At 69.0% G+C, this 57671-nt stretch carries 44 protein-coding genes (1 of these 44 cut by a window edge); 13 read left to right on the plus strand and 31 right to left on the minus strand.

Annotated elements, in window-relative coordinates; translation table 11 throughout:
* Window positions 1-5: 5 nt before the first annotated feature.
* Window positions 6-1256, plus strand: coding sequence for an MFS transporter (locus ACP699_RS06200; RefSeq protein WP_426171540.1), 1251 nt, complete (start codon window positions 6-8; stop codon window positions 1254-1256).
* Here ACP699_RS06200 and ACP699_RS06205 read toward each other — a convergent pair.
* The 10 genes from ACP699_RS06205 to rsmI form a co-directional block, all read right to left on the minus strand.
* Window positions 1235-2113: a TatD family hydrolase gene (locus ACP699_RS06205; RefSeq protein WP_141387345.1), complete on the minus strand. Its 879-nt coding sequence runs from the start codon at window positions 2111-2113 to the stop codon at window positions 1235-1237. The genes ACP699_RS06200 and ACP699_RS06205 overlap by 22 nt on opposite strands.
* Before the next feature lie 29 nt (window positions 2114-2142).
* Window positions 2143-3735, minus strand: coding sequence for a methionine--tRNA ligase (gene metG / locus ACP699_RS06210; RefSeq protein WP_127482698.1), 1593 nt, complete (start codon window positions 3733-3735; stop codon window positions 2143-2145).
* Window positions 3736-3796: 61 nt separating this feature from the next.
* Window positions 3797-5338, minus strand: coding sequence for a molybdopterin-dependent oxidoreductase (locus ACP699_RS06215; protein WP_235563112.1), 1542 nt, complete (start codon window positions 5336-5338; stop codon window positions 3797-3799).
* Window positions 5339-5401: 63 nt separating this feature from the next.
* Window positions 5402-6571 carry a glycoside hydrolase family 1 protein gene (locus ACP699_RS06220; protein ID WP_055864873.1) on the minus strand — a complete coding sequence of 390 codons (1170 nt, stop codon included), beginning with the start codon at window positions 6569-6571 and terminating at the stop codon, window positions 5402-5404.
* A 38-nt stretch (window positions 6572-6609) separates the two neighbouring features.
* Window positions 6610-8337 (minus strand): ABC transporter ATP-binding protein, encoded by a 1728-nt coding sequence (locus ACP699_RS06225; protein WP_426170040.1) that lies wholly within the window; start codon window positions 8335-8337, stop codon window positions 6610-6612.
* Window positions 8334-9248 (minus strand): ABC transporter permease, encoded by a 915-nt coding sequence (locus tag ACP699_RS06230; protein WP_055873668.1) that lies wholly within the window; start codon window positions 9246-9248, stop codon window positions 8334-8336. Before ACP699_RS06230 ends, ACP699_RS06225 begins: the two co-directional genes overlap by 4 nt.
* Window positions 9245-10225 carry an ABC transporter permease gene (locus ACP699_RS06235; protein WP_017828823.1) on the minus strand — a complete coding sequence of 327 codons (981 nt, stop codon included), beginning with the start codon at window positions 10223-10225 and terminating at the stop codon, window positions 9245-9247. Before ACP699_RS06235 ends, ACP699_RS06230 begins: the two co-directional genes overlap by 4 nt.
* Window positions 10222-11871 (minus strand): ABC transporter substrate-binding protein, encoded by a 1650-nt coding sequence (locus ACP699_RS06240; protein WP_082524250.1) that lies wholly within the window; start codon window positions 11869-11871, stop codon window positions 10222-10224. The genes ACP699_RS06235 and ACP699_RS06240 overlap by 4 nt, the downstream gene beginning before the upstream one ends.
* Window positions 11872-12019: 148 nt before the next feature.
* On the minus strand, window positions 12020-13126 hold the full coding sequence (locus ACP699_RS06245; RefSeq protein ID WP_426170046.1) for a LacI family DNA-binding transcriptional regulator: 1107 nt from the start codon (window positions 13124-13126) through the stop codon (window positions 12020-12022).
* On the minus strand, window positions 13123-13956 hold the full coding sequence (rsmI, locus tag ACP699_RS06250; protein WP_055864887.1) for a 16S rRNA (cytidine(1402)-2'-O)-methyltransferase: 834 nt from the start codon (window positions 13954-13956) through the stop codon (window positions 13123-13125). The genes ACP699_RS06245 and rsmI overlap by 4 nt, the downstream gene beginning before the upstream one ends.
* A 62-nt stretch (window positions 13957-14018) precedes the next feature.
* On the opposite strand from rsmI, the gene ACP699_RS06255 reads away from it, so the two are divergent.
* The 5 genes from ACP699_RS06255 (at window position 14019) to ACP699_RS06275 (ending at window position 23331) form a co-directional block, all read left to right on the plus strand.
* Window positions 14019-15572: a dolichyl-phosphate-mannose--protein mannosyltransferase gene (locus ACP699_RS06255; RefSeq protein WP_219868848.1), complete on the plus strand. Its 1554-nt coding sequence runs from the start codon at window positions 14019-14021 to the stop codon at window positions 15570-15572.
* A 483-nt stretch (window positions 15573-16055) separates the two neighbouring features.
* Window positions 16056-18872, plus strand: a complete 2817-nt coding sequence (locus ACP699_RS06260) for a DNA methyltransferase (RefSeq protein WP_426170051.1) — start codon at window positions 16056-16058, stop codon at window positions 18870-18872.
* A gap of 203 nt (window positions 18873-19075) precedes the next feature.
* On the plus strand, window positions 19076-20386 hold the full coding sequence (locus ACP699_RS06265) for a hypothetical protein (RefSeq protein ID WP_426170054.1): 1311 nt from the start codon (window positions 19076-19078) through the stop codon (window positions 20384-20386).
* Between the two features lie 393 nt (window positions 20387-20779).
* Entirely contained in the window at window positions 20780-21985 is a 1206-nt protein-coding gene (locus ACP699_RS06270; protein ID WP_426170057.1) for an SAVED domain-containing protein, read from the plus strand.
* On the plus strand, window positions 21982-23331 hold the full coding sequence (locus tag ACP699_RS06275) for an SMODS domain-containing nucleotidyltransferase (RefSeq protein ID WP_426170060.1): 1350 nt from the start codon (window positions 21982-21984) through the stop codon (window positions 23329-23331). Before ACP699_RS06270 ends, ACP699_RS06275 begins: the two co-directional genes overlap by 4 nt.
* Window positions 23332-23784: 453 nt before the next feature.
* Here the strand turns inward: ACP699_RS06275 and ACP699_RS06280 are convergent, their stop codons facing one another.
* From ACP699_RS06280 to ACP699_RS06315, 8 genes are all read right to left on the minus strand, one after another.
* Window positions 23785-23934, minus strand: a complete 150-nt coding sequence (locus ACP699_RS06280; protein ID WP_426170063.1) for a hypothetical protein — start codon at window positions 23932-23934, stop codon at window positions 23785-23787.
* Between the two features lie 719 nt (window positions 23935-24653).
* Window positions 24654-25136 (minus strand): Lrp/AsnC family transcriptional regulator, encoded by a 483-nt coding sequence (locus ACP699_RS06285; protein ID WP_045262895.1) that lies wholly within the window; start codon window positions 25134-25136, stop codon window positions 24654-24656.
* A 2-nt stretch (window positions 25137-25138) separates the two neighbouring features.
* Window positions 25139-26542, minus strand: a complete 1404-nt coding sequence (locus tag ACP699_RS06290; protein WP_302793015.1) for an amino acid permease — start codon at window positions 26540-26542, stop codon at window positions 25139-25141.
* A complete protein-coding gene (hisC, locus tag ACP699_RS06295) occupies window positions 26539-27630 on the minus strand; it encodes a histidinol-phosphate transaminase (RefSeq protein WP_302793016.1) in 1092 nt (363 codons plus the stop codon). Before hisC ends, ACP699_RS06290 begins: the two co-directional genes overlap by 4 nt.
* Window positions 27631-27806: 176 nt before the next feature.
* Complete coding sequence (locus tag ACP699_RS06300) at window positions 27807-28541, minus strand: formylglycine-generating enzyme family protein (protein ID WP_302793017.1); 735 nt, start codon at window positions 28539-28541, stop codon at window positions 27807-27809.
* A gap of 65 nt (window positions 28542-28606) precedes the next feature.
* Window positions 28607-30409, minus strand: a complete 1803-nt coding sequence (locus ACP699_RS06305; RefSeq protein ID WP_302793018.1) for a thioredoxin domain-containing protein — start codon at window positions 30407-30409, stop codon at window positions 28607-28609.
* A 33-nt stretch (window positions 30410-30442) separates the two neighbouring features.
* Window positions 30443-31012, minus strand: coding sequence for an FMN reductase (gene msuE / locus ACP699_RS06310; RefSeq protein ID WP_055864902.1), 570 nt, complete (start codon window positions 31010-31012; stop codon window positions 30443-30445).
* A 90-nt stretch (window positions 31013-31102) separates the two neighbouring features.
* Window positions 31103-31939 carry an aldo/keto reductase gene (locus tag ACP699_RS06315; RefSeq protein ID WP_302793019.1) on the minus strand — a complete coding sequence of 279 codons (837 nt, stop codon included), beginning with the start codon at window positions 31937-31939 and terminating at the stop codon, window positions 31103-31105.
* Between the two features lie 104 nt (window positions 31940-32043).
* On the opposite strand from ACP699_RS06315, the gene ACP699_RS06320 reads away from it, so the two are divergent.
* The gene (locus ACP699_RS06320) at window positions 32044-32778 is read left to right on the plus strand and encodes a hypothetical protein (protein ID WP_302793020.1); all 735 of its coding nucleotides are present in this window, start codon (window positions 32044-32046) and stop codon (window positions 32776-32778) included.
* A gap of 39 nt (window positions 32779-32817) precedes the next feature.
* On the opposite strand, the gene ACP699_RS06325 is transcribed toward ACP699_RS06320, so the two are convergent.
* Window positions 32818-33435, minus strand: coding sequence for a TetR/AcrR family transcriptional regulator (locus tag ACP699_RS06325; RefSeq protein ID WP_235563114.1), 618 nt, complete (start codon window positions 33433-33435; stop codon window positions 32818-32820).
* 125 nt (window positions 33436-33560) lie between these two features.
* Here ACP699_RS06325 and ACP699_RS06330 point away from each other — a divergent pair, with 125 nt between their 5' ends.
* Window positions 33561-34346 carry an SDR family NAD(P)-dependent oxidoreductase gene (locus tag ACP699_RS06330; RefSeq protein WP_302793021.1) on the plus strand — a complete coding sequence of 262 codons (786 nt, stop codon included), beginning with the start codon at window positions 33561-33563 and terminating at the stop codon, window positions 34344-34346.
* Between the two features lie 51 nt (window positions 34347-34397).
* On the opposite strand, the gene ACP699_RS06335 is transcribed toward ACP699_RS06330, so the two are convergent.
* Together ACP699_RS06335 and ACP699_RS06340 are read right to left on the minus strand one after the other, a co-directional pair.
* Window positions 34398-37655, minus strand: coding sequence for a LamG-like jellyroll fold domain-containing protein (locus ACP699_RS06335; protein WP_302793022.1), 3258 nt, complete (start codon window positions 37653-37655; stop codon window positions 34398-34400).
* A gap of 228 nt (window positions 37656-37883) precedes the next feature.
* Window positions 37884-39086 (minus strand): heparan-alpha-glucosaminide N-acetyltransferase domain-containing protein, encoded by a 1203-nt coding sequence (locus tag ACP699_RS06340; protein WP_302793023.1) that lies wholly within the window; start codon window positions 39084-39086, stop codon window positions 37884-37886.
* 63 nt (window positions 39087-39149) lie between these two features.
* Between ACP699_RS06340 and hrpA the strand changes: the two genes are divergently transcribed.
* Both hrpA and ACP699_RS06350 read left to right on the plus strand, forming a co-directional pair.
* On the plus strand, window positions 39150-43100 hold the full coding sequence (hrpA, locus tag ACP699_RS06345; protein ID WP_302793024.1) for an ATP-dependent RNA helicase HrpA: 3951 nt from the start codon (window positions 39150-39152) through the stop codon (window positions 43098-43100).
* 39 nt (window positions 43101-43139) lie between these two features.
* Entirely contained in the window at window positions 43140-44084 is a 945-nt protein-coding gene (locus tag ACP699_RS06350; protein WP_288968959.1) for a quinone oxidoreductase family protein, read from the plus strand.
* 16 nt (window positions 44085-44100) lie between these two features.
* Here the strand turns inward: ACP699_RS06350 and ACP699_RS06355 are convergent, their stop codons facing one another.
* From ACP699_RS06355 to ACP699_RS06390, 8 genes are all read right to left on the minus strand, one after another.
* Window positions 44101-44709, minus strand: coding sequence for an alkylhydroperoxidase domain protein (locus ACP699_RS06355; RefSeq protein WP_302793025.1), 609 nt, complete (start codon window positions 44707-44709; stop codon window positions 44101-44103).
* Window positions 44706-45326, minus strand: coding sequence for a CMD domain protein (locus tag ACP699_RS06360; RefSeq protein WP_302793026.1), 621 nt, complete (start codon window positions 45324-45326; stop codon window positions 44706-44708). The genes ACP699_RS06355 and ACP699_RS06360 overlap by 4 nt, the downstream gene beginning before the upstream one ends.
* Window positions 45323-46378, minus strand: a complete 1056-nt coding sequence (locus ACP699_RS06365; RefSeq protein ID WP_127482714.1) for a putative FMN-dependent luciferase-like monooxygenase — start codon at window positions 46376-46378, stop codon at window positions 45323-45325. The genes ACP699_RS06360 and ACP699_RS06365 overlap by 4 nt, the downstream gene beginning before the upstream one ends.
* On the minus strand, window positions 46375-47991 hold the full coding sequence (locus ACP699_RS06370) for a dipeptide ABC transporter ATP-binding protein (RefSeq protein ID WP_302793027.1): 1617 nt from the start codon (window positions 47989-47991) through the stop codon (window positions 46375-46377). Before ACP699_RS06370 ends, ACP699_RS06365 begins: the two co-directional genes overlap by 4 nt.
* Window positions 47988-48884 carry an ABC transporter permease gene (locus ACP699_RS06375; protein WP_302793028.1) on the minus strand — a complete coding sequence of 299 codons (897 nt, stop codon included), beginning with the start codon at window positions 48882-48884 and terminating at the stop codon, window positions 47988-47990. Before ACP699_RS06375 ends, ACP699_RS06370 begins: the two co-directional genes overlap by 4 nt.
* Window positions 48881-49861 carry an ABC transporter permease gene (locus ACP699_RS06380; RefSeq protein ID WP_302793029.1) on the minus strand — a complete coding sequence of 327 codons (981 nt, stop codon included), beginning with the start codon at window positions 49859-49861 and terminating at the stop codon, window positions 48881-48883. The genes ACP699_RS06375 and ACP699_RS06380 overlap by 4 nt, the downstream gene beginning before the upstream one ends.
* Window positions 49862-49877: 16 nt before the next feature.
* The gene (locus ACP699_RS06385) at window positions 49878-51512 is read right to left on the minus strand and encodes a TIGR04028 family ABC transporter substrate-binding protein (RefSeq protein WP_302793030.1); all 1635 of its coding nucleotides are present in this window, start codon (window positions 51510-51512) and stop codon (window positions 49878-49880) included.
* A 162-nt stretch (window positions 51513-51674) separates the two neighbouring features.
* Complete coding sequence (locus ACP699_RS06390; protein ID WP_426170087.1) at window positions 51675-53087, minus strand: NtaA/DmoA family FMN-dependent monooxygenase; 1413 nt, start codon at window positions 53085-53087, stop codon at window positions 51675-51677.
* Window positions 53088-53191: 104 nt separating this feature from the next.
* On the opposite strand from ACP699_RS06390, the gene ACP699_RS06395 reads away from it, so the two are divergent.
* Together ACP699_RS06395 and ACP699_RS06400 are read left to right on the plus strand one after the other, a co-directional pair.
* A complete protein-coding gene (locus ACP699_RS06395) occupies window positions 53192-54178 on the plus strand; it encodes a Gfo/Idh/MocA family protein (RefSeq protein WP_127482719.1) in 987 nt (328 codons plus the stop codon).
* A 2-nt stretch (window positions 54179-54180) separates the two neighbouring features.
* Window positions 54181-55179 carry an NYN domain-containing protein gene (locus ACP699_RS06400; protein WP_055873726.1) on the plus strand — a complete coding sequence of 333 codons (999 nt, stop codon included), beginning with the start codon at window positions 54181-54183 and terminating at the stop codon, window positions 55177-55179.
* Between the two features lie 57 nt (window positions 55180-55236).
* Here the strand turns inward: ACP699_RS06400 and ACP699_RS06405 are convergent, their stop codons facing one another.
* Both ACP699_RS06405 and ACP699_RS06410 read right to left on the minus strand, forming a co-directional pair.
* On the minus strand, window positions 55237-56376 hold the full coding sequence (locus tag ACP699_RS06405) for a Gfo/Idh/MocA family protein (protein WP_302793032.1): 1140 nt from the start codon (window positions 56374-56376) through the stop codon (window positions 55237-55239).
* Window positions 56376-57182, minus strand: coding sequence for a sugar phosphate isomerase/epimerase family protein (locus tag ACP699_RS06410; protein ID WP_055873734.1), 807 nt, complete (start codon window positions 57180-57182; stop codon window positions 56376-56378). Before ACP699_RS06410 ends, ACP699_RS06405 begins: the two co-directional genes overlap by 1 nt.
* A gap of 108 nt (window positions 57183-57290) precedes the next feature.
* On the opposite strand from ACP699_RS06410, the gene ACP699_RS06415 reads away from it, so the two are divergent.
* A protein-coding gene (locus ACP699_RS06415) for a TetR/AcrR family transcriptional regulator (protein WP_055864956.1) crosses the window boundary here: on the plus strand, window positions 57291-57671 show its 5' portion. It continues 237 nt past the right edge of the window; 381 of the gene's 618 nt are visible here — the first part of the coding sequence; its start codon is at window positions 57291-57293; its stop codon lies beyond the right edge, outside the window.

The following is a 57671-nucleotide window of genomic DNA, read 5'->3' on the forward strand; positions in this document are numbered from 1 at the left end:
GCCGCATGGGCCGGGACTTCCGGTGGCTGCTCGCCTCCTCGTGGACGAGCAACATCGGCGACGGCGTCGCCCTCGCGGCCGCTCCCCTGCTCATCGCGTCGATGACCTCCTCGCCGATCCTGGTGGCGGCCGGTGCGATCCTGCAGTTCCTCCCCTGGTTGCTGTTCGGGCTGCACGCGGGCGCGATCGCCGACCGCTTCGACCGTCGGCGCCTCGTCATGTTCGCGAACGCCGCCAGGGCCGTGGTGCTCGCGGCGCTGTGCATCTTCCTCATCACGGGCGTCGCGAACATCTGGATCGTGCTCGCCGTCGCGTTCCTCTACGGCACCGCCGAGGTCTTCGTCGACACGGCGGGCAGCACTCTGCTGCCGATGCTCGTGAAGCCCGCCGACCTCGGGATCGGCAACGCTCGTCTGCAGGCCGGATACCTCGTGGCGAACCAGTTCGCCGGCCCGCCGCTGGGCGCGTTCCTGTTCGCCGCGGGCACTGCCTGGCCGTTCCTGCTCGAGGTGGTGTGCGTGAGCTTCGCGGTCGTGCTCATCTCGCGCATGGCCAAGACGCCCGTCCCGCCCCGCGAGACCGATACGCACCCGCCCGTGCACACCGACATCGCCGAAGGTCTGCGCTGGCTGTGGCGCAACCCTCCGGTGCGCATGCTCGTGCTCATCATCCTGGTCTTCAACATCACCTGGGCAGCCCCCTGGGGCGTGCTCGTGCTGTACGCCACCGAGCACCTGCACATGGGCGCTGTCGGCTACGGAGCGCTCACGACCGCGTCAGCGGCCGGCGGCATCCTCGCGACGCTCAGCTTCGGCTGGCTGGAGAGGCACGTGTCCTTCGCGACGCTGATGCGGGTGGTGCTGTCGCTCGAAGTGCTCATGCACCTGTCGTTCGCGCTGACCACGACCGGCTGGGTCGCGCTGGTCATCATGTTCTTCTTCGGCGCCTATGCGTTCGTGTGGGGCACGATCTCCACGACCGTGCGGCAGCGCCTGGTGCCCGCCGAGCTGCAGGGGCGGGTGGCCTCGGTGAACATGGTCGGAGTCTTCGGCGGCATGGTCGTCGGACAGGCGATCGGCGGCGTGATCGCCCAGGTATGGGGGCTCACCGCGCCGTGGTGGTTCGCGTTCGTCGGCGCGGCCCTCACGCTGCTGCTGGTGTGGAAGCCCATCTCACAGATCGTGTCGGCGAAGCCCATCGCCGACACCGGGCCCGAAGACGCGGAACCCGCGAGTCAGTCGGCGAACGAGCCGTAGACCCGCAGGGTGTTCTGGGCGAGCTGGGCGCACAGCTCATCCACGTCGATGCCGAGCTCCGCAGCCATGAAGCGCACCGTGATCGGCACGAGGTACGGCGCGTTCGGGCGGCCTCGCAGCGGCACCGGAGTGAGGAACGGGGCGTCCGTCTCGACCAGGATGCGATCGAGCGGGGTGACCTGCAGCGCGTCGCGCAGGTTCTGGGCGTTCTTGAACGTGAGGTTCCCCGCGAACGACAGGTGGTAACCGGCGTCGGCGCAGATGCGGGCCATCGCGTCATCGCCCGAGAAGCAGTGGAACACCGTGCGCTCCGGCGCACCGACGCGGGCGAGCGTCTCCAGCACCGCCTCGTGCGCGTCGCGATCGTGGATCTGCATCGCGATGCCGTGCTTCTTCGCGAGGGCGATGTGCGCCTCGAACGACTCGAACTGCGGCGCCTGCCGCTCGGGCTCCGTGCGGAAGAAGTCCAGGCCCGTCTCGCCGATCGCCCTGGTGCGCGGATGGGCGGCGAGTTCGTCGATCACCGCGATCGCCTCGTCGAGACGACCTTCCTCGGCATAGGTCGGCGCGTCGTTGGGGTGGATCGCCACGGCGGCGAGCACGCGCGGATCGGATGCCGCGGCCTCGACAGCCCACCGCGACGACTCGATGTCGCCCGAGGCCTGCACGACCCCGGCGATGCCCACGGCCGCCGCGCGGTCGAGCTGCTCGGTCAGCGACAGCGGCTCGTCGCCGTCGACGATCTCGAGGTGCGCATGGTTGTCGTATACCGGAACCGTCAGCGGCTCGGGGGCGGACGGATACTTCAGATCCTTGCGTCCGTCCCCCGAGCGCTCACGCACGTAGGTCTCGGCCATGTCGTCGGGCTCCGTCGTCGGGCCGCGGCTCAGGCCGTGGTCTCCACCCGCGGGAACAGCGGGGCGAGGCCGTTCACGCTGGTACCGGGACGAAGCACGCCCCAGGTGCCGGCCTCGCGGATCGGCTGGTCCTGCAGACGGCCCAGGGTCTCGGCGGCCCCGAGGGCGATCCAGAGCTTCTCGGTCGACTGCGGCATCACCGGCGAGAGCAGCACCGCGAGCGCGCGCAGGCCCTCGGCGCAGGTGTACAGCACGGTGCCGAGACGCGCGCGCTGGTCCTCGTCTCCGCTGTTCGCCTGCTTGGCCAACGCCCACGGCTCGTTCACGGTGATGTAGCCGTTCAGCGCGTCGACGATCGTCCAGATCGACGAGATCGCCTCGTCGATGCGGAACTGCGCGACCGCGGCATCCGCGTTCGTCGCCGCATCCGCCACGATCTTCTGGATCGCGAGATCCTTCTCGGTGTACTCGGCCGCGGGGGGGACGACGCCCTCGAAGTACTTCTCGATCATCGCGGTCGTGCGCGAGGCGAGGTTGCCGAAGCCGTTCGCGAGCTCGGCCTGATAGCGGGCCGACAGGTCTTCCCACGAGAACGAGCCGTCCTGGCCGAAGGCGATCGCGGAGAGGAAGTAGAAGCGGTAGGCGTCGGAACCGAAGACATCGGTGATCTCGGTCGGCGCGATGCCGGTGAGCTTCGACTTGGACATCTTCTCGCCGCCGACGAGCAGCCAGCCGTGCGCGAAGACACCCTTGGGCACCTCGAGGCCGGCCGCCATCAGCAGCGCCGGCCAGATCACGGCGTGGAAGCGCAGGATGTCCTTGCCGACCACGTGGTACGCGGGCCAGCGACGCTCGAACGTCTCCTCGTCGGAGCCGTAGCCCACCGCCGTGGCGTAGTTGAGCAGGGCGTCGACCCACACGTAGATGACGTGCGACTCGTCCCACGGCAGCGGGATGCCCCAGTCGAACGTCGACCGCGAGATCGACAGGTCCTTGAGGCCCTGGCTCACGAAGGAGACGACCTCGTTGCGTGCCGAGTCGGGGCGCACGAAGTCGGGCTGGGTCTTGTAGAGCTCGAGCAGACGGTCCTGGAACTCGCTGAGCTTGAAGAAGTAGTTCTTCTCCTGCAGCAGCTCCAGCGGCTTCGAGTGGATCGCACAGACCTTCAGCCCCTCGAAGGGACCGGTGCCGTCGACGATCTCCGACTCGGGCTTGAACTCCTCGCAGCCCACGCAGTAGAGCGCCTCGTACTCGCCCGCGTAGATGTAGCCGCGGTCGTACAGGCGCTGGAAGAACGTCTGCACGTTCGTCTCGTGGCGTTCCTGCGTGGTGCGGATGAAGTCGTCGTTGGCGACGTCGAGCGTCGTCAGCAGCGGGAACCAGCTCTCGCTGACGAGCTTGTCGACCCACTCCTGCGGGGTGACGTTGTTCGCCGCCGCGGCCCGCAGCATCTTCTGCCCGTGCTCGTCGGTGCCCGTGAGCATCCAGGTGTCATCCCCCGCCTGGCGGTGCCACCGTGCGAGCGTGTCGACGGCCACCGTCGTGTACCCGTGGCCGATGTGGGGCACGTCGGACGGGTAGTAGATGGGCGTGGTGATGTAGAAGGATTCGCCTGCGGGCATGGAGCAATTCTAGGCGGGATACCGCGGGGGGTTACGCCGTGCGCCGGAGGTCTCCCCCGGCTCACGCCACCGACACGTCGATCCGATGCCACCCCTGCGCGCCGTCGGGCGCGGGGGCCGCCGGATCCGCTGTCTGCGTCTCGCCATCGACGCTGAGCGCCCGGCATTCGACGGTGTGCGCGCCGCTCTCCGCCACCCAGTCGATGCTCCACTGCACCCACGTGTCGGCCGAGATGGCGGTCGCGAGTTCCGCGGCACGCCAGGGACCGTCGTCGATGCGCACCTCGACGCCGGCGATGCCGACGTGCTGCTGCCAGGCCATTCCGGCGATCACCGCGTCTCCCGCCGGGATCGACTGCCCGCGGCGTGGCACGTCGATGCGCGACTGCAGCTTGACCGGTCCGCGATCGGACCATCCCCGCGTCGTCCAATAGGCCTTCGCACGGTCGAACCGCGTCACCTCCAGCTGCGTGACCCACTTCGTGGCCGACACGTAGCCGTAGAGCCCCGGCACCACCATCCGCACCGGGAAGCCGTGCTCGATCGGCAGCGGCTCGCCGTTCATGCCGACCGCGAGCAGGGCGTCGCGGTCATCGGTCAGAGCCTCGATCGGGGTCGATGCCGTGAAGCCGTCGGCGGAGGTCGAGAGCACCATGTCGGCCTCGGCGTCGACGCCCGCACGTGCGAGCAGCTCCCGCACCGGCACACCCAGCCAGCGGGCGTTGCCGATCAGCGAGCCGCCCACTTCGTTCGACACGCACGCGAGCGTCACGTCGGACTCCTGCATCGGCATGGCGAGCAGCTGGTCCCAGGTGATCTCCACCTCGCGGTCGACCATCCCGTGGATGCGCAGCGACCAGTCGGCAGGATCGACCTGCGGCACGATCAGTGCGGTGTCGATGCGGTAGAACTCCGCGTTCGGGGTCACGACGGAGGCGAGGCCGGGTATCCCCAGCTCCGCGCCGGCGGCGACCGGGGCGGCCGGTCGTGCCGCGACAGGCAGTCGCAGTGCCGCGCGGACCGCCTCGATCGAACGGGTCGCGCCGCGGGCGACGTTGCCGACGATGAGGGCGACGGCGCCGGCGGCGGCGACCCCGGCGGTCCAGATCAGGAACCGTCTCCGATCCTCGCCGTCGGGTGGCAGGCCGGCGACCGGACGCAGTCGAGCGACGAGGAGGCGCAGGACGATCACCGCGACCAGACCGGCGACGAGACCGGGAAGCCAGGCGAACGGCCCCGCACCGGGGCGGATCATCGCGGCGACGACGGCGAGGACGCCGAGTGCTCCCAGGATCACGGCGCCGACACCGGACCGTCGACGCTCCAGGATGCCCGCGCCGGCGGCGACGACCACGAGCACCAAGGCGATGCCCACGATCAGCGCCACCTTGTCGCCGGTGCCGAACAGCGCGATGGCTGTGTCCTTCGCCCAGCTCGGTGCGAGGTCGATGAGCCCGCTGCCGATCACGGCGAACGGACTCGCGCTCGGCTCCACCACCGCGGCGACGAGTTCCGCCAGGCCGACGGCGAGGAACGATGCGCTCAGTCCGGCTGCGGCCGAGCGGAGCGTGTCCTCCCTGGTCGCGTGCATGGCGTTCGTCATGACCCGAGGGTAACCCCGCCACGGATGCCGGGGGCGCATCCGAGGCGGGGTCGTCGACCGGTCTCAGAGACCGTTGCGGCGCGCGACCTCACCCAGCCACGCGAGCGAGGGCTTCGGCGAGCGCGCGAACGTCTCGTGGTCGAAGCCGATCAGCCCGAACGTGGGCCGGAAGCCGCTGGCCCACTCGTAGTTGTCCAGGGCGCTCCAGTGCTGGTAAGCGCGCACGTCGATGCCGTCGGAGATCGCGCGGTGCAACCCCTCCAGCGCTCCCTGCGTGTAGGCGATTCGCCGGGTGTCGTCGGCGGTCGCGATGCCGTTCTCCGTCACGAGCACCGGCACGCCGCCACTGCGCTCCCAGGCGCTGCGCACACCCATCTCGAGGGCCTCGGGGAAGAACTCCCAGCCGGTCAGCGTGGTCTCGACGTCCGGCGACACCGGCAGCGGACCCTCCGGGCCGATGAAGGTGCGGGTGTAGGCCTGCACTCCGACGAAGTCGTCGCCGGCCGACTGGTCGAGGTACCAGTGGTCGCGCGGGTCGCCGTACGTGGCGAGCATCTCGTCGGCGCCGGGCTCACCGGTGGAGTGGAACGCCTGCGTGGCGATCGTCCATCCGGCTTTGACTCCCGGTACCGAGTGCAGGATCTCGGTGGCACGGTGGTGCGCCGCGAGCAGCGTGTCGGCCACCGCGAGGTCGGGGTTCGGGAGGCCGTAGGCGACCAGATTCGCCGCGTCCTCTCCCCCGGCCAGCATCGCGGCGATGTTCGGCTCGTTGATGGTGCACACGTAGTCGATGCCGTCGAGGATCGGCAGCACGGTCTCGACGTAGCGGGCGAACAGGTCGACCGCATCATCGGCGCGCCAGAAGCCGTCCTTCTGGAACCACTGCGGCACCGTGAAGTGCATGAGCGTGACCGTGGGGTCGAGCCCGTTCTCGCGCGCCGTGTCGATCATGCGGCGGTAGTGGTCGAGCATCGCCCGGGAGACGAAGCCGCGCTCGGGCTCGATCCGCGCCCACTCCACCGAGAACCGGTAGGAGTTCAGCCCGGCGTCGGCGAGCAGCCGCATGTCCTCCGGGTAGCGATGGAAGTGATCGGCGGCGTCGCCGGAGGGCTCCACCATGGGCGAGCCGGGGGCGTGTTCCATCGCCCACCAGTTGCTCGTGGTGTTGTTGCCCTCCACCTGGTGGGCCGCTGTCGCGGCACCCCACAGGAAGCCGTCGGGGAATGCGAGCACGAGTGCTCCTCTCGGTGTTGATGTACGGATCGAGGGTTCTATCGGATTCGTGTGGGATTGGGCACGGCGTCCAGCAACTGGATCGTGTACGGATCCTCCGGATGCTGCAGCACCTCCGCGGTCTCGCCGCGTTCGACCACGCGTCCGCCGTTGAGCACCAGGATGTTCTGGGTCACCAGCCTCGCGCTCAGCAGGTCGTGCGTGATGTAGAGCATGCTGATGCCCCATCTCTCGCGCAGGTCCTCCAGCAGCGCCAGGACCCCGGCGCGCAGCGAGACGTCGAGCATCGAGACGGGCTCGTCGGCGATCAGCACCTGCGGGTCGCTCGCGAGCGCCCTGGCGATCACGACGCGCTGCCGCTGTCCGCCGGAGAGCTGGTGGGGCAGCTTCGCCGCGAACTGTTCGACGGGCGTGAGGCCGACCGTCTCGAGCAGTTCGAGCACGCGGGCCCTGGCCTCGGCTCCCCGCAGCGTGGTGTAGTTCATGACCGGGCGCGTGAGGGCGTACTCGACGGTGTGCAGCGGGTTCAGTGCCGCATACGGGTCCTGGAAGACCATCTGCACGTCCTTGCGCAGATCGCGCAGACCCCGCCGCTTGAGGGACGCCACGTCGACATCGCCGAAGTGCACGGTGCCGGAGGTCGGCTTCTCGACGCCGGTGAGCATCTTGGCGATGGTCGACTTGCCCGAGCCCGAGGCGCCGACGAGCGCGAGCGCCTCGCCCGGTTCGAGCCGGAACGACACGTCGTCGACCGCGGTCACGGCGTCCTGTCCCCGCCGCGGTGCCGGGTAGTGCTTCGAGACGCCCTGCACCACGATCGCCGCATCCGCACGACGGGTGTCGCGCGACGAGACGGTCGGCAGCGTCTCGGTGACATCGGTCCGCGCGCGTCCTTCGCGACGACGCGTACCGGCGTCGAGGAAGCCGGGGATCTCGATCTTCTCCGCCCGAGGGTCTGCGTAGTGGCTCAGCAGCATCCGCGTGTACTCGTCCTGCGGGCGTTCGAGGATGTCGATGCTCCTGGCGTCCTCGACGATGTGGCCCTCGTGCATCACCATCACCCTGTCCGTCGCCTCGAGCACGATGCCGAGGTCGTGGCTGATGAGGATGGCCGTGAAATGCTCGGCGCGCTGCAGCTCCTTGATCGTGTCCATGACCGCGTGCTGCACCAGCACGTCGAGCGCGGTGGTGGGTTCGTCGAACACCATCAGCTGCGGTTCGAGCGAGAGCGCGAGCGCGATCGACGCGCGCTGACGCATGCCGCCGGAGAGCTCACCGGGGTAGCGGGCGAGCACCGACTCGTCGAGTCCGACCTTGCCGATCAGTTCCCTGGCGCGTGCATCGCGCGCGTCTTTGGGTACGTGGCCGTGCGCGGCGAAGATGTCGCGGAAGTGGTTGCCGACCGTGCGCACCGGGTTGAGCGCGTTCATGCCCGACTGCAGCACCATGGCGAACCCGCCCTGGCGCTGGCGACGCAGCTCCTCCGCATCCAGTTCGCGGATGTCGCGGCCCCCGAAGAGGATGCGCCCTGCGCTGATCCGCGCCGGCGGCTTCTGCAGTCGGGTGAGCGCGAAGCCGAGGGTCGACTTGCCGGACCCCGACTCGCCGACCAGCCCGACGAACTCGCCGCGGCGCAGCGAGAACGAGACGTTCTCGACCGCGGTGACGGGCTTCGTGCCCGGCGAGGCATACTCCACGGAGAGCCCCTGCACGTCGAGCAGGATGTCGTTCGGCATCGGCGTGGTCTCGGGTGCCATGGCGGTCATCGGCCCTTCCCCTCTCGCAGGCGCGGATTGGAGATGCCGTCCACGCCGAAGTTGATCAGTGTCAGGCTCAGCGCCAGCAGTGCGATGCACAGACCGGGGGCGAACAGCAGCAGCCACTGTCCGGTGAGCAGGGAGTTGGAGTTCTGCGCCCAGTAGAGCATGGTGCCCCAGCTGACGATGCTGGAGTCGCCGAGGCCGAGGAACTCCAGCCCCGCCTCCGCGAGGATCGCCGCCGTGGCCGCTCCGAAGAGCGTGCCGGCGATGATCGACGTCATGTTCGGCAGGATCTCGCGGAACACGATGCGCGCCCTGCTGTCACCCGAGAACTGCGCCGAGGTGACGAAGTCGTTGCCGCGCAGCGACTGCGTCTGGCTGCGGAGCACGCGAGCACCCCACGCCCAGCCGGTCACCACGATGACCGCGATGATCATCAGGATGCCGCCGTTCTGCAGGTACGCGGCGATCACGATCATCAGCGGGAGTCCGGGGATCACCAGGAAGAGGTTGACGATGAAGCCGACCACCTCGCCGGCGAAGCCGCGCATGTATCCCCAGCTGAGGCCGATGAGCACGGCCACGATGGTGGACAGGATGCCGGCGGCGAAGCCGACCAGGAGGCTGATCTGCGCGCCGTAGATGAGCTGGCTGAGCACGTCCTCCCCCGCCGCCGTCGTGCCGAGCCAGTGCGCCCAGGAGGCATCGGCGTTGCGCTCGAAGGTGTTGTCCTTCGCGCCGTACGGGGCCAGGAGCGGGGCGAACACCGCCACCAGCACGAAGAAGGCGAGGATGCACAGTCCGAGCCGTGCCTTGCCGTTGCTCCAGAGGGTGGCGACCATGCGCCCGAAGGCACGCCACGGGCTGGGCGCGGCGATGCGCTCGGCGGGGATCTTGACGTTCATGGTGGAAGTCATCGGCGGGTCCTTGGGTCGAGTACCCCGTACAGGATGTCAACGAGGAAGTTGGCGATGAGCACGCTCACGGTGATCATCAGGAAGAGCGCCTGCATGAGCGGGTAGTCCTGCCCGATCACGGCGTTGAACAGCAGATACCCGATGCCCGGATACCCGAACACCTGCTCCACGAGGATCGATCCGCCGACGACACCGCCGAGCGTGAGCCCGAAGCCGGTGAGGTTGGGCAGGATCGCGTTGCGCGCGGCGTAGCGGAGGGCGATCGTGCGCCCGTGCAGGCCGTTCGCCTCGCCGAACGTGATGTAGTCCTCGCCGAGCGTGTTGATCATGGCGTTGCGCATCCCGATGATCCATCCGCCCAGCGAGGTGAGCAGGATCGTCAGCGCGGGAAGGAACGCGTGGCTGAGCAGGTCTCCGAGGAACTCCCATGTGAATCCGGGGGTCGTCGTCGCGGAGTAGGCGCCCGTGGTCGGGAACCAGTGCAGCACGTAGCCGAAGAAGAACAGCAGCAGCAGCGCGGTCCAGAAGTAGGGGAACGTGCTGAGGAACGAGCCGGTCAGCGTCGGGAGGCTGTCGAGCCAGGTACCCCGTCGCCAGGCCGCCGAGACGCCGATCAGCGTGCCGATCACGAACGCGAGGATCGTGACGATGCCGACGAGGCCGATCGTGTACGGCAGGGCCGTGGACACCATGCTCGACACCGACTGCGGGTAGAACGTGTACGAGACGCCGAAGTCGAGCCGGACGACCTGACCGAGGTAGGCGATGTACTGATCCCACAGCGACCCGGTCGGGACGCCCAGCTGCGCCTCGATGGCGGCACGCGTGGCATCGGACACCGGCCCGTTCTGGGACAGCTTCGCGATGGCGGCATCCGCCGGAGAACCCGGCATCATCCGCGGGAGGAAGAAGTTCAGGGTGACCGCGGCCCACAGCGTGAGCACGAACAGGCCGAACTTCTGCAGCGCGTACTTCATCGGTCGTCCCCCTTGACCCGCTTCAGGTGCGTGAAGATCATCAGCGGCGCGGAGTCGTAGTTCTGCGGGATCATGTACGGGTCTTCCTCACTCGGCCAGCCGGTGAACTTGGCGTCGTTGAACAGGCCCCAGATGCCGCCGTAGTAGAGGCCGATCACGGGCATCTCGTCGTAGACGATGCCCTGCAGCTCCTTCACGATCTCGGCCTGGCGGGCGGTGTCGACGGTCTCGCGGTACTCCGCGAGCAGCGCGTCGACCTTCTCCGAGCTGTAGCGCTCGAAGTTGTTCGCCGTCGGCTCTCCCGACGGTACGTAGAACTCGCTGGAGAGCAGGTTGTTGTACGCCTGGTAGACGTCGCCGTTGCCCATGCCGCCGATCGCCATCTCGAAGTCGCCGTTGCTGATCGCGCTCTGGTAACCCGCGGGCTGCGGGAGCTTGAGCGTGACCTTCACGCCCACGTCGGCGAGCTGGCTGCGCACGGTCTGCGCGGCCCTGGTCCAGTCGGTGAAGCCGTTGGCGGTGGTGAGGGCGAATTCCAGCTGCTCCCCGTTCCCATCCACCAGGCGATCGCCGTCGAGGGAGTATCCGGCTTCGGCGAAGGCGGCGAGGGCGGCATCCTTGTCCTGCGTGATCATGCCCTGGTCGGGGATGCTCGGATCCAGGTACTGCTCCTGGTTGGGGAGGATGAGCCCGGTCTGACCGGCCGGCTTCATGTATCCCTCGGAGGCGGTCTCGGCGATCTCCGCGCGGTCGAGGGAGAGCGCGATGCCACGGCGCACGTTCACGTCGTCGAAGGGTGCGACCTCGAGGTTCGGCATCAGCGCGATCACGCCGCCCGGCGGGAACCACCAGGAGTTGTGCTCGCTCGCCGCGCCCCACGTGCCCTCGACATCGGAGATGAAGGCGTAGGCCCAGTCGTAGCCGCGGCTGACGGTGTCCAGCTGCGAGTTCGTGGCGGGGAGGATGATGTGCTCGATCTCGATCGAGTCGGCCTGCCAGTAGTCGGGGTTCTTGTCCATCGAGTACTGCTGGTCGTTGTAGTTGCCGAGCACGAAGGGGCCGGTGCCGACCGGCGTCTCGTTGCGGTAGGTGCCGGGGTCCTTCACATCGGCCCAGAGATGCTCAGGGACGATCATGGTCTGCCCGAGGATCGACAGGGAAGGAGCGTCGTCGGTCTTGAGGTGCAGGATCACGTCGCCGCCCTCGGTCTCGACGCTCTCGAGGTGCTGCCATGCGCCCTTGATGTCGAGGGACGGGTTGTCCTTCAACAGCTGGAACGTGAAGGCGACGTCCTCGGGAGTGAGGTCTTCGCCGTCGCTCCAGGTCACGTCGTCGCGGATCGTCATCACGATCGTGCGGGCGTCGGGCTGGGACCACTCGGACGCGAGCCACGGGTTCTGGGTGCCGTCGAGCGGGTTGATCAGGATCAGCGGCTCGTAGATCCACCGCGACGCCGTGCGCGTGTTGGTGAGATACGGGTTGAAGTTCTTCGTGAAGAACGGGTTGCCTTTGTCGGCGTTGATCAGCATCGTGTCGGCGCCGATCGACGGATCGGGTTGGGATGTGATCTGGATGCTGCAGCCGCTGAGTGCGACCGCGACGGCCGCCAGGCCTACGATCGCCGCTCGGCGCCAGCGCTGGATCACGCGCCCTCTCGGTGTTCTTCCACCGGACATCTGCCACCTCATGTCGTCTCTGTCATGAACGGCATCCTGCGCCGCCTCAGTGATTGTAAGCGCATACATTTTGCGATCGCAACCCCTTGACACCGCCACCGGGGCATGTGTCGAGCCGTCAGGCGGGGCGCAGAGAGCTCTCGCGCAGCAGGATCTGCAGCGGCAGCCGGGCGACCACGGGGTCGGCGTCGGCGTTCTCGAGGCGGCGGGCGAGCACCTGCACCGCCGCGCGCCCGAGGTCGATCATCGGCTGGCGGATCGTGGTCAGCGGCGGCTGCGAGAGCGCAGCGGCCTCGATGCCGTCGAAGCCCGTCACCAGCACGTCGTCCGGCACTCGGACGCCCGCGCCGCGGAACACGTCGAGCGCGCCGAGGGCCATCTGATCGTTCGCGCAGATGAGCGCGGCCGGCGTGCCGGCCGCGAGAAGCTCCTCGGCGGCCTGGCGCCCGGACGCCCGGGTGAAGTCGCCGCGCCGCACCGTCACGTCGTCGAGTGATCCGCCGGCCTCCGCCACGGCAGCGGCGAAGCCCTCCCAGCGCTGCAGTCCATCCGGGGAGTCAGCCGGCCCCGCGAGGAAGGCGAGCCGCCCGTCCCCCACCTGCGCCAGCACGTGCCTGGTCAGCTCGGCCATCGCCTCGGCGTTGCTCACCGTCACATGGTCGTAGTGATCGCCGCGCGGAGGGCCGGAGAGCACCACCACGGGGATGCGTCGCGCCAGACGGGCCAGCACGTCGTCGGGCACGCTGCTGGCGAGGACCATGAGCCCGTCCACGCGGCCGGCCATGTCCCGCACGGTGGAGCGATCGGGGTCGTCACGTCCGACCCCGACCATCAGCACGAAGCCCTGCTTCCACGCCTCCAGCTCCGCACCGCGCAGCACCTCGTCGAGGAACAGCATCGAGGTGTACCGGCCGTCGACCTCCGCCTCCTCGCGGACGATCGCGAACGGCGGCGCCTCGCTGTCGGCGGCGGAGAGGGCGTCGAGAGGCGGGGCATCCTCCGCGGCGTCGAATCCGGGGAAGTACAGCCCCAGCACCCCTGTCCGCCGCTCGGCGAGGCCCCTGGCACTGCCGCTGGGGACGTACCCCAGCGCGGCGACGGCGTCGAGCACGCGTTCGCGGGTGACCGGACGCACGGCGTCCGGCGAGCGCAGCACCCGCGAGACCGTGGCGATCGAGACGCCGGCCCGATCGGCCACGTCGTACACGGTCGCCGCCTTGCTCACGCCGACGCCCCTCCGGATCGGGCGGCGAGGGCGGCCTGGTAGAGGTCTCGGGAGGAGAGACCGGTGAGGGCCGCGACCTCGGACGCGGCATCCTTCAGCCGGATGCCGTCGGCGACGAGCTTCTGCACCTGGACGAGGGCGTCTTCCGGGGAGGCATCACGACGCGACGCCCCTTCGACCACGACGACGATCTCGCCCTTCACCCCGTTCTCGGCCCAGGCGACGAGTTCGGAGGAGGTGCCGCGGCGCACCTCCTCGTAGAGCTTCGTGAGCTCGCGGCACACCGCGATCCGCCGCTCGTCGCCGAAGGCGGCGCCCATGTCGGCGAGAGCGCTGGCGAGGCGGGCGGGCGACTCGAAGAAGACCATGGTGCGGGGTTCGGCGGCCAGCGCGCGCAGTGTGGAGCGACGCTCCCCCGGCTTGCGCGGCAGGAACCCCTCGAACGTGAAGCGGTCGGTGGGCAGGCCCGAGATCGCGAGCGCCATCAGCACCGCGCTCGGCCCGGGGATCGCGGTCACCGTCACGCCCTGGGCGACGGCCTCGGCGACCAGTCCGTACCCGGGGTCGCTGACGGTCGGCATCCCGGCATCGCTCATCACCACGATGTCGGTCTCCGCCGCGAGGGCTGCCAGCTCGGCCGCCTTCTGCTTCTCGTTGTGGTCATGCAGGGCGATCAGGCGCGGCCTGTTGTCGATCTGCAGGGCCTTGAGCAGGCGCTGGGTGGTGCGGGTGTCCTCCGCGACGACGACCTCGGCGTTCTCCAGCACCTCCACGAGGCGGCGAGATGCGTCGCCGAGATTTCCGATCGGAGTGGCGGCGAGGATGATCACCCGCCCAGCTTAGGCGGGCGGGATGCAGCCGGCGGAGAAGGCCGGTTGTCTAGGCTGGAGCGGTGACCGCGCCCGTGCCCCTGCTTCCCGCTCCCGAGGAGCGGTCGACGCGCTACGGGCAGCTCCGCGATCGTCTGCTGCGGGATCCGGACTGGGGACGCGCGATCCGCTGGCTCGCCCCTCTCGTGATCACCGCGATCGCCGCCCTCCTCCGTCTGATCAACGTCGCGCATCCGCATCAGCTGGCGTTCGACGAGACCTACTACGTCAAGGACGCGTGGTCGCTGTGGACCCTCGGCTACGAGGGCACCTGGGGTGAGAACGCCAACGACGCGTTCATCACCCTGCAGCAGCTGCCGCTGTCCGAACAGGGCGCGTTCATCGTGCATCCGCCTCTCGGCAAGTGGCTCATCGCGCTGGGCATGGCGATCGGCGGTCCCGACAACAGCGCGGGCTGGCGACTCGCGACGGCACTGCTCGGCACCGCCTCCGTTCTGCTGGTCTACCTGATCGCGCGACGACTCAGCGGCTCCGTGGTGGTCGCGAGCGTGGCCGGAACACTGCTCGCGATCGACGGCCTCAGCATCGTCATGAGCCGCATCGCCCTGCTCGACGGCATCCTGACCTTCTTCGTCCTGCTCGGCGTGCTGTTCGTGATCATCGACCGGCAGCGGACCATCCCGGTGCTCGAGAGGCGCGACCCCGACAAGCCCGACCCGTTCTGGGGGCCGGTGCTCTGGCGTCGCCCCTGGCTGATCGCGGCGGGGACGGCCCTGGGCGCAGCATCGGCCGTGAAGTGGTCGGGGCTGTACGTGCTGGCCGGATTCGGCCTGTACGTCGTGGTCACCGATGCGCTGGCCCGTCGGCGGGCCGGGGTGGTGCTGTGGCCCACGGCAGCTGCCTTCCGCCAGGGGCCCGTCTCGTTCGTGCTGCTCGTCTTCCCCGCCCTGGCCGTGTACCTGATCAGCTGGACCGGTTGGCTGGTGACCGCAGGGGGCTATGACCGCCAGAGCGACCCGAACCCGCTGATCGCCCTGTGGAAGTACCACGAGTCGATGCTCGGCTTCCACGTCGGCCTGACTCGCGGGCACCCCTATGCGAGCCCCGCCTGGGAGTGGCCTCTGCTGCTGCGCCCCACGGCCGTATGGGTCGACTCCGATCCCACCGGCTGCGGCACGGACCACTGCATCGGCGTGATCTCCGCGATCCCGAACCCGCTCATCTGGTACGCGGGCGTGGCCGCGGCGATCTACCTGCTCTACCGCCTGGTACGCGGCTGGATCACCCGGCGCCCCGTCGGCCCGGAGCTGAGCATCCCCCTCGTCGGCCTCGCGGTCACCTATGTCCCGTGGCTGATGTTCCCCGATCGCACGATCTTCCAGTTCTACACGGTCGTGATGATGCCGTTCCTCGTGATCGCTCTGGCCATGACGCTGCGGATCATCGCCGGCACGCGCGAGGATCCGCTGCACCGTCGGCAGTCCGGTGAGCGCACGGTGATGATCTTCCTCGCGTTCGTGGTGCTGGTGTCGGCGTTCTTCCTGCCGCTGTGGACCGGGATGAGCGTGCCGTACGAGTTCTGGCTCCTGCACAACTGGCTGCCCGGCTGGGTGTGAGTCCACCCGGCGCACCACGGCGTCTGGTGGAAGTGCTCTATTGCAGTAAGCAATGTCGCCAGTGCTCAGTTGTGGAGTGATGATCTCGAAATCGCTGGCCTCCGTGCGGCTGCCCGCTAACGCTCGCGACGACTGCGAGCTCCGGCGCAGCTCTGCACGATAACCGTCTCGCGAGGGGATCGCGTCGCGATGCGCTCTCGGTCAATGCGGAACCTACACGGGCAACGCCGAGCAAGGCGGTCGCCTTCGAGCGCGCTGATACGTCGACACTGCTTGCCGACGCTGCTCGACGGTCCGGGGCGAATGGCGACGGTGGAGCACCTCGCCCCCAGCGGTCACGGGTGCGGCTGCAGTACCGGTGCGGGCACGACGGTGACGGGCAACGCCAACCGCCTAGCTCAGCCGAGGCGCGGTAGTCGTTTCCGGCCGCGTTGAACGTCCGCGATCGCGGCCTGTGCGGGATAACGACGGTGGACGGCTAACGTGGAGATCGTGCCAAAGTCGTTGTCGATGAATGAGATCCGAACTCGAGCCGCGCAATTTTTCCGTGATTGGCAAAGCGAACCCGGTGACGAGCGGCAACAGGCGCAGTCATTCGTTCGGGATCTGCTCGGCGTATACGGGATCACTCAGACCCGCGCCGCGTTCTATGAGAAGCGCGTCAAGCGTTCTTCGACCGGCGCCCGCGGATACATCGACGCACTGATCCCCGGTCTCGCGCTAATCGAAATGAAGTCGGCTGGCAAGGATCTCGTCGCGGCCGAGAAGCAAGCGCTTGACTATATCGACGATCTCCCCGATCCCGAGGTTCCTCGCTGGGTTCTCACAAGCGACTTCCACCGCCTCCGCCTGCTCGACCTACACGCCCAGAACGACGGGGTCCAGGAGTTCACGCTTGCCCAACTGCGCGACCACGCCGACAAGTTGGCGTTCCTCGCCGGATACGGTGAGCGCACCTTCGGATCGAAGGCTCAGGAAGCTGCCTCGATCAAGGCTGCGAAGCTGATGGCCTCGCTATACGAGGCGCTCGAGGGTTCAGGATACGACGATCACGAGGCGTCGGTGTTCCTGGTGCGCACTCTCTTCGCGCTCTATGCCGATGACGCCGGCGTGTGGGATCGCGACTTGTTCCTCGAGTTTCTCGAAACGCGTACCGCGCAGGACGGCTCTGATCTGGGCCCGCAGCTATCACTGCTGTACCAGGTGATGGGCCGAGAACCCAGCCGGCGGCAGTCGAACCTCGACGAACTGATCGCACGCTTCCCATACGTCAACGGCGGCATCTTCGAGGAATCAGTGTCGATCCCCTCGTTCGACTCTGGAATGCGCGATCGGCTGATCGCCGCGGCGATGTTTAATTGGTCCGCGATCTCGCCTGCCATCTTCGGCAGCCTCTTCCAAGCCGTCAAAGATAGGGCCGCCCGCCGCGAGCTCGGCGAGCACTACACCACCGAGACCAACATCATGAAGGTCGTCGGCCCAATGTTCCTTGACGAGTTGCGGCAGCGGTTCTCTGACGGCTACTACGACACCGGAAAGCTCAAGAAGCTGCGCGCGGACATGGGGCAGATGCGGTTCCTCGACCCGGCGTGCGGGTGCGGCAACTTCCTCGTGGTCGGCTATCGACAGATGCGAGCGCTCGATCTCGAGATCCTGCTGCGTATCCAGGAACTCTCAGGCGACACTGCCCGCACGATGTTCTTCACCGAGGAGCACCTTTCCGTGCGGCTGTCGAGCTTCCACGGGATTGAACTCGAGGAGTGGCCGGCACAGATCGCCGCCACCGCTTTGCACCTGGTTGAACACCAGGCGAACCAAGCGATGGAGCTAGCCCTGGGCGCCGCACCGGACTCCCTTCCGCTGGACAAGATCAGAAGCATCCAGGTTGGCAACGCCCTGCGCCTGGACTGGGGCGACGTCGTCCAGCCGACCGAGCACCTGTACATCATGGGCAACCCTCCTTTCCTCGGCCACGCGACCCGTTCGCTCGAGCAGGCCCAGGAGTTGCGGGACGTGTGGCATCGCAAAGACATCGGTCGACTCGACTACGTCACCGGCTGGTATGCCAAGTCGCTCGAACTGTTCAACCGACAGGGGTATGCGGGGGAGTTCGCCTTCGTCTCCACGAACTCGATCGCCCAGGGCGAGCCGGTGCCGGCGTTGTTCGGCCCGGTCTTCGCCACCGGGTGGCGGATCAAGTTCGCGCACCGCACGTTCGCGTGGACGAGCGAAGCACCCGGCGCCGCCGCGGTGCACTGCTCTGTCATCGGGTTCGACCGAGCATCGAAGAGGCGCGCTCGACTGTTCGACTACTCGGGCAACGTGAAGGGTGAACCCGTCGAGTTGCCGGTTGCCGGACAACTCAACGGATACCTGGTGGACGGACCCGTCGCGCTAGTCGAGCAGCGTCGCACGCCACTGGCTCGGCAGCTCCCGCCGATGGTGTTCGGCAACATGGCCCGTGATGACGGGAATCTCCTCATCGAGGCGGAGGATTATGACGAGGTTGCCGCAGACCCCGTAGCGGCGAAGTACATCCGACCGTTTGTCGGAGCGCGTCAGCTCATCCACAATGAGCCGCGCTGGTGCCTCTGGCTTGTCGATCTGGACCCGAGCGATATCGCCCGCTCGCCCGTGCTGCGACACCGCCTGGACGCCGTCCGGCAGTTCCGAGCTGCCTCCACTGCGGAGTCCACTCGGCAGATGGCCGAGACCCCTCACCTATTCGGTCAGCGGTCACAACCCGAAACTCCGTATGTGTGCGTGCCCCGTCACGTTAGCGAGACCCGACGCTACTATCCAACCGCCGTTTTCGGGCCAGAAGTGATTTGCGGTGACGCGAACTTCAAAGCCGATGATCCGGATGGCATCGCGTTCGCAGTTGTCTCCTCGTCAGCCTTCATCGCCTGGCAGAAGGCGGTGGGCGGTCGTATCAAGTCAGATCTCCGCTTCTCGAACACACTGACCTGGAACACGTTTCCGCTGCCACCGATGACGGACAAGGAGCGGGCCGCCATCATCGCCGGCGGCCGGGCGGTGCTGGGCGCGCGAGCGCTACACCCTGAACGCGCGTTGGCAGACCATTATAATCCTCTCGCGATGTCCCCAGAACTCGTGCGAACACACCGAGAACTCGACTCAGCCGTCGACAAATGCATGGGTTTGCGAGGCTCCGTCACCGACGAATCTCGTCTGCGCGCGCTGTTCGCCAGCTATGCCAAGCTCACGACAGCAGACGAACTCTCGATCCCCCTCAAATCACCCCGCCGAGGCAACATGGAGTCGAGTGGCAAGAAATGACCGGGAGGAACTGGCCGTATCCAACGGTGGCTGTCCATGGCAGTCTCACGGTGGAAAGTGACGGCGATAGTCAGCGCTGCGCATGCGGAAATGACTCGTACGCTCAGAATCGGATGCACACTGATCCCACCGGTCGACTGACGTTCGCAGCGTCCGGATCATCCGATCCTGACGAGTTCGCGGTTTGCCCATCGTGCGGCCGCGTGTACCGCAACGCCGACCTTTTCCAATCCGACGACGGGGTCGTCGCAGCCGTCGCTCGATACGAGTTGAGCGCGCGAGTCTTTATGGCAGCGCGTGCGCAGTATCAAAGCGAGGCGTACACCGCCGATCCGAGCCATCAAGCGCCCAGCAGGAGACGGGCAGCTGAGTTCGAGGACTCCTGCTACCAGGTCGCGGTGCACGCACAAGATTCCACCGTCGGTCGAGTCGGTGTCGTACTAGAGGCAATCGCTCACGCTGCAGACAGAGCAGGCGACTATGAGTGCATCGACATCGCTGTCGCCTATGCGTCCGCGGAGGGAGTTCGATTGCTCGAGGAGGCGCTAGCCGGCCCGAGTTGGACCGAAGCCCGCAAGAGATTCCTCGTTAGTTTGGACTTCGGATTCACACAGCCGAAGGCGCTCGCACGTCTCAGCGAGCTCAGCAACGCTGAGGTTCGTATTCCCAACGGGCGAGAGGTGCTTGAGTCAGCTGACCTGCGGCCACAAACGGCGTTCCACGCCAAGGTGTACAGCTTCGGCGTTGAACAGTATCCGCACCTGCGCGCCTTGGTTGTCGGATCCGCCAACTTAACCGCGAGTGCGCTGACGACGGGCGCCGAGGTGGTCACAACTCAGACCTGGAAGTCGTACTCAATCGCCGCCCTAAACGACCTGAAACGCGCGCAATCTGTCCTCGACTGGTTCAAGGACACTTGGGAAAATGGGGAAGCGCTCGCTGGCGTGCTCGATGAGTACCGGCAGAAGCGCCGCGCGCTACCGCGACCCCCGCGAATCCGTGAGGAAAGAACCAAGGCGACGCGCCGCTATCTAGCCTCCCTGGAACACCACGAGATCTCCGGCGATCTCTCCGTCCAACTCGCGGCCGCCAAAGAGCTGTGGATCGACGCTTCTTCAGTGATCCGAAATCGGGGCGCTCTGCCAGGAAGCCAGCTAAACACCCCTCGAGGAACTCGCGTCTTCTTCGGTTTCGCATCGGAGAAGGTGCCCCGAGACACCACCCTCGGGTCGATCGATCTGCGCATAGTCGGCCGCACATACCACGACCGCACCATTCGCTTCAGCAACAACGGCATGGACATCATCAATCTGCCGATCCCGGAACAGAACGGCGTCGAGACCTACCAAGGCACTTACTTGCTCTTCGCTCGCGACTCCCCCGGAGGTGACCATCGTGGCCGGTACACCCTGACCGTCACGGACGCGGCAGAAGTCGACGAGAGAAAGGCATCCGCCGTCAACAGCGTTGACCTAGTGATGAGTAGCGGTAGAAAGTACGGTCTGTTGTTCTGAAAGACGTGTTAACCCACGCGCGGCCTCAAGCGTCTCGTCGAGGCTGTTGTGCGCGAGAACCTGGATCGAGCGGCTGAAGATCAAGTTGCTAAACATAGCGTCATGGGCGTTAGGCATGACGGAGCCGGAAGCGAGCCATGCGGGCCGCTAGTCTCGGACACAGCAGTTTCGCATCAGAAGTATGAGGAGGGCGAGTCTCGGCCGGGCAGCCCAGCGAATCCCACGTTGCGCACGATGCTCGCGCTGTCGCAGGTGCTGGGTGTGGCGGTCGCGAGTCTGATTCCGCCGGACGCACCTGACCTCAGGAGTCGGTAGCACGGTCAGCGTCGCCGTATACGCATCATCGTTTGGTCGGGGCCGGCCAATGTCGGTACCCGTTCTTATGCTTGAACTATGGGAACGCCCGAGGAAAGCGAGAACGCTTCGCAGCCAGTGAGCACCGAGGTGAAGCGGGCGAACGTACCGCAGGCCGTTCGTGAGCGCGTTTGGGGTCGTTCAGCCGCAAGATGCGTCCTCTGCGCGAAGTGGCTCATCGATGAACGTGAACACTGGCACGCGATACCGGCCGGACAGATCGCGCACAATGTTGCTGCTGAGAACGGCGCAAAGGCACCACGAGGTGACTCGCCGCTCGACTCGAAGGAGCGCGCCGCGGAGGAGAACCTGCTGCTCCTCTGCAGCGATTGTCATCGACGCATCGACTCGCCCGAATACGTCGACAAGTACACCGTGCAGTTCCTCACGGAGAAGAAGACTGAGCACGAACGCTGGGTGCGCGACGTCACAGACTTCGCACGTCTTCGCCCTGCCATCGTCGTGCGGATGACGTCCCAAGTGCGGGGGACGTTCAGCCCGGCGCCCAAAGAGCACATTGGCGAAGCGCTAAGACAGGCGGGACTGACGGGCATGCATGCTGATTCTCGCACCGGGCTCTTCGATATCTCAGCGAGGCATGACGAGACCGACGACTGGGCGTGGGACGCAGCTGAGAAGGACATCAAGATTCAGCTCGACCGCGTCCACGAGGCGGTCGCCGCAGGAGACGCTAGCGTAGTCGCGGTCTTCGCGCTCGCTCCGATTCCCATGCTCGTCGCGCTGGGCACCAAGCTGGACGACAAGACTGAGACAGTGCTGTTCCGTCGCGCTCGGCGGGATACACCCGACGCGTGGTCCTGGGCCGAATCGGATGGGCCGACCGCGGTGTTCGAACTTAGTGAGGCAGTTCCAGGCGCTATGGATAGCAACGCGACAGATGTGGTCGCGTTCGTTGACGTCAGCGCGAGAGTCGATCCGTCACGGATCCCTTCCGAGCTCGCAGACGCGCCGACGATTCGGTTATCGGCTGAAGCCAGCTTCTCGACGGATGCGATCGCAAGCCGCGCCGATCTCGAAGCGTTTGGGCAAGTCTGGCGGGACCTGCTGTCGACGGTGGAGTCGCGATGGCCGAAGGTTCAGCGACTCCACATCCTTGCGGCAGTTCCCGCGACTGCCGCTGTGACGATTGGACGCCATCGCATGCGAGCGGTTCATCCTACTTTCGTGTTGTATCAGCGTCAAGACGACGGAACAGATGTTCCGGTAATGGAGGTGCGAGGATGACCGCTCGCGTTCGTGAGTTCAACACATTTCTTAGGGACCACGTCAATCTGAACCAGACTCGAGTCGATACACTCCAGGCACGTGTTTCAAGTCTCGACTCTTACCTTGCAGACGACTCCGCGCTCGCCGATCTCGTTGCCGACGACGTGATCCCGCAGGGCTCGTTCGCGCACAAGACGATCATCCGACCGTACACAGGCAACGACTTCGACGCCGACGTCCTCCTTCCGATGGATGAGCAGACGGACTGGGCGCCGAAGAAGTACACGATTGAGCTTCAGAAGGCCCTCGAAGCCTCCAGCCGCTACGCCGGCAAGACAGTCCTGGGCAAGCGCTGCGTCACCATCGACTACGCCGACGATTTTCACATCGACGTTGTGCCCTTTGTCACGCGTGCCGATGGGCTGACATACATCACCCATCGCATCGATGATGAGTGGATCAGGCAGGATCCCATTGCGCTGACGAGTTGGATCGAGGAATCTGCGCGGATCGCCAACGGACATCTCATCCGTGTGATTCGCCTCGTGAAGTACCTACGAGACCGCAGTTCACTGAACGTGGCTTCGGTCCTTCTGACTGCTCTCCTGACTGAGCGAGTCCACAGCTTCGCTGGCGTCGATGACTACACGAACGTCGCGACGACTCTGGTCTCACTGATCGAGGACTTGAACGACTACGTCGGGCCCATGACAACGGTGCCATGGGTTGATGACCGAATCGGTCAGAATCTCGCGAATCGACTCACACAAACGGGGTTCACGAACCTGCAGAGTCAGGTGAAGACTTGGGCGCGCAAGATGAGAGCCGCACTCGATGCGCCCGCAGACGAGAGCGTCGATCTGTGGAAAGCGGTGTTCGGGGACCAGTTCGGCGATACCAGCTCTTCGGCGCCTGTGCTTGCGGCTTCATCCGCCCCGATCGAGACATACGAGAAGCGCGAGGCGCCCGGTGAGCAGTTCATGGAGCGAGACCTTCGCATTCCGGTCAGGCTGGATCCCGAAGTCCGGTTCCGCTTGGTCGGGCGTGTGTCCTCAACTCGTCGCGCCACGGGACGCTACCGGCCCATGAGCGCGACAGGTAATCACGTGCCAATCGACCGAAGCCTCAAGTTCAGTGTTGAGTCGTGCACGGTTCAGCCGCCGTACGACGTCTACTGGAAAGTGCGCAACGCCGGGATAGAGGCAGTCGAGCGCAAGAACTTGCGCGGACAGATCGCCAACGGTGGCGATACCCACTTCGAGAGCAGTCTGTTTCCGGGCAACCACTGGGTACAGGCGTGGGTCGTCAAGAACGGAGTCGCCGTGGCTACGGACACTCAGGATGTGACGATCACCAAGAAGTAGCGCCGCCGATGGAAATCAATGAGCGCGGCGGGAGCAGGTACGAATCGGGCTCACGTGCCACGTCGGGTCCTGGCCACGCGACAGGTCATTCTCGACAAGCAGATCGGCGACGGTCAGCACCGGAGTTCAGAGCCGGATTGCGGGGTATTCCGCGTAGGCGGACGCGGCGACGATCCGCCAGCGTGCGGCGACGTTTGTTGACATGCCGGTGAGGTCACAGAGAGGGGCGAGAGGCATAGTCGCGGCGAGGTTGAGCAACGCGGCGCCGCGGACCCCGACAATCGGCAGGTTATCTTCTGCATATCGGCGGCGAATCGACTGGCGCGGACGTGTGCGCCGGCGCGCAGTTTCGAGGGGAAGAGCCACGTCAGCGAGCCCCCGACGGTGCCGCGTTGAGGCACGAACATCACGCCGACGCTGAGGCATTCGATGCAACTCAGCTCGCTTGATCCCTCAGACCGCGAGTGACTCCACGATCTCGTCGAGCGTGCGCCCGAACGCGAAGCGGTACCAGTCCAGGGCGTCTTCGCCGGAGAGCTGAGCGACGTGACCGTCCTCGCCGGTGAACGACCATCGCGAGGTGCCTGGGGGCCAGGACGCCATCGTCTCCGGCTGCGGAACCTCCGTCGACGCGGATGGCGGCAACGGAGGAAGGCCGTGCTCCCGCCGTCCACGCGCCCCCCACAGCCGTCGCGAGCCAGAGCTCGGCGAAGGCGCGGGGACGCAGCGACGCGATCGGTGCGGGGGTCTCCGCACGGTAGACGACCGTCATGGAGTCGGAACGCACGACGACCCATCGCTCGCCCGCGGCGAAGAACCGACAGCGCACGTCGGAGTGCAGGTCGATCGTCGCACCGAGCCGCACGAGCGCGCCGACAGCCGCTGCGGAGAGCAGCTTCTCCGGCGCCTCCCGCTCGCGGCGGCGCTGACTCCACGCTCAGGGCATCCCGATTCGCCGCAGCGTCCGCCGCCAGTCGCCCGTGCAACCACTGCGGATCGAGTTGCAGGAAGTAGCGGAAGACCACAGGAATCGGAGAGGCCGCCGCCCGCAGCCGGCGGTTCCTGACCAGCAGACGCACGCCGTGGTCCACCGACCACACCGCCGACACGGTGCCGTCGACGACGGCGACCCACGACCATCCGCGGTTCTCGATGTCCGGATGCGTCGTCTCGAGCAGATCCGCCAGGCGCGTGCCGTCTGGAAACGACAGGCGGCACGCACGGGAGGACATGTCGTCGCCCATCGCGACGCTGTCACGGTCGAGGCCAACGAGCACAGGAACATCGACCATGACGACGACGCTAGCGGGATCGCCGTCGCCCTAGAGCACCTCGTCGGTGGCGACGTGTTCCACGAGCGGCAGCACCCGTCCGGAGAGATGCGTGCGCATCGCGATGGACGAGGCCGTGCGGGCGACTCCCGGCACCAGAGCGACCCGGTCGAGCACCTCCTGCAGCCTGGTGGCATCGCGCGCCACCAGCCGCAGCTGCATGTCGCTGGCACCCGTGACCGTGTGCATGTCGACGATCTCGGGCACGGCGTCGGCGAGCGCCGTGGCCACCTCGTCGTGCCCCACCTTCTGATCGATCTCGACCAGGCAGAACGCGACGACGCCGTAGCCGAAGCCGGCCGGGTCGATGCGCGGCACGATCGCCTCGATCACCCCGCCCTCGTGCAGGCGGGCGAGCCGGCTCGTCGCGGTGCCGCGGGCGATGCCGAGCCGCCGCGCGCATTCCAGGATGGGTAGCTGCGGCGACTCGGTGAGCAGCCGGATGAGCTGGGCGTCGAGGCGATCGATGCGCATCGCTACTCCCGGGGGACGCCGGGCCGGGCCACACCCCTGGTCGCGCGGGCGACGAGGAGGAGCACGGCGGTGAGCCCCAGCGTCAGCAGCAGCTGGATGCGCGCGGCCTCATCGATCATCGCGAGGGCGATCACGGCCGCGAGCAGCACCAGGCACAGCCACGACAGCCAGGGGAAGCCCCACATGCGCATCGGCATCGCCTCTCCCGCCCGATCCGCGCGGCGGCGGAGGATGATCTGCGCCACGGCGGTCGCCGTCCAGATCACGAGCAGCGTCGAGCCGACCACGTTGAGCAGGGCGGGCAGGACCACATCGGGGAAGGCCCAGTTGAGCCCGACCGTGACGAAGCCGAAGGCGACCGAGGCCAGCACCGCGACGAACGGCACGCCCTTGAGGCTGGTGCGGGTGGCGGCCAGCGGCGCGAGCCCGCGCTCCCCCAGCGAGTACGCCATGCGGGAGGCGCCGTAGATGTTGGCGTTCATGGCCGACAGCAGCGCGATGATGACGATGAGGTCCATCACCAGTCCGACGCCCGGCATGTTCAGGGTCTCGAGCACCGCCGAGAACGGCCCCGCCTTCACGGCCGGGTCGTTCCAGGGCAGCACCGCGACGATCACGAAGATCGATCCGACGTAGAAGACGAGGATGCGCACGAGCACCTCGCGGACGATGCGGCGGATGTTGTGGGCGGGATCGTTCGACTCGGCGGCCGCGATCGCGACCACCTCGGTGCCGCCGAAGGCGAACACCACGATCAGCAGGGCACCGGCGATGCCGGCGATGCCGTTCGGGGCGAAGCCGCCGGCGTCGACGAGGTTCGAGATGCCGGTGGCCGCCACGCCGGGGATGAGACCGATGATCGCGCACACTCCCACCACGAGGAAGGCGATGATCGCGGCGACCTTGATCGCCGCGAACCAGAACTCGAAGCGGCCGTAGTTGCGCACGCCGAACAGGTTCACCGCGGTGAGCGCCACGACGAAGATCAGCACCCACACCCAGGCGGGGATGCCCGGCGTCCAGTTGGCGACGATCGCGCCCGCACCCGTCGCCTCGGCCGCGATCACCACGACCAGCTGGATCCAGTAGAGCCACCCGACCGCACTGCCGGCGCTGCGCCCCATCGCCTTCTGGGCGTAGGAGCTGAAGGCGCCGGAGCTGGGGCGTGCCGCGACCATCTCGGCGAGCATCGCCATCACGAGAACGACGATGCCGCCGGCGACGAGGTACGACACCAGCACGGCGGGACCCGCGATGCTGATCGCCTGACCCGATCCGACGAACAGACCGGCGCCGATCGCACCGCCCAGTCCCATCATCGAGATCTGACGACGGGTCAGGCCCGGATGCAGTCCCTTGGTGGTCGTGGTGGTCGGGGGGACCTCGGTCATGCGGTCATCGGTCATGCGCCGACCTCCACGCGCTCGGCGTCGACCGCGAGCGGAGCGGATGCGGCGAGCGCGGCCTCCACCCGGTCGATGTCCTCCGCGGAGCCCGAGGAGATGCGGATGCCCTCCCCGGCGAAGGCGCGCGCGATCACTCCCCCCTCCTGCAGCAGGCTCTCGAGCTCTGCGGTGCGGTCGGCGGACGGCACCCAGACGAAGTTGGCCTGGGAGCGGACGGCGGGCCATCCGGCTGCGGTGAGCACGGCGTGGAGGCGATCGCGTTGGGCGACCACGTCGTCGATGCGGGTCGCGAGCTCGTCCTCGGCGTCCAGCGAGGCCAGAGCCGCGACCTGAGCGAGGTCGGTCACCCCGAAGGGCACGGCGACCTTGCGCTGGTTCTCGGCGACGGCTGCCGGGGCGATCGCATAGCCGATGCGGAGCCCGGCGAGCCCGTAGGCCTTGGAGAACGTGTGCAGCACCGCCACGTGCGGGTGCCGGCGGAACAGCTCGATACCGGCGCCCCTGCTCTCGGAGCGATCGAAGTGCACATAGGCCTCGTCGATCACCACGAGCACGTCGTGCGGAACCGCGGAGACGAAGCGCTCCAGCTCGTCGGCGCCGACGACGGTCCCGGTCGGGTTGTTCGGGTTGCAGACGAAGATCAGGCGGGTGCGCGGGGTGATCGCCGCGAGCATCGCATCGAGGTCATGCCCGTGGTCCGCGTCGAGCGGCACCGGCACGGGCGTGGCCCCGGCGATGCGCACCAGCGAGGGATACGCCTCGAACGACCGCCACGCGAAGACGACCTCGTCGCCCTCACCTGCCACCGCGTGGATGAGCTGGGAGGCGATCTCGACCGACCCGGCCCCGACCGTGACCTCGGACGCATCGACACCGTAGCGTTCGGCGAGCCGTTCGCGAAGCGCGGCGGCGCTCATGTCGGGATAGCGGTTGATGCCGTCGAGGCGATCGCGCACGGCCTGGACGACCGAGGCCAGCGGCGGATGCGGGGACTCGTTCGAGGAGAGCTTCGAGGCACCGGCCGGAGCGGAGCGCCCCTGACGGTATGCGGGAACGGCGTCGAGTCCGGCGCGGGTGGGGAGGGGCATCGTCAGAGCGTCCTTGCTGTGATCCATGGGCGGCCCCCGAGCGGCACCGCCTGCTGTCGCGCAACAGTAGAACGGATCGCGGCCACTGGGCAATCGGCGCACCGGAAGCTGCGCATCCCGCGCAATCGACCGGCACTCCTCGGGGAACTGTTAGGCAGATTGCACAGTCGCGACGATCACTCGGCGGAGGCCGCGAGCCGGAACCCGATGCCCACCGCGAGGAGGTCGGCCTCGTAAGCCCCGTGTCGCCGCGCGCAGCGGGCCAGGTCGACGTCGTGGCGGAACGCGCCGCCGCGCGTGATGTGCGGGTCGGCCGCCCAGTCCTCGACAGTCGGGACGCTGTCGGGCGCACCCGGGTACGGCGCGTACCGGGTCGAGGTCCACTCGTCGACGTTGCCGGCCATGTCGAGCACTCCGAACGCACTGGCACCGTCGGGGAACGACCCGACGGGCGTCGTGGTGCCGAGCCCGAGGTCGAACAGGTTCGCCCTCCCCCGCACGTACTCGTCTCCCCAGGGGAACTCGCGGGTGTCATCACCGCGCGCCGCCCGCTCCCACTCGTCTTCGGTCGGCAGTCGCACCTCTTCGCCGAGTTGCGAGCCGATCCAGGCGGCGAAGGCGGAGGCTTCGGCCCAGGTGACTCCGACGACCGGATGCTCGTCGATCCCGGCGATGGCACGGGCGCCGGTCTCCTCCGCGTACGCGGCCCACTGCGCGACGGTGACCGGGGTGCGGGCGAGCCGGAACGCCGGGACTACGATCCGCGTGCGCGGCGTCTCCTTCTCGTACCAGGCACGCGGAACCCCCGTGTCGGCATAGCGGACGGTGAGGGCGTCGACCTCGTCGGGCGGCGTCCCCCGCTGCAGCGTTCCCGCCGGGATGCCGACCCACTCGATCTGCTGCGCGGCCATGCACCTTCCCCCTCGAACTGTGTCGGTCCCCAGCGTAGGAGCCGCAGCGCCCTCGAGGGCCGCCGTCAGCGCGTGAGCGACACCTCGGCCGGGTCGCTCACCGGCAGCCGGCACACGAACGCGCGGCAGTCGTAGGCGCGTTCCGCCGACGCGTCCTTCCCCTCGAACAGGTCGAACCCGGCGTCGGCGAAGGCCCGCGCCTGCTCCGTGGTCACCACGGCGACGACCTCGGCGTCCGCGCCCCTGGCGACCACGGCGAGGGCACTGTCGCGCGCTCCGGTGACCACGACGAGCTGGCGGGGAGGAACGGCGAGACCCGCCGCCACCCGCAGCAGGGTGCCGTGGGCGAACGGCTGCTCCAGCGAACGCGCGGCGAGCGCGCTCACGGTCGTCACCGCCGCTTCGCGATACCGCTCCCCCGCTCCCAGCCACCATGCGGTCAGGGCGGCGCCGGCCACCGCAGCGGCATCGGAGGGCAGGTCGCCGTCGGTCTGGTCGGGCGAGGCCGCGATGCCCTGGGCAGACAGCAGCGGGTCGTCACCGACCGTGCCGTCGAGTGCCCCGTCGAGAATGCTGCGCGCCGCGATCGCCCAGGTCGTCTCGCCGCTCGCCAGCGCGAGCGCGAACAGGCCGTCGGCGAGAAGGCCGAGGTCCGCGGCGGTCGCTGACGCGGCGGATGCCCGTCCGTCGAGCGACGCCCGCACGAGGGCGCCGTCGGCATCCCGGTTGGTCCGCAGCACCTCGTCCGCGGCAGAGGCCGCGGCATCGATCCAGCTCTGCTCGCCGAGCGCCGCGCCGGCCCTGGCGAGGGCGCCGATCGCGAGTCCGTTCCAGCCGGTGATCAGCTTGCCGTCGACCGCCGGGGGCTCGAGCCCCGCCCGTTCGGCGAGCGGGCGGAGGTAGTACCCACCCTCGTTGCGCACGCCGTCGATCGTCGACTCCGAGTCCTGCGCCGCGCCGAATCCGCCGCCGTCGCGACGGAGCACATCGATCAGGAAGGAAGCGATGCCGCGCACGGTGCGCTCGTCTCCCGCGTCGCGCGCGACATCGAGCAGCTGCGCGTTGTCGGTCAGCATCCGCTCGTAGTGCGGCACCGTCCAGTCGCGCTGGGTCGCATACCGGAAGAACCCGCCATCCGCATCGCGAAGGTCGGAGTCCGCCATCGCGGCGAGCGCGCGTGCGGTGGCCGCCGACGCCTCGGGAGCGCCCTCCCGCACGAGCGGGTGCTGCAGGAAGCGCAGCGTCGTGGCGACAGGGAACTTCGGGGCTCCCCCGAAGCCGCCGAACTGCGGATCCTCGCGCTGCGCGATCGCCTGCGCCGCGGTCCCGATCGCGACGACGTCTGGCAGGGTCGAAGGCGTGGACTCCGCCGCGCGGGCGAGCGCGTCGGTCACGGCATCCGCCGATTCCTCCGCCTGCGCACGACGCAGCGTCCACGCCTCCCGCACCGCCGCGAGCACGTCGCGGAATGCGGGCATCGAGGGGCGCGCCTGCGGCGGCCAGTAGGTGCCGGCGTAGAAGGTGCGCCCGCGCGGGGTGGCGAAGACCGTGAGTGGCCAGCCGAGACTCTGCGTGAAGGCCGAGGCTGCGGCCATGTAGGCGCCGTCGACCTGCGGATGCTCCTCGCGGTCGACCTTCACGGCCACGAAACCGTCGTTGATGAGCGCGGCGGTGGCGGGGTCGGCGAACGACTCCCGCGCCATCACGTGGCACCAGTGGCAGGTCGAGTAGCCGATCGAGATGAGCAGCGGCACGTCGCGCCGCTGCGCCTCGGCGAACGCCTCCTCACCCCACGGATACCAGTCGACGGGGTTGTCGGCGTGCGCTCGGAGGTACGGGCTGAGGGTGTCGGCGAGCCGGTTGGTCATGCCTTCACGCTACGCCCGCGGGGCGCGGCGGGGTCAGCCGACGAGCAGCTCGATCGGACGCGACGCCGCGTAGCCCACCAACGGCAGAGCGCGCTCCGCCGCCAGGGCGATGCGGGCTTCGAGCACCTCCGAGACGATCTCGTAGCCGTCGAAGTCCGTGTTGCTGGCGTAGACGCCGACCGGAAGGGTAAGCGCCTGGAAGAACGCGAACAGCGGACGCAGCTGGTGCTCGATGATCAGCGCATGCTTCTCGCCGCCGCCGGTCGCCGCCAGCAGCACGGGCGTGCCCACAAGGTCGTACTGGCCGACGAAGTCGAAGAGGTGCTTGAAGAGCCCGGTGAACGAGGCGCGGTAGACGGGGCTGCCCACGATCAGCAGATCGGCGGACTCGATCGCCTGCAGCTGCGCCTCGACCTCCGGCGGCAGCTGGTCGCGCTGGAGCGCGCCGGCCAGTCCCGGGCCGATCCGCGTCAGCTCGATGAGCTGCGCCTCGACCTCAGCACGCTCGGCGACGGCGGCCGTGATCGCGCGGACGAGGGCGGTCGTCTTGCTGGGCTCGTGCAGGGATCCCGACACGGCGACGACACGGAACGGAGCTGTCATGCCTCGACGGTACTCACGACGACGCCCTGTGTCGCGTGGTGCGACACAGGGCGTCATGTGAGCTCGAAGGCTCCGTCTCACCGCAGCGGGTCAGTTGACCTCGTCCGGGTGGGAGCCGACGCGGCCGGAGCCGTCGAGCGGGTCGAGCGCGTCGAGCGCCGCGATCTCGGCATCGGTCAGTTCGAAGCCGAAGACATCGAGGTTCTCGCGCAGGCGCTCGGCGCGCACCGACTTCGGGAACACGATGATGCCCTTCTGCAGGTGCCAGCGCAGCACGGCCTGGGCGGGGGTGACCCCGTGGGCCGCCGCGGCATCCGCCACCGCCGGAGCGCCGAACAGGTCGTACTTGCCCTGACCGAGCGGACCCCACGCCTCGATGCGCACACCGTTCGCGTCGGCCCAGGCGACCACGTCGCGCTGCTGGTAGGCGGGGTGCAGCTCGATCTGGTTCACGGCCGGCACGACACCGGTCTCCTTCACGGTGCGCTCCAGGTGCGGAACCAGGAAGTTCGAGACGCCGATGCTGCGGGTGAGCCCCGCCTCGCGCAGCTCGATGAGCTTCGCGAATGCGTGCACGTAGTCGTCCTTCGCGGGGGTGGGCCAGTGCACCAGGTACAGATCGACCTTCTCCAGGCCGAGCTTCTCCAGGCTCTCGGCGATGGCCGCACGCGGCTCGTCGTCGTGGTGGCGGTCGTTCCAGAGCTTCGTCGTGACGAACAGCTCGTCGCGCGGGATGCCGGAAGCCGCGATGGCGGCACCGACGCCCTCCTCGTTGCCGTAGATCGCGGCGGTGTCGATGTGGCGGTAGCCGATCTCGAGCGCCTCGCTCACCGCGCGCTCGGTCTCTGCCGGCGGCACCTTGAAGACGCCGTAGCCGAGCTGCGGGATGGAATTGCCGTCGTTCAGTTCGAGTGCAGGAATCGTCATCCCTCCAGCCTATGACCTGTGATGACAGGCGGATCCGAACGATGACGAGGGAAGTCGGTGCGGGTGACGCGGCCCGCAGCCGAGGTTCCGTAGGCTGAGGAACGATGAACGAGCGCGACGCCTCCGACGATGCGGAGTATCTCCCGCCACCTCCCCCTGCCGCGGACACGCCTGCGCCGGACGAGGAGGAGACCCGGATCGTCGCCGCGACCAAGAGGCGCAGTCGAACCATCGTCATCCTGGTCACCGTCGTCGCCGCCGTCCTGCTCCTCGGAACGATCGCGACGAACCTCCTTCTCGCCGCCGGACTGCGCGCCGAGATCGGCGAGGGACGCCCCGGCACATCGGCGACGCCGTCGGCATCCGTGTCCCCGACACCGACCCCCGATCGGCCGACGTCCGCGTGCAGCGAGCTCTGCGCCGCGGCCACCGAGGAGATCGGAGCCACCGCCGGCGACTGGCGGATCGAGGGCGACTGGACGAACGCGGCGAACGACCTCGGCTCGCGCGATGCCGCAACAGCGGTGTTCGCCTCCGACGCCGGCCGTGCCACGGTGACGGTGCTGCAGTTCCCCACCGACGACGCTGCCGCGCAGGCGGCCCTCGACATCCGCGCCAGGATCGGCGACCCGACATACACGGAACAGGTGTTCGACGACGGGTCGGGCACGCGATACGACTTCGACGGCGCGACCGTCAGCCGCGTCGTGTGGCATCTCGACGCCCAGTCGAGGCCGCACACCCCCGGGCGTCTGTACATCGTCGAAGCGCCGACGAACGCCGCGGACAGCTTCGCCGGTCAAGCCGCCTATCAGCTGTATCTGGCGCTCCCGCTCTAGGCGCGGCGCATCCCGCCTGTCGTCCCGCGAGCACCGAGGTCAGTCGAGCCCGCGCAGCCCCTGCGACATCGCCTGGAAGGCGTCGACCGCCCGCGCCGCGGGGCGAGGGCCGTCGGGGTCGGCCGCCCACTGTTCGAGCCCGACACGGATCGAGGCCGTCGCGACGGTGGCCAGCAGCGTCGCCTCCCACACCGCGAGCCCCCGATCCTGGAGGATCACGCGCAGCCGCCGCTCGGAATCGTCATTCACGCGCAGCCAGACGTCGCGCATCGCGGTGTCGTCGTCGAGCCCGCGGAGCACGCCGAGCATCGTGTCGAGTTCGAGACCCTCGGTCTCGGTGCGCTCCCCCGCATCGGCCCGGTCCTCGACGAGCTGCGCCCGGATCACGGCCGGTATCTGCGCGCGCAGCGACCGCTCTCCGACCTCCGCGAACGCCTCTTGCCAGCGCTGGGCTCCCACACTGAGGATCGGCGTGATCGCATCTTCCTTGCGCGCGAAGTACCGGTAGAACGTGCGCACCGATACGCCGGCACGCGCGGCGATCTGCTCAGCGGTGACACCCGTCACGCTCTGCTCGGCGAACAGGGCGGCGGCAGCGGCGGCGATATCGCGTTCGGTCGCGGCCTTGCGGCGCTCGGTGAGGGTCGAGGTCTCCACCGTCACAGCGTACGGGAAGAGGCCGCCTGCTCGACAGGCAACGCCTAGGTGGCATGATCTGCCATACAGGCATAGTCTGCCTACAACGGAGTGTCGCACCACGACACCACGACGAAGGGAAGACCATGAACCGCTACGAAGGACGTCGGGCGCTCATCACCGGCGGAGGGTCGGGCATCGGCCAGGCCACCGTGCTGCGGATGCTGCGCGAGGGCGGCAGCGTCGTCGCCGCCGACGTCAGCACCGCAGGCCTCGAGGACACCATCGCCCGGGCCGGGAACCTCACCTCGCGGCTCACGACGGTCACGATGAACATCGCCGACGAGGCCTCCGTCGCCGCGGGCGTCGCCGAGGCCGTGGCCGCCCTGGGCGGACTCGACGTCCTCGTGAACGCCGCCGGCATCCTGCGCTCCTCGCACACCCACGAGACGACGCTCGACCAGTTCGAGCAGGTCATCCGGATCAACCTGGTGGGCACGTTCCTCGTGATCCGTCAGGCGATCCCCGCGCTGCTCGAGGGCACTTCGTCGGCCGTGGTCAACTTCAGCTCGACCTCAGCCGGCTTCGCCCACCCGTACATGGCCGCCTACGCCGCCAGCAAGGGCGGCGTGCAGTCGATGACCCACGCGCTGGCAGCCGAATACGCCAAGAGCGGGATCCGCTTCACCGCGGTGCAGCCCGGTTCGATCTCCTCCGGCATGACGGACGGATCCGGTCGGAGCAACCAGAGCAACGGCCCGGGCCTGCCTGACGACGCCGACATGAGCCTGTTCATGAAGCTCTCACCCGCGACCGGTCAGGGCTTCGCCGGCCCCGAGTCGGTCGCCGGTGTCGTGGCGATGCTCGCGAGCGAGGACGGCGCCTTCATCACCGGCACCGAGGTGCGCATCGACGGCGGCACCCACTTCTGACAGAACGGGTGGGGGCCCGGCTCGTGCCGGTACCCCCACCCGCTCACCCGGTCACTCGCCCTGTCGAAGGGTCTTGACCTCGCTCACGCTCACGACGTTGGTGCCGGTCGCGGCGCCGGCCCGATAGGAGAACACCGACGGCGATCCCTCGCCCTGCAGCGCGGGGGTCGCGTCGGTCGCGGACACCAGCCACGCCGTCGGCTCCGGCTGCCCATCGGCCCACACCTTGGCGCGGATCGTCGTCGACGGCGAACCGGACGTCTCGGTCGACAGGTGGAACACGGTCCCCGCGCTCCAGGTCATACCGGGGACCGCCGCGCTGGCGATCGCCGTGCCGTTGCGCTGGATCACGACCCAGACCGAGCCATCGGCGCGATGCCACGCCAGAGCGCGGTACCCCACGTCACCCGTGCGACGAGAGCCCGCACCGACGTAGACCGTGCCCGACTCCGGACCGCCCGAGAGCGAGTAGGACATCGTCGTGGCGGAATCGCGTACGGACGCATCGTCCAACAGCATCTCTCGCGTCTGTCCCGCGACGAGGTCGATCACTCCGGCGCCGTCCTTGACCGACAGCGCCGTCGACTTGCCCTGCATCGGCGTCCACAGACCGCCGATGTCCGCAGTGCCCCATCCGGACTCGACCGCACGATCGAATCCGTCGGCGGCCGCCACCACATCGGCGGCGACAGGCGCCGTGACGACGACCTGCTTCTCACTCGACGCGGACAGTCCGCTGCTGTCGGTCACGGTCATGCGCACCGTGTAGGTTCCCGCCGCCGCGTACTCGTGCGACGCCGTGGCGCCGGTGGCCGTCGAGCCGTCGCCGAAGTCCCATGCGTAGGCGCTGATGGTGGCCGCACCGTCGGCGACGGAACCTGCGCCGTCGACCGCCGCGCTCAGATCGGTCGTCTGCGCGGTGAAGACCGCCGTCGGAGCCTTGAGACCCTTTCCGACCTGGAAGTGCGAGCGCACCTGCTCGGAGTTCAACGCGAACGAATACACCGCGGCCTCATCCAACGACCCCTTGAAGTAGTTCGACGAGGGAGCCGACGGCCAGCCCGTGAGCAGGTCGCCCCCGATGCGCACATACGCGGCATCGGTCTTGGCGTTCGTCACCGCCGGATCCGACGCGACGAGCTCCCCGTCGACGTACAGCTTCATCCCGTCCGCGCTCTGCGAGACGACGGCGTGATGCCAGGCGCCGTCATTCAGCGCCTTGTCTCCGGAGATGGTGGCACGGGTCTGCGCTGCCGAGACTCCGAAGGTCAGCGTGCCGCTGTTCGTCATGTAGAGGTGACGGTCGACCGTCGCCGAGCTCCCCGTCTTGGCGGAGCCGGAGCCGATGAGCATGCCGCCGGTCGTCGTCGTGGTCTTGAACCAGATCTCCGAGGAGAAGTCCTTCGACACAGTTGCCTTGACATCGGATGACACCCGGCCGTAGATGGTGCCGTTGACGGTGGTCGATCCGGTGCCGCCGTTCTCGATTCCGGACGACGAGACCGTGGCGCCCGACCCGTTCACCGGGTTGTTCGATCCCGCCCAGTCCTTCGAGACGTTCCCCATCGGGTAGTACAGCGAGGGGCCGTCGGCGAGAACCTTCGTCGTGTACGCCGAGACGGTGCCCGCTGTGGCCTTCGCGCTCACGCTCGCACTGGTCGCGGTGTTGCCGTCGGCGTCCTTCGCGACCACGGTGTAGCTCTGGGTCGCGCCCGGAGTAGCCGACGGGTCGTCGAGCGTGACCGTCGCGCGCTTCCACCAGGTTCCGTCCGCGGTCGTGCTCGCCACGGGCTCAGCGGTTCCGGCGCGGTACAGCTCGTAGGTGAGCGTCAGATCATCCCGATCCCAGTTGGTCTGGATCGACACACGAGCACGACCGGGAACGGGCGAGGTGCCCGCGGTGGGCTTCCAGTTCGCATCGGCGACGCGGGGGCCGTCCTTCGCGCCGGCCGGAGGGTTGGTGGAGAAGCGGACCAGTCCCTCGAACTGACCGCCGTTGACGGATCGGAACTCGCCGCCGATCGAGATCATGTCGCCGGAGCCGGTGATCGACAGGCCCGCCTGGCCGAGTCCGGTCGTGGTGCCCACCGACCAGTCCGGTGCCCACTGATACGGCGACGGTGCGGGAGTTCCCGCCCAGCTGGCGTACCCGGAGTAGGTGTTCGCGGAAAGGGTGCCGCGCGCGTCCGTCGTGTACGCCTCGGCGTACTGGTAGACCGCGGGGCTCTTCTGCGGCTGCAGCCCCATCGTGTTGCAGGAGTGCATGTGGCTCGTCGTGTAGACCACCTTGCCGGTGGAGTAGACGCCGTAGTGGTCGCCGTGGCAGTCCGCGATCCAGCGCACGGCGCCGCTTCCCGCCTCTGCCGCGAACGTGCCCTCGAGGTTGCCCCCGCCGGACCAGCTCCACCCGGTGCCGTAGACCGTGTTCGCGTCGGTGGCGAGAGCGAAGATGCCGGAGTTGCTGCTGCTCCCGCTGTTCTTGACGACCTTGGAGATGCCCCAGTCGGTGTCAGCCGCCCCCGTGGACTTGTCCACCGCGGCAGATCCGCGCAGGCTGCTGCCGTTGAGCGTCGAGAACCGGCCTCCGACGATGACCTTCGCCCCTGCCGGGTCCATCACGAGGGCATCGACCTGACGGTCGGCCAGCGGAGCCCAGCTCAGCAGTGCGCCGTTCCCGGCGTCGAATGCGGCGAGGTTCTTGCGGGCGACGCCGTTCGCCTGGGTGAACAGACCGCCGAGGTAGATGTTCGATCCGTCGGTCGTGATCGCATACACACCGCTGCCGCCGATCGACGGCGCGAACTGCGGGACGAGCTCGCCGGTCTTGGCATCCAGTGCGGCGAAGTTCCAGCGGTCCTTGCCGTTCACGCTGTTGAACGAACCGCCGATGTAGATGCGGGACCCGTCAGGAGACGCAGCGACCGCCTTGATCACTCCGTTGACCTTCGGGGCGAACGACGACAGCGCGCCGGTCACGATGTCGTACGCCAGCACGTTCGATCGTGCGGTCAACGACGTACCGGGGGCCGCCTTAGGCTCGCGCGCGTTGTCGAACTTGCCCACCGCGTAGACGGTCGTGCCGATCGTGGTCTGCGCCCAGACGTAGCCGTTGTCGATCTGCACGGTCGGGATCGGATCCGACGTCACCACGTTGTCGTCGCGCTGCAACTGCGGCGGCATCGACGGCGGCACCTCTGCCGCGCCCGCCGCTGTCGCGCCCACACCGGACAGACCGGCGATCAGCAGACCTGCCGTCAGCGCTGACGCGACGACACCCCGCGCTCGGCGCCCGAAACTCGTATTCCCCACAGTGACTCCCCAGTCGATGCTGTTCCGAACGCGAGGTCGTCACTCCACCGCGCGCTCGACGACATCGAGGCGGCGACGAACGCCGCGACGCGGTGCTGTGAACTCCCCAGTTCAGAACTCCCCAGTCCGACCCGAAATGCGGGTCGGTCGCGAACGCCAGACAGCGTGCGCGCTCCCACGCTAGCACATCGCCCCTCTCGGCTTCCGGGAGGCCCGGCGCCGACCGGCTCAGCGCCGGGGCACCGCCGCCATCGCCGCCGCTCCTCGTCCGACCAGGCGTTCGAGCGGCCCCCGTCCGAAGAACATCGACCAGAGCGTCGTGATCACGAGCAACCCGATCGCGGTCGCGGCCCAGAAGGCGTTGCTGGAGAAGAACCCGCCCGGCCCGCCGACCACCATGATCGAGAGGACGTGCGCGCTGTATGCCGTCAACGGCATGGAACCGAGCGCACCGAGTGGGAGCAGCGCCCAGCGCAGGGGCCTGCTCAGCAGCAGACACAGCGCGATGATCGTGAGCGCGAAGCCGCCGGATCCGAGGATCTCGGCCGTGCCGCCGCTGTGCGGGTCGACCGCGAAGACCGCCGTGAGAACGGCGCGAAGCGGGTCGGACGCGGCGAGCGCCTGCGGATAGTCCTCCCACCCGGCCGGCGGAGCCCAACTGCCGGAACCGCCGTCGATGATCGAGCCGCCGCTCGAGGAGAGCTCCGCAGCGGACGAGCTGCCGCCGACGGCACCGGTGATACCCGCTGCCTGTCCGATGCCTCCCAGGCCGTATCCGACCACCATCAGTGCGACGCCGATGCCGAGAGCCGCCACCGCGGTGCGCAGCTGCCCGATGTTCAGGCGCCCGAGCGCCATGCCCGCCAGCACCAGGGCCATCCAGACGGTGATCGGATAGGTGCCGTACAGCACGAACCCGATGCCGGAACCGTAGGGGTTGAGCATCACCGCGTTCAGGAACGCGAGCAGCGCGGGGCCAAGGAGCGCGAGCACCCCGGCTCCCGCCAGCAGCTGCCAGGGCCGCCAGCGCAGGAACGGGAGGACCGCGACGTAGAGCAAGCCGTAGAGCGTGAGGATCACCGCGATCGGGGTGTTCAGCATCTCCAAGGCCAGACCGATCACGAAGATCACCGCGCCCCGGCCGATCAGATTCAGCCGGATGCTCGGGACGCGCTCCCGCTCGGGGAGGGTGCTGCGCCCGGTCATCAGGGCGATCGAGATGCCGGCGAGCACCGCGAAGAGGATCGAGGAGCGTCCGTGCACCAGATCGGTCCAGGTGGCCGGGTCGAGCCACTGGAACGGCTCGGTCTCGCCGATGTGCGCTCCGGCCATGCCGAGGATCGCCAGCCCCCTGGCGATGTCGAGGCCGAGGATGCGCGGGGGTCGTCCGAACTCATGGAACCACCGGACGGGAGCGAGAGCAGTGATCACCCCCCGATCGTAGGGGCTGACATCGGCGTGCACATGCCCGATCCCGGCATACGATGGAGGGCTATGTCCTCCCCTGTGATCTCCTATCCCCCGGAGCTGCCGGTCAGTGCGGCCAGGGCCGAGATCTCCGATGCCATCCGCGACCACCAGGTCGTGATCGTCGCCGGTGCGACGGGCTCGGGCAAGACCACGCAGCTGCCGAAGATCGCGCTCGAGCTGGGGCGCGAGCGCATCGCGCACACCCAACCCCGGCGTCTCGCCGCCCGCACGATCGCGGAACGGGTAGCGGAAGAGCTCCAGGTCGAGCTGGGCACGCTCGTCGGCTACAAGGTGCGCTTCACCGACAAGGTGTCCGACGCCACCCGCATCGCCCTGATGACCGACGGCATCCTGCTCAACGAGATCCACCGCGACCGGCTGCTCACGCGCTACGACACGATCATCATCGACGAGGCGCACGAGCGCTCCCTCAACGTCGACTTCCTGCTCGGCTACCTGGCCCGCATCCTCCCGGAGCGCCCCGACCTCAAGGTGATCATCACCTCGGCGACGATCGATCCGGAGAGCTTCGCGAAGCACTTCGCCGCCTCCGACGGGACGCCGGCACCGATCATCGAGGTCTCGGGACGCACCTACCCGGTGGAGATCCGCTATCGCGGTCCGGTCGAGGATGCGGACGACGAGGCTGAGCCGGCCGAGCCGGAGGACGAGGTCTCGGCCATCGTCGCCGCGCTGCGCGAGCTCGACCGCGAGGCGCCGGGCGACGTGCTCGTCTTCCTCCCCGGCGAGGCCGAGATCCGTGATGCCGCCGACGCCGTTCGCGGCGCCTATGCGAACGACCGCGCCCCCACCGAGGTGCTGCCCCTGTTCGGACGCCTCTCCGCCGCCGATCAGCACCGGGTGTTCGAGCGCAGCCGGGTGGCCGGGGTGCGCCGCCGGGTGATCCTCGCCACCAACGTCGCCGAGACGAGCCTCACCGTCCCCGGCATCAAGTACGTGATCGACACCGGCACCGCACGCATCTCCCGGTACAGCAATCGCTCCAAGGTGCAGCGGCTGCCGATCGAGGCCGTCTCGCAGGCCTCGGCGAATCAGCGTTCGGGCCGCGCGGGCCGAACCAGCGACGGCATCGCCATCCGCCTCTACTCGGAAGAGGACTACGCCAAGCGGCCGGAATACACCGAGCCCGAGATCCTGCGCACCTCTCTGGCCTCGGTCATCCTGCAGATGCTCTCGCTCGGCTTCGGCGACATCACGGCGTTCCCCTTCCTCACCCCGCCCGACTCCCGCGGCGTGAAGGCTGCGTTCGACCTGCTCACCGAGCTCGGAGCGGTCGAGCCGTCCCGCCGCGACGGCGCCCCGCACCTCACCCGCACGGGTCGCGACATCTCGCGCATGCCGATCGACCCGCGGTTCGCACGCATGCTGATCGAAGCCGGTCGGGCCGGTTCCGGCGGCACCGTGACGCGCGACGTGCTCGCGATCGTCTCGGGCATGACGATCCAGGACGTGCGCGAGCGGCCGGAGGAACGCCGGGAGGAGGCCGACCGTCTGCACGCGCGATTCGTCGACCCGACCAGTGACTTCCTCACCCTGCTGAATCTGTGGAACCACCTGCGCGAGCAGCAGCGCGAACTCGGCTCGAGCGCCTTCCGCCGGCTGTGCCGCTCCGAGCACCTCAACTACGTGCGGGTGCGCGAGTGGTTCGACGTGCATCGCCAGCTGCGCACGCTCGTGAAGACACCGGACCGGCGGCGCGACGAAGCCCGCACGGATGAGGGCGACGCGACCAGCGACCCCGACGCCATCCACCGCGCCCTGCTGTCGGGTCTGCTCTCGCAGATCGGCATCCTCGACGAGCGCACCGCACCTGCGGGTAGATCGCACTCCCCCGCCAAGGAGCCGAAGGGCCGTCGTGTCGCGGAGTACCGCGGCGCCCGCGGCATCCGCTTCTCGATCTTCCCCGGGTCGGGGCTGCGCAAGAAGAGCCCGCGCGCGGTGATCGCCGCCGAGATCGTCGAGACCTCGCGCACGTTCGCGCGCACGGTCGCCGCGATCGATCCCGCCTGGGCCGAGCCGCTCGCCGGCGACCTCGCCAAGCGACAGGTGACCGAGCCGCACTGGTCGAAGGATGCCGGCGCCGCGGTCGCCTTCGAGAAGGTGACGCTGTTCGGGCTCGAGATCATCCCGCGTCGGCGCGTGCAGTTCGCCCGCATCGACCGGGCCGCCTCGCGAGAGCTGTTCGTGCGGCATGCGCTCGTCGAGGGCGAGTGGGATCCGACACGGATCGACAAGCGGGTGAGCGCCTTCTGGCGCAGCAACGCCGAATTGCGCAAACGCCTCGAGAAGCTCGAGGAGCGCGAGCGCCGCCGCGACATCCTCGCCGGCGACGAAGCCGTCTTCCGGTTCTACGACGAACGCATCCCCACCGATGTGTTCGACGTGCGCTCGTTCGAGAGCTGGTGGCGCGAGGCGATGGCCACGACGCCGAAGCTGCTCGTGATGCGCGAGAGCGACCTGATCGATGACGAGGAACGAGCGGATCAGCGCGAGTTCCCGACGCGGTGGACGCAGGGCGACCAGGTGCTCGGCCTCGCGTACCGGTTCGAGCCCGGCGCCGACGACGACGGTGTGAGCGTGGTCGTGCCGCTGCCGCTGCTCGCGCAGATCGAGGACCGCGGCTTCGACTGGCAGGTTCCTGGCCTGCGCGCCGAACTCGTGACCGGGCTTCTGCGCGCCCTCCCCAAGGCGATCCGCCGCCATGTCGTCCCCGCGGCCGATTGGGCCGAGAAGTTCGGTGCAGAGCTGGTCGAGGAGGGACCGGAGTCGCACGGCGGCCTGCCGCCGCGCACGCTCAAAGAGGCCCTCGCCCGCCGCATCCAACCGCTCGCGAATCAGCTGGTCTCCGCCGCCGACTTCGACGACGAGCGGGTGCCGCCGCACCTGCGCATGAACTTCCGCGCCGTGGACGAGCGAGGCAGGATCGTCGGCTCGGGGCGCGATCTGCGTGCCCTGCAGGCCCAGCTCTCCGACCGCGCACGCAGCAGCGTCGCCCGATCGATCGCCGCCCCTGCGCGCGCCGGTACGCCTCGAGCGGGCCGCGGAGCCGAACGCGGCGGCGTCGAGCGCGTGGCCGCCGCACCGCTCGAGCAGACGGGCCTCACCGCCTGGACCTTCGGCGACCTACCCGAGGTGCTCGACACCCGCGTCGCCGGCGGCGTCGTGCGGGGGTATCCGGCCATCGTCGACCAGGGCAAGACCGTTTCGGTACGCGTCGAATCCACCCCGGATGCCGCCGCTGCCGCCACGCGCGACGGCGTGCTGCGGCTCGTGCTGCTCGGCGTTCCCTCGCCCTCCTCCTACGTGCAGGAGCACCTCACCAGCCAGGAGAAGCTGGCGCTTGCCGCCTCGCCCTACCCCTCCGCCGCCGCCCTCATCGAGGACTGCCGCGCGGCGGTCGCGCGCAAGGTCATCGAGGGTCTCGTGCCCGACGGGATCGTGCGCAACGAGGCGGACTTCGCGCGGGTGCGCGACGCGGTCTCCTCCGTCCTCGTCGACGAGCTCTTCGCGTGCGTCTCCCTGGTCGCCCGCATCCTCACCAAGTCCCGCGACGTCGAGCGCGGCATCAAGTCGCAGAACTCGCTCGCCCTGCTCGGGCCCCTCAACGACATCCGCACCCAGCTGAGCGGCCTGCTGCACCCCGGGTTCGTCTCCGCCGCCGGCGCCGACCGTCTCACGCAGTTCCCCCGATACCTGGAGGGGATGCTCGACCGGCTGAAGACCCTCTCCAGCGAACCCGGCAAGGACCGCGCGCGCATGACCGAGTACGAGCGGATGGCGAAGGCCTTCGAAGACGCGGGCGGCACGGTCCCGCTCCCCGCCGACGCGACACCCGCACTCGTCGAGGTGCGCTGGCTGCTGGAGGAGTATCGGGTGAGCGTCTTCGCACAGCGACTGGGCACCGCGCAGCCGGTGTCGCCGCAGCGCATCATGAAGGCGCTGTCGGGGCGCTGATCCGCGACCGCTCGGCCCGCCGCGGGTAGCCTTGAGCGCATGGCTCGCGCGATCGTGTACACCGAAATCGGCTCCCCCGCTGTCCTGCATCTGATCGAGGTCCCCGATCCCGTTGCGGCACGGGGCGAGGTCGTCGTGCGCATCGAAGCGGCAGGGGCGAACCCGATCGACGCCAAGCTGCGCGGCGGCAAGCGCCCGTCGCCGCCGATCACCGAGCCGCGTCCGGTCGGCTTCGACGGCGCCGGCGTCATCGAAGCGCTCGGTGAGGGCGTCGACGACTTCGCCGTCGGCGACCGGGTCGCCATCCGCGACGGGCACGGCACCTATTCCTCGGCGCTCGCCATCCCGACCGAGAACCTCGCCAAGCTCCCCGACTCCGTCACCACCGCCGAAGGCGCCGGAATCGGCATCCCCGCCGGCACCGCCTACCAGGCACTGCGCTCGCTCGGGGTGACCGAAGGCGACGTGCTGCTCGTGCACGGAGGCTCCGGAGCGGTCGGTCAAGCGGCCGTGCAGTTCGCGGTCGCCTGGGGTGCGACCGTGATCGCGACCGGCAGCCCCGCACGCCACGACCAGCTGCGCGAGCTCGGCGCCCTCCCCGTGGCGTACGGCGACGGCCTGCTCGACCGGGTCCGTGCGGCCGCGTCGTCCCCCGTCACGGTGGCACTCGATTGCGCGGGCACCGACGAGGCGATCGAGACCTCCCTCGCCCTGGTGGCCGACCGCGATCGCATCGCGACGATCGTGCGGGGGCCGGATGCCGCATCCTTCGGCATCCGCGCCTTCTCCGGCGGCTCCCCCGTGCCGTTGACCGCGCAGGAACTCGCCTGGCGTGCCGAGGCCCTGCCCGAGACGATCGCGCTCCTGGATGCCGGGGACTTCACGATCGAGCTCGGACCGCAGCTGCCGCTCGCCGAAGCGGCGCGGGCCCATGAGCTCATGGAATCCGGCGCCGCCTCGGGCAAGATCATCCTGCTGCCGTAGCGGCAGCCGTTCCGGATCAGGCCGGAGCCACCGGCCGTCCGATCGACAGCATCAGCCGGTTCGCCCAGTTGAAGAACGCGGCGCCGTGGATGACGTCGGCGACCTCCAGATCGTCGAGTCCTGCCGCGCGCAGTCGCGCGATCTCCTCCTCGCCGAACGCGCTGGGCGTGTCGGTGAGGGCGACGGATGCCGCGACGATCGCGTTCCAGCGCGCGCCCAGGTCGGCATCGACGCCCTCTTCCAGCAGCAGGTCGACGTCTTCTGTGCGCCTGCTGTGGTGCGCGGCGAATCGAGAGTGCACCGAGGCGCAGAAGACGCAGCCGTTGCGACGCGATGCCGCCGTGGCCGCCAGCTCGCGGTCCGCACGTGGGAGGCCCTCCGCAGCGTTGTAGAAGATGTCCTTGTCCACCAACGTGCGTGCCTTGAGTACCTCGGGGTCGCGAGCCAGCAGTCGGAAGTAGTCGTTCTTCGCCCGCGCGGCGTCGACGAGACCGTCGTAGTGCCGCGCGGTCAGCTCCTCCTCCGCGAGAGGTTCCAGGTGCGGGACCCAGCCGACCTCGCCGCGGGTGAAGGCGTGCGGGTGCGGGGCGTCGTCGTGACGGAGCACGGTCTGTTCGATGGTCATGCTGCTTCCTCCTCGGAGAGTGCGGTCCGGGCGAGCCCTGCGGCAGCGAGCACCCGAAGCCCGGTGACCACGCGCTGCTGGAAGGCGAGGAACGACACCAGCTGCGACAACGTCACGATCCCGTCCGCCGACCATCCGGCGTCCAGCAGGCGTCCGAGGTCGGCACCCGAGGCCTCACGAGGGCGGAACACGAGCAGATGCGTGTGCGCGAGCGCGGCGGCGAGGCGCTCGCCGATGACCGCGGTGACGGCGCCGGCGGGCTCGTACCGCTCACCCTCGGTGTTCTCGTTCTGCAGGCCGAGCTCGGTGTAGGCGCCGAACGGACCGCGCACGGCTGAATCGGCCGCCTCCGCCAACACGACGCGCGCCCGCTGCGAGTCCGTCTCCCGTGCACGGACGGCGTAGAACACCGCGGTCGCGTCATCGGCTCCGGCCAGCCCGGTCGCGAAGGCCGCGACGAGCTCGCGCTCCGCCTGCGAGACGTGCGCGACCGTGACCGGCCGGAAGATGGCGTCGAAGCTCGCCTGCAGCTGCTCCCTGGTGACAGGACGGCGACGACGCAGGGCATCCAGCTCCGGCGTCACCTCCACGATGCGGTCCACGATGTCGTCGGTCATGCGTTCTCCTTCAGGGTGAGGTTCTCATCGGCACTGGTTCTGTGCGGGGTGGGACTGAGGGCATAGCCGAGGGCGGGAGCGACCTCGTCGGCGAAGAGGGCGATCGAGCGCAGCACGTGCTCATGCGGTGCGTCGACCGAGTGCACCTGGAATGCCACCTCGGTCGCCCGGGCGAGGGTGCGGTCGGCGGCGAGAGACTCCGCCACGTCTTCGGGCGTGCCCAGGTGCGTATCGAGGGCGGCGATCAGTTCGTCGATGCTGTCGCCGGGGATCGTCTGACCCTGCCGGCGGAAGCCCTCCGCTGCCCGGCGCAGCCCGACCTCGGCGAACCGCAGCGCCTCGGCACGGTCGTCCGCGACGAACACGGTGCGTGAGGCGGTGATCCTCGGAGTCGCTCCCTCCGGCAGAGCGTCGAGGTACGCGTCGATGATCGGGTCCTGCAGTTCCGACAACGGCGCGTGCAGGCGGTCGGCGCGGCGCGGCTGCGTGCGGGAGAGCAGCAGACCGTGTCCGTGCACCCCGGCACGGTGCCCGCCGGGAGCCGAGAAGGTGGCCTGCCAGATGCGGTCGGCGAGGTCGCCGGCATCAGGGTAGAGCGTGTTGCCCGCGCCGATGTCGCGCCCGGCGAGGCCGTCGAGCAGTGTTCGCAGCTTGCGGTCGTAGGTCGGCGCCTTGTCGCGCACGTCCTCCCCGAAGGGCACGAACGACGAGGGGGTGCCGCCGCTGCCGAGTCCCAGATCCACACGCCCCCCGGAGAGCAGATCGGCGACAGCGGCGTCTTCGGCCACGCGCACCGGATCCTCCAAGGGCAGGGTGATCACCCCGGTGCCGAGGCGGATGTCCCTGGTCGCGGCGGCCACGTGCGCGAGGAAGACGAGCGGCGACGGCAGGCCTCCCTCCGCCGCGTGGAAGTGATGCTGGGCGACCCAGGCCCTCCCGATCCCGTGCCGCTCCGCCTGCTGGATCTGTGCGGTCGCCAGCGCGTACCGCGAAGCCGCGGACGCGTCGTCGAGCAGGCGGGTGAAGAAGGCGACGGTGGGGGCGGTGGTCATACGAGGTTCTCCGTTCGTCCGGGGACCGCGGCCAGCAGCTCCCTGGTGTACTCGTGCTGCGGATCGCGGAAGAGGTCCTCCGTCTGTCCCTCCTCCACGATCCGGCCACGGCGCATGACCGAGACCGTGTGGCTGATCCTGCGCACGACGGCGAGGTCGTGCGAGATGAACAGGTATGTGAGCGCGAGCTCCGCCTGCAACGAGGTGAGCAGTTCGAGGATGCGTGCCTGCACCGTGACATCCAGCGCCGACACGGCCTCGTCGAGCACCACGACCTCCGGATCGATCGCGAGGGCCCTGGCGATCGCGACGCGCTGCCGCTGTCCGCCCGAGAGTTCGCGCGGGGTGCGGCGTGCGATGTCGGCGGGCAGCGAGACCCGGTCGAGGAGGGCGAGCGCCCGCTCCCTGCGCTCGGCACGCGAGCCGACGCGGAAGTTCTGCAGCGGCTCCGCGACGATGTCGACGATCTGCTGACGGGGATCCAATGAGGCGAAGGGGTTCTGGTAGACCAGCTGCACGCGTCGGCGCAGAGCGCGCAGCTGCTCGCGCTTCGCGTGCGTGACGTCTTCTCCCGCGACCTCGATGGCCCCGGCGTCGGGCTGGTGGAATCGCGTGATCAGCCGCGCCGTGGTGGTCTTGCCCGAGCCCGACTCCCCCACGAGCGCGTGGGTGGTGCCCCGGCGCACACGGAACGAGACGTCGTCCACCGCGCGGAACCGCTCGCGCCCCGCCACCCGGAACTCCTTCACGAGCCCCTCGGCCACGATCGCGTAGGGGTTCTCCGCCGCCACGGCCGCCGCATCGCGCAGGAACGGCGGGGCCTCGGGCCGACGGAATCCGGTCGCGAACGCCGGAGCATCGGCGAGCAGCTGTCGCGTGTAGGGATCGGAGGGCGCGGCCAGCACCGCCTCGCTCGGCCCCTGTTCCACGATCCGTCCGTCCTTGAGCACGACGAGACGCTCGGCACGGTCCGCAGCCACACCGAGATCATGGGTCACGAGCAGGATGCTGGTGCCCTCCTCGCGCTGGAGTTCGTCGAGCAGATCGAGCACGGTGCGCTGCACGGTGGCATCGAGCGCACTGGTCGGCTCGTCCGCGATCAGCAGACGGGGCCGCAGCGCGATCGCCGTGGCGATCAGCACCCGCTGACGCATGCCGCCGGAGAGCTCGTGCGGGTACTGCCGTGCCCGCAGATCCGGGTCGTCGATGCCGACGCGGTCGAGCAGCTCGATCACCCGTGCGCGACGCGAGCGCCGGTCCCGATGTCCGTGCAGGCGCAGGATCTCCTCGACCTGCGCCCCGATCGGACGCACGGGGTCGAGGGAGGTGGTGGGGTCCTGCGGCACCAGACCGATCTCCGCACCGCGGATGCCCCGCAGCGCGCGATCGGTCCATCCCGAGATGTCGAGGTTTCCGAGCACCACGCTGCCTCCGTCGACCGTGCCGCCGGAGGGCAGGAGACCGAGGATCGCATGGGCGGTCGTGGACTTGCCCGATCCCGACTCGCCGACCAGGGCGAGCGTCTCGCCTTCCTCGATCTCGAACGAGATGCCGTGCACGACTTCCCTGCCGTTGTAGGAGATCCGCAGATCCGACGCTGCCAGAACGCTCATCGCGTCCTCCTTCCGATGCGGTGGCTGATGCGGTTGGCGCTGAGCACGACCGCGACGACGACGAGACCGGGGAGCGCGGTGAGCCACCAGGCGGTGCCCACGTAGTTGCGGCCCTCGGCGATCAGCAGGCCCCATTCCGGGGTGGGCGGCGGGGCGCCGTAGCCGAGGAAGCCGAGGGTCGAGATCGCGAGGATCGCGGTGCCGAACTGCAGGGCGGCGAGCGCGACGATCGGGGTGAGGGAGTTGGGCAGCACGTGTCGGCGGAGGGCTGCGAAGAACGTGGCACCGCTGCCGAAGGCCGCCTCGACGTACTCGGTGCGCCGTACGCGGGCGACCTCGGCGCGCATCAGACGTGCGAAGGCCGCCACGCTGCCGAGGCCGACCGCGAGGGCGGCGTTGACCGTGCCGAATCCGAGCAGGATGATCACCGAGAGCGACAGCAGCAGCCCGGGGATCGCGAGCAGCACGTCGACGATCCGCATCAGGACGTCGTCGACCACGCCACCAACGGCTCCGGCGATCGCGCCGAGCACCGTGCCGAGGGCGAGACCGACGGTGACGGCGATCAGCGCGCCCGAGAGCGAGTGCACGGCGCCGTGGACCACACGGCCGAACAGGTCGCGGCCGAGGGTGTCGGTGCCGAACCAGTGCGCGGCGCTCGGGGCCAGCAGCTTGTCCGCCGGCACGCCGGTGAGCGGGTCACCGGGCGCGAACACCCCGGGGACGACGGCCCAGAGCACGGCGACGGCGACCACGGCGAAGGCCAGATACAGCCCCCACCCGCGGCGGCGCAGACGACCACCCGAGCGATGCGGCTGCGTGCCCTCCGGAACGACCGGCGCCGCGACGACGTCGGGGTCGACGCTCGTCTGGGCGATCACGGGAGCGGTCATGCGGACACCTCCTGGGGTGCGGGTCGCGAGGCGGCGGATGCGGTGGAGCGCGAGAGCGTGCGCTGACGGGGGTCGATGAGAGGGGTGACGAGATCGACCGCGAAGCTGATCACCACGAAGCCGAGGGCCGAGAGCAGCACGACGCCCTGCAGCACCGGGATGTCCTGGTTCGCGACGGCCTGCTCGGTGAGGCGGCCGATGCCCGTGCGTCCGAAGACGGTCTCGGTCACGACTGCTCCCCCGACGAGTTCGCCGAACAGCACTCCGGCGATCGTGAGGGTCGGCACGGCGGCGTTGCGGGCCACCGAGCGCGTGAGCACCCACAGCGGCGGGGCGCCCTTCGCCCGCACTACGGTGATGAACGGCTGCGCCTGCACCTGGTCGATCGCGCGGACCAGCACCTGGGCGAGCGGGGCCGAGATCGGCACGGCGAGGGTCAGCACGGGAAGGACGAGCCCGCTCACCGGGTCGGCTCCGACGATGGGCACCCAGCCGAGTCCGAACGAGAACACCTGGATGAGCAGGATGCCGAGCCAGAACACCGGCACCGCCACGAACAGCCCCGGCACCTGGCGGAGGCCGTCGCGCAGCCAGGCGAAGGGGGCGAGCCAGGAGAGCCCGGCGATCAGGACGGCCAGCAGCAGGGCGACGACGAGTCCGAGCGATGCGAGCAGCAGAGTCGCGGGAAGCGCCTCGGTGAGCATCGTCAGCACGGGCGTGCCGAACTGCGTCGAGAAGCCGAAGTCCCCGGCGAAGAAGCCGAGGCCCGCATGCACGTACTGCTCCCACCAGGGCAGATCGGCGCCGTAGGTGGTGCGGATGCTGTCAAGCTGGTCCGGCGACAGCCCGAGGCTGGGGTCGGAGAACTTGATCAGGATCGCATCGCCCGGCAGCAGCTGCAGCAGGAAGAAGGTGGCCGTGAAGGCCGCGATCAGAACGATCGCGGCCTGCCCGGCTCGTCGGAGGACGAACGTCATCGAAGCACCGTGCCGATCAGTGCTCGGCGAGCCAGACGCCGGAGAACGTGGGGCGTCCCACCGACTCGAAGGCGACGCCGTGCACGGAGGTCGCGGTGCCGTACACCTGCGGCTCCTCGAACAGCGGGATCACATAGGCCTGCTCGGCGATGTAGTCCTGCACGGCCTGGGACGCGGCGACGCGCGCGTCGGCGTCGGGCTCCGATGCCACGGCGAGCAGCAGCTCGTCGAGCTTCGCGTCGTTCGAGATCAGCACGTCGCGGTTCTTCGTGAAGTACTGGCTCTTGATCACGTCGAGATCCGCCCGGCCGACCATGGAGTGGTAGAAGCCGGTCTTCAGCGGGTCGCGGGTGTCTTCGGCGTAGCTGCCGGCATCGCCGGGCTTGATCGAGAGCTCGACGCCCACCTTCGCGAGCTGCTGCGCGACGAGTTCGAGGGTCTGCTTCGACAGCGGCTGGGGCTTCGCCTCGTACACCGTGATCGAGAGGCGCTCCCCGTCCTTCTCGCGGATGCCGTCGGCGCCGGGCGTCCATCCGGCCTCGTCGAGCAGCTTCTCCGCCTTCTTCGGGTCGTACGCGTAGTGCTCCGACTCGTCCTTGTAGCCGAGGGCCTGGGACGACAGCACCGAGGTCGCCACCGGATAGTTCTCCGTGAACAGGGTGTCGACGACCTCCTGGGCGTTCACCGCGGCGATGAGGGCCTGTCGCACGCGGATGTCGGTGAGCAGCGGATTCTCGGGCCGCAGGGCGATGGAGTTGTTCACGCCGCGGGTCTGCGGGGCGTAGAGCGTGAAGCCGGCGCTCTCGACGCGGTCCTCGTCGAACGCCTGCACGTAGCGGACGTAGTCGGCCTGGCCTGCCAGCAGCGAGCCGATGCGCACCGAGTCCTCGGGGGTGATCAGCACGTGCACGGCGTCGAGGTAGGGGCGGCCGTCGTTGTCGACGCTGTCGGGACCCCAGTCGTAGTCGTCGCGGGCGGTGAGTGTGTACTCGGTGCCGAGCTTCTCGCCCGTGACCGTGAAGGGTCCGGAGCCGATGATCTCGGCGGCGTTGCCCGCGCCGAAGTCCTCGATCGTGCCGTCGAGGGTCTCCGGCGACAGCAGACCCGAGTTGATGGTGGAGGTCGCCTGCAGGAACCCGGGCGACGGCGCCGAGAAGCGGAACGTCACGGTGTCCTCGTCGACGACCTCGCTGCTGGCGTAGTTGTTGATCGCCTCCGAGACCGTGAGGCCCCGCTCGGCGTCGCCCAGGCCGTAGGTGTCGAAGTTCTTCTTCACGGCCGCGGCGTCGAGCACCGTGCCGTCCGAGAACGTGACGTCGGGGTTGAGATCGAACGTGTACTCGGTGGCGTCGTCGTTCACCGTCCAGTCGGAGGCGATCCACGGCTCGATCTCGAGCGTGTCCGGGTTCTGCCAGGTGAGACGGGCCGCGATGTTGTTCACGATGCCGCCGTTCGGGTAGAAGCCGGCCTGGGGCGGGTACAGGTTCGTGTACGCCTGGTGCTCGAGGTAGGTGAGGGTTCCTCCCTCGACGGGGTCTCCCCCCTCGGCGGGCGCGTTCGCTGGGGCGGGTGTCGACGCGCAGGCGGCGAGGCCGCCGGCGAGGACGAGCGGCAGCGCGATGGCGGCGACGCGGATGAGACGACGGTTCATGGGTGGGCCTCCAGGCTTCGGGTGCGGTGCTGCGAGTGCGGTGCTGCGGGTGCGGTGCTGTGGTGCGGCGCGGTGCTGAGGTGAGGTGGGTCTCACCGTAGGAATCGCGGCTCTTGCGGCGCGAGCCGGCGGACTCCGGATGTCGCGTGGGGAAACGCGTGGTCACGCGTCGACATACGAGGAAATGCGCAGGCGATCGCGGAGCGTCGCTCCCGCGCTCTCCTTTGCACTCCGCAGCAGTCCACGACGGCGCAGTTCGGGGGCGGCCTGGCGTGCGAACGCCTCGAACTGCGCGGGTTGGAAGGCCGACAGCACGTTGAATCCGTCCGCGGCGCCCTCGTCGCGCCAGGTCTCGAAGTGATCCGCGATCGTCCCGGCATCTCCCACGACGAAGGCCGCGGGCACCGCGTGCGCGGCGACGAGGTGCCGCCACGTGAGAGGGTCGCCGCCGGCGGCTCCCGATCCGGAGACGCCCGCTCCGGCCACGCGCAATCCCGCGATGAGGCCGAGCCGCTCGATCAGCCGGGCGCCGCGTTCCCCCAGTCGCACGGCCTCGGCGGCGGTCACCGGTGCGTCGAAGGCGGCGGAGCGCAGCGGGTCGTCCGCCGGGACATCGAACGCGTCGGCGAGCGCGGCGACGGTGCGGTCGTGCGGGAAAGCCCTCCGTGCACGCTGGTGATCCTCGGCGAGGGGCACCAGGGCGAGCAGACGCTCCACGATGCGTCGCGCGTCGGCATCCGTGTCCGCGACGACGGGGAGCACCGGGGCGATCACGTTCAGCGCATCGGGAGACCTCCCGGCTTCGGCAGCGATGTCCCGCAGCAGCCGGCGGGTGGCGATCGCATCGCCCAGGGTGGGCGCGGCGATCAGCGCGAGATCGGCCTCGGTGGCCGCGAGCGCCCTCGACCGCGGCGACGTGCCGGCATGCACGATCGGGATCTGCCCCTGCGGTGGGCGGGCGACGTTGAGCGGACCGGCGACCTGCACGTGCGCACCTTGCAGATCGGCGGCATGGAGCGCTTCCGGGTCGATCAGCACGCCGCGTTCGGCATCCGCGATCCACGCATACTCTCCCCACGAACCCCACAGCCGCCGCAGCGCCTCCACGAACTCCTCCGCCCGGTCGTAGCGGGTCTCGTTGTCGGCGTGCGCGTCGCGACCGTGATTGCCCGCGGCTCGCGGTTCGGCCCCCGTGACGAGGTTGATGCCGGCCCGACCGCGGGTGAGCACGTCGAGCGAGGCCAGCGAGCGCGCGGTCGTGTACGGGTCGGCGTAGGTCGTGTTCACCGTCGCGATCAGACCGATCCGCGACGTCACACCGGCGAGGAAGAGCACGGCACTCACGGGGTCGATGCGGGCGAGCAGGTACGGGTCGCGGAATTCCAGATCCGGGCCTGTGGCGAGCCAGTCGCCGAAGAAGAGGTAGTCGAGACCAGCGTCCTCCCCCTCGCGGGCGATGCGGCGCAGGATGTCGGCGTCGGTCGCGGGGTCGCGGTGCGCACCGGGCTGACGCCAGCCCGAGGGGTACGCGCCCAGGGTGCGCACCATGGCGCCGATGATGAGGGGTTCGGTCATGCCGTCACGGTAGGAGCCCTCGGCTGCCGCTGCCACGGGGCCGATGCCGGGCGTCACGGGATGTAACAGTCCGTCACGGCCGGAGCACCCCCTACGCTGAGACCATGACAGGTCTTCGGTGGGGAATCCTCGCGACCGGCGGTATCGCCGGCGCATTCGCGTCCGATCTGCGAACTGCGGGGCTCGACCTCGTGGCCGTCGGATCCCGCTCACAGGAGTCGGCAGACGCGTTCGCCGCCCGCTTCGACATCCCCCACGCACACGCCTCGTACGAGGCCCTGGTGGCCGACCCCGACGTCGACATCGTCTACGTGTCGACGCCGCACCCGATGCACCATGAGAACGCCCGGCTCGCGCTCGAGAACGGCAAGCACGTGCTCGCCGAGAAGGCGTTCACGCTGAATCGGGCAGAGGCGGAAGACCTGCAGGCGCTCGCGGCCGAACGCGGCCTGCTGGTCATGGAGGCGATGTGGACGCGGTACCTGCCGCACATGGTCCGCATCCGCGAGCTCATCGCCGACGGCGCCCTCGGCGAGATCCGCGCGGTGAGCGCCGACCACACGCAGCTGCTCCCCTCCGACCCCGCGCACCGGCTCAACGCCCTCGAACTCGGCGGCGGCGCCCTGCTCGACCTCGGCATCTACCCGATCTCTTTCATCTGGGACATCCTCGGCGCACCGACCACCATCCACGCCGTCGGTCGGCTCGTGGAGACCGGAGCGGACTCCGAGGTCGCGACCGTGATGACGCACGAGGGCGGAGCAGTCTCGACCAGCCTCTCGTCGTCGCGCGCCGCAGGACCCAACGTGGCGAGCATCATCGGCACGGCCGCCCGCATCGACATCGACACCGTCTGGTACAGCCCCACCACCTTCCGTCTGGTCCTGCCGGACGGCACGGTGCAGGAGAGCTACACCTCCGAGGTCGACGGTCGTGGCATGCAGTTCCAGGCGCTCGCCGCCGAACGGCTGGTGCGCGACGGCATCCTCGAGGGCGACATCCTGCCGATCGCCGAGAGCGTCGCGATCATGGGCACCCTCGATGAGATCAGAGCGCAGATCGGCGTCCGCTATCCCCGTGAGGAGGTCTGATCATGGCTGAGGCCACCGATGCCCGCGTCGCCGTCTATCTCGACTTCGACAACATCGTCATCTCCTGGTACGACCGCGTCCACGGACGCAACGCCTACGGCAAGGACCGCCAGCGGATCAGCGAGAACCCGAACGATCCGGAGGTCACCGACCGGCTGAGCCGCGCGATGATCGAGGTCGGCGCCATCATCGACTACGCCGCCTCCTTCGGCACACTGGTGCTCACCCGGGCCTACGCAGACTGGTCCTCCCCGGTGAACGCCGAGTACCGCTCACAGCTCGTGGCCCGTGCGGTCGACCTCGTGCAGCTGTTCCCGGCGGCCGCCTACGCGAAGAACGGTGCCGACATCCGCCTCGCCGTCGACGCGGTCGAGGACATGTTCCGACTCCCCGATCTCACGCATGTCGTGATCGTGGCCGGCGACAGCGACTACGTGCCGCTGGCCCAGCGCTGCAAGCGGCTCGGTCGCTACGTGATCGGCGTCGGGGTGTCGGGTTCCACCGCGAAGTCGCTGGCCGCAGCGTGCGACGAGTTCGAGTCGTACGACTCGCTGCCCGGCGTCGTCCGCCCGGTGAAGGCCGCACCGGTCGCCGCCGCGAAGACCCAGGCCGTGGTGGAGCCGCCTGCCCCGGTCGCCGACGCCGTCGCCGAAACCGCTGCGGGGACTGCATCGAAGCCGAAGACCGCTTCCAAGCGCACGCGCTCCAAGCCCGCGCCCAAGGTGGAAGAGCCCCGGGTCGAGGACAAGGTCGATGACCAGGAGGTGGCGACGCAGTTGCTGGAGCGCGCGCTGCGCCTCGGTCACGACAAGGCCGACGCCGACGAGTGGCTGCACAGCTCCGCCGTCAAGACGCACATGCGCCGCATGGACCCCTCGTTCAGCGAGAAGGCCCTGGGCTACCGCTCGTTCTCCGACTTCCTGAAGTCGCGCGACGACATCGCCGAGCTCGAGGAGACCGGGCACGAGCGGCTGGTCCGCCTGCGCGAGCCCGCCGCCTGATCAGCACTGTGGCGGCGAAGGCGCGTCGATCCGCGCCTCCGCCGCCACGAGGGCCTATCAGAGGGTGGCCTCGAACGGGTCGAAGTCACCGGCGATGGAGCCGACCTGATCGAGCGTGCTCTCGACCTCGACGAAGCGGCGCGATTCCGCGGCCTCCTCGATCGAGAGCAGCGTGTCGAGCACGTGGTAGCCGAACTCTCCCGTGGCCACGTGCGGACGGCCGGCGGCGATCGCGCGCGCCATGTCGAGCAGTCCCACGCCGCGACCGGAGAGCACGCCCTCCTGCTCGACGTCGATGACCTCCTGCTCGATCGGCTCCGGCGGGATGAACAGGCGCGTGAGCGGTCGGGTGATCGAGATCGCGCCGCCGAATGTGTTCGGGTCCGGGATCACGATGGTGCCCTCTGTGCCGGTGATCTCGACGATCCCCTGCCGGATGACGGGCGAATCGGTGCTGTAGACGCTCTGCGCCTGGCCGCCCTGCTCGAAGTCCATCAGCACGCTCAGCGTCGAGGGGATCTCGACCGGGAACTCCTGACCGGCCAGCTCGCCGACCTGCACGCGACGGGTGGGCGTGCCCTGCAGCCCGAGTGCGGCCACCGAGGAGACCGGACCGAAGACGTGCACGAGGGCCGACACGTAGTAGGGACCCATGTCGAGCAGGGGGCCCGCGCCCTTGGCGTACAGGAACGCGGGATTCGGGTGGAAGATCTCCGGCCCCGACCACTGGAACGTGGTCTGCGCGAACAGCGGACGACCGATGTCGCCGCGCGCGATGGCACGCTTCGCCGTCTGCACGCCGGGTCCGAGCACGGTGTCGGGGGCGACGCCGACACGGAGACCGGCCGCATCCGCGTTCTCGAGCAGTCGACGGGACTCCTCGCGGTCGACGCCGATCGGCTTCTCGGTCCACACGTGCTTGCCCGCCGCGATGATCGCCTCGGAGACCTCGACGTGCACGGCCGGGATGGTGAGGTTCACGACGATGTCGATCTCCGGGTCGCCGAGAACCGTGTCCACGCCGCCGGAGCGCGGGACGCCGTACTTCTCGGCCTGCGCCTTGGCACGCTCCTCGAGGAGGTCGCCGATCGCGAGGACTCGCACGTCGGGGAACGTGGTGAGGTTCGACAGGTACTGGTCGCTGATGTTCCCGGCGCCGATGATGCCGACGCCGACGGGTCCTGCACCGATCGCCATCAGCCGGCGACCTTCTCGTCGAGGTAGACCCGGCTGCGCTCGATGGCGTCGAACAGGTCGCCCTCGTAGTGGTCGAACTCCACGATCGCGAGTTCGAGCGCGGGGGCCGCAGCGATGGCCTCGACGAGCGGCACCGAGCCGTCTCCTGCCGGCACCTGGTCTGCGGGCGGGTAGGCACCGGCGAGTGCGGGGTCGAGAGTGCCGTCCTTCGCGTGCACGGCGATCACGCGGCTGCCCAGACGTCCGAGCAGCGCGACGGGGTCGACGCCGCCACGAGCCACCCAGTACAGGTCGACCTCGAGCACGACGCGCTCGTCGAGGAGACCGGCGAGGATCTCGAGTCCGGTGACGCCGTCGAACACGGCCTCCAGCTCGTGCGCGTGGTTGTGATATCCGACGCGCACGCCGACGCCGGCCCCGACCTCGGCGGCCTCGTTCAGCAGCCGCGCGGTCTCCTCGATCTGCTCGACCGACTCCCAGCGCGCGGGCTCCGTGTACGGGTCGATGACGGTGTCCATGCCCAGCACCTTCGCCGCGGCGAAGACCTCGGCCGGGGTCGGCACGGGCACCGTGGTGCCGCTGCCGTCGGGGTTCACGAACGACGAAGACGCCAGGAAGGCGTGGCCGGAAGGGGCGACCAGACCGGCGGCGGTCAGCGCCGCGGCGAGGGGCTCGGCGCGGCGGACGAAGTCGTAGGGCTCGACCGCAGTGAAGCCACGGGCGGCCACCGCCGCGAGGGAGGATTCGAGGTCGGCCTCCAGCTCGTCCTTGATCGTGAACAGCTGCAGGGAAGTCCGAATCGTCATCGGTCGTGCTCCTTCGGTCATCGGTGACGTGGCGGGACCGCTGTCCCGTGCAGGCACGCTATCACCAAATACCTCCATGCGGAAGTTTTGGTTCGCTAGACTCCCCTCATGCCCGCCGACACGTCCGAGCCCGCCGAGCCGTCGCGACAGCGCGGCACCTACGCCAAGGGGATCGCTCGACGACAGGAGATCCTCGATCGCGCCATCGAGGTGTTCGCCGAGCGCGGCGCCGATCGCACGAGCCTGCGGGCGATCGCCCGCGAGGTGGGCGTCACCCACGCGGCTCTCACCCACTACTTCGGCTCCTTGGAAGAGCTTCTCGTGGCCGTCTACGAGGAGAGCACGGTGCCGGCCCGACAGCCCAGCGCGCCCGCGGAGGATGCGACGCCGGTGGAGATGATGATCGAGTCCGCGCGCATCAACCGCGCGATCCCGGGACTCGTGCAGCTGTACTCGACCCTCGTCGCCACGGCGCTCGAGGAAGGGCAC

This window comes from Microbacterium sp. DWRC1-3 (genome assembly GCF_049896645.1).
GTDB lineage: Bacteria > Actinomycetota > Actinomycetes > Actinomycetales > Microbacteriaceae > Microbacterium > Microbacterium maritypicum.

Coding starts and splice junctions, on each gene's coding strand:
- ACP699_RS06200 (WP_426171540.1), top strand. CDS start 6: ATGGGCCGGGACTTCCGGTGGCTGCTCGCCTCCTCGTGGACGAGCAAC.
- ACP699_RS06205 (WP_141387345.1), bottom strand. CDS start 2,113: ATGGCCGAGACCTACGTGCGTGAGCGCTCGGGGGACGGACGCAAGGAT.
- metG (WP_127482698.1), bottom strand. CDS start 3,735: ATGCCCGCAGGCGAATCCTTCTACATCACCACGCCCATCTACTACCCG.
- ACP699_RS06215 (WP_235563112.1), bottom strand. CDS start 5,338: ATGACGAACGCCATGCACGCGACCAGGGAGGACACGCTCCGCTCGGCC.
- ACP699_RS06225 (WP_426170040.1), bottom strand. CDS start 8,337: ATGACCGCCATGGCACCCGAGACCACGCCGATGCCGAACGACATCCTG.
- ACP699_RS06230 (WP_055873668.1), bottom strand. CDS start 9,248: ATGACTTCCACCATGAACGTCAAGATCCCCGCCGAGCGCATCGCCGCG.
- ACP699_RS06235 (WP_017828823.1), bottom strand. CDS start 10,225: ATGAAGTACGCGCTGCAGAAGTTCGGCCTGTTCGTGCTCACGCTGTGG.
- ACP699_RS06270 (WP_426170057.1), top strand. CDS start 20,780: ATGGGAACGCCCGAGGAAAGCGAGAACGCTTCGCAGCCAGTGAGCACC.
- ACP699_RS06275 (WP_426170060.1), top strand. CDS start 21,982: ATGACCGCTCGCGTTCGTGAGTTCAACACATTTCTTAGGGACCACGTC.
- ACP699_RS06280 (WP_426170063.1), bottom strand. CDS start 23,934: ATGGCGTCCTGGCCCCCAGGCACCTCGCGATGGTCGTTCACCGGCGAG.
- ACP699_RS06285 (WP_045262895.1), bottom strand. CDS start 25,136: ATGCGCATCGATCGCCTCGACGCCCAGCTCATCCGGCTGCTCACCGAG.
- ACP699_RS06290 (WP_302793015.1), bottom strand. CDS start 26,542: ATGACCGATGACCGCATGACCGAGGTCCCCCCGACCACCACGACCACC.
- hisC (WP_302793016.1), bottom strand. CDS start 27,630: ATGCCCCTCCCCACCCGCGCCGGACTCGACGCCGTTCCCGCATACCGT.
- ACP699_RS06300 (WP_302793017.1), bottom strand. CDS start 28,541: ATGGCCGCGCAGCAGATCGAGTGGGTCGGCATCCCGGCGGGAACGCTG.
- ACP699_RS06305 (WP_302793018.1), bottom strand. CDS start 30,409: ATGACCAACCGGCTCGCCGACACCCTCAGCCCGTACCTCCGAGCGCAC.
- msuE (WP_055864902.1), bottom strand. CDS start 31,012: ATGACAGCTCCGTTCCGTGTCGTCGCCGTGTCGGGATCCCTGCACGAG.
- ACP699_RS06315 (WP_302793019.1), bottom strand. CDS start 31,939: ATGACGATTCCTGCACTCGAACTGAACGACGGCAATTCCATCCCGCAG.
- ACP699_RS06320 (WP_302793020.1), top strand. CDS start 32,044: ATGAACGAGCGCGACGCCTCCGACGATGCGGAGTATCTCCCGCCACCT.
- ACP699_RS06330 (WP_302793021.1), top strand. CDS start 33,561: ATGAACCGCTACGAAGGACGTCGGGCGCTCATCACCGGCGGAGGGTCG.
- hrpA (WP_302793024.1), top strand. CDS start 39,150: ATGTCCTCCCCTGTGATCTCCTATCCCCCGGAGCTGCCGGTCAGTGCG.
- ACP699_RS06350 (WP_288968959.1), top strand. CDS start 43,140: ATGGCTCGCGCGATCGTGTACACCGAAATCGGCTCCCCCGCTGTCCTG.
- ACP699_RS06355 (WP_302793025.1), bottom strand. CDS start 44,709: ATGACCATCGAACAGACCGTGCTCCGTCACGACGACGCCCCGCACCCG.
- ACP699_RS06360 (WP_302793026.1), bottom strand. CDS start 45,326: ATGACCGACGACATCGTGGACCGCATCGTGGAGGTGACGCCGGAGCTG.
- ACP699_RS06365 (WP_127482714.1), bottom strand. CDS start 46,378: ATGACCACCGCCCCCACCGTCGCCTTCTTCACCCGCCTGCTCGACGAC.
- ACP699_RS06370 (WP_302793027.1), bottom strand. CDS start 47,991: ATGAGCGTTCTGGCAGCGTCGGATCTGCGGATCTCCTACAACGGCAGG.
- ACP699_RS06375 (WP_302793028.1), bottom strand. CDS start 48,884: ATGACCGCTCCCGTGATCGCCCAGACGAGCGTCGACCCCGACGTCGTC.
- ACP699_RS06380 (WP_302793029.1), bottom strand. CDS start 49,861: ATGACGTTCGTCCTCCGACGAGCCGGGCAGGCCGCGATCGTTCTGATC.
- ACP699_RS06385 (WP_302793030.1), bottom strand. CDS start 51,512: ATGAACCGTCGTCTCATCCGCGTCGCCGCCATCGCGCTGCCGCTCGTC.
- ACP699_RS06390 (WP_426170087.1), bottom strand. CDS start 53,087: ATGACCGAACCCCTCATCATCGGCGCCATGGTGCGCACCCTGGGCGCG.
- ACP699_RS06395 (WP_127482719.1), top strand. CDS start 53,192: ATGACAGGTCTTCGGTGGGGAATCCTCGCGACCGGCGGTATCGCCGGC.
- ACP699_RS06400 (WP_055873726.1), top strand. CDS start 54,181: ATGGCTGAGGCCACCGATGCCCGCGTCGCCGTCTATCTCGACTTCGAC.
- ACP699_RS06405 (WP_302793032.1), bottom strand. CDS start 56,376: ATGGCGATCGGTGCAGGACCCGTCGGCGTCGGCATCATCGGCGCCGGG.
- ACP699_RS06410 (WP_055873734.1), bottom strand. CDS start 57,182: ATGACGATTCGGACTTCCCTGCAGCTGTTCACGATCAAGGACGAGCTG.